The organism is Enterobacter sp. SM3 (genome assembly GCF_009811935.2).
Lineage (GTDB): Bacteria > Pseudomonadota > Gammaproteobacteria > Enterobacterales > Enterobacteriaceae > Enterobacter > Enterobacter asburiae_D.
This window is the reverse complement of the sequence record NZ_CP099971.1, coordinates 2,063,091-2,119,173: the sequence shown is the minus strand read 5'-3', so window position 1 is coordinate 2,119,173 and position 56,083 is coordinate 2,063,091. Positions and strand designations below refer to the sequence as shown.

Here is a 56,083-nt window from a genome sequence, read left to right as displayed (position 1 = left end):
TTGTCATCATGCTGGGCATGCTGGTGATCATACTGACAGGCGTTCGTTTTGCCGCCGACATTATTGTGCCTTTTATTCTGGCCCTGTTTGTTGCGGTGATCCTTAATCCGCTGGTACAGCGCATGACGCGGCTACGCATTCCGCGCGTGCTGGCCATCACGCTGCTTATCAGCATCATTATTGTGGCGATGGTCTTGCTGGTGGCGTATCTGGGTACCTCGCTAAACGAACTGGCGCGAACGCTGCCGAAGTACCGCTCTTCGCTGGCAATCCCGCTGCTGCAGCTGGAACCCTGGCTGCAGCGCGCGGGTATCGAAGTCTCGGTTGAGGAACTCCTGAAATATATCGACCCCAATGCGGCCATGACGATCGTCACCAGCCTGCTGGCGCAGCTTTCCAATGCCATGACCTCCATTTTCCTGCTGTTTTTAACGGTGGTGTTCATGCTGCTGGAGGTGCCGCAGCTGCCGGCAAAGCTGCAGCAGATAATGGTCCGCCCTGTTGAAGGAATGGGGGCGATTCAGCGCGCGCTGGACAGCGTCTCCCGCTATCTGGTGCTGAAAACCGCCATTAGCCTGGTCACGGGCGGCGTCGTCTGGGTGATGCTTCTGGCGCTGGACGTTCGCTTTGCGTTTGTCTGGGGGCTGCTGGCGTTTGCGCTTAACTACATTCCCAACATCGGCTCCGTGCTGGCGGCGATCCCCCCTATCCTTCAGGTGCTGGTTTTCAGCGGGCTTTATGACGCGCTGATCCTGCTGGCCGGATACCTGGTCATCAATCTGGTGTTCGGTAACATTCTTGAGCCGCGCATGATGGGACGGGGGCTGGGACTCTCTACGCTGGTGGTCTTTTTGTCCCTGATTTTTTGGGGCTGGCTGCTCGGGCCGGTTGGGATGCTGCTCTCCGTCCCGCTGACCATCATCGTTAAGATTGGCCTGGAACAAACGGCGGGCGGGCAAAGTATCGCCGTGCTGCTGAGCGATATGAGCCATCAATAGCGGTCAGTCCACCATCGACAGGAGAGGCTTGCGGGTCCTTCCTCCTTCGCGATACGTACCAATCGCCCTCTGCCATTCCGCCAGTGGAAAGATCGCGACGTCGCTGTACCCGCTGTTGGGCAAATTAAGCCAGATGCGGTCAAACTCCGCTCGCCACGCCTCAGCGCTAAGCGCGTCCAGACCGTTTCGGATATGGAACCACGCCACGCGCGGCGCTGGCCGTTGCTGTCTGAAGGTTTGCCCGGAGAGCAGCCCGTAGCAGACAAACATGCCCTGCTCGGGCATCGCGCTGAGGATCGCTTCCGCAAGCGGCCCGCCGGTGGCATCGTAGACGACGTCGGTATGCGCGGCGACGGAGCCAATCCGCTGGGCGTCATGCTGCGCGACGGGAATGATCCCCATCGCCTCCAGCCGTTCAGCGTGAACGGCGGAACGGTGGATCCCGTACACCGCCTCCGCTCCCGCCTGACGCGCCCATTGCCCCAGCAGAATGGCGCAATCCGACCCGGCCGCCGTGAGCAGCACCCGCTTGCCCTGAGGCGGATAGCGGGTAAGCATCATCTGCGCCGCCAGCGGGTTGATATAGGCCCGCGCGGCCAGACGTGCGTCAACAGCGTCCGGAACGGGGATGGCAAACTCTGCCGGACAATCAACATAGCGCTGCCAGGTGCCTTGACCGCGCAGCGGCAGGACGCGTTTACCCAGCAGATGCGCAAACGACGCGGGCGCGTCAGTGACAACGCCGACACCTTCATACCCCGCTACCGCCGGTAACGGGGTTCGGTGGCGGTAGGCGCCGGTGATGGGAATGAGATCGGACGCGTTCACCGGAGAAAACAGCATTTGCACGCGAAGGTGACCCGGCGCAAGCGCCCCCAGCGGCGCGGTTTCAGGTTGCAGAACGGTTTCTGGCTCGCCAAAACGGCGATACCAGAGGGCCAGGTTTTCCATTACGATCTCACGGCTGATAGCGGAACGACTACTCGCGCCAGCCCATTGCCGGTGCGACATGTTTGAGAATAGACTCAATCACGTGCGCATTATAATCCACACCCAGCTGGTTCGGCACGGTCAGTAATAACGTATCGGCTTCGGCAATCGCGTCGTCCTTTTTCAGCTGTTCGATCAGCTTTTCCGGCTCCGCCGCATAGCTGCGTCCGAAGATGGCGCGCGTTTTCTCATCAAGGTAGCCCACGCTATCGCTGTCGTTACGGCTGGCACCGAAATACATCCGGTCGCGGTCGTCCATCAGCGCAAAAATACTGCGGCTGACCGACACCCGCGGCTGACGCGTGTGCCCTGCCTCTTTCCAGGCCTGACGGTACGCGCGGATCTGTTTTGCCTGCTGAATATGGAACGGCTCACCGGTTTCATCGTCCTTCAGGGTTGAGCTTTGCAGGTTCATTCCCAGCTTTGCGGCCCATACGGCCGTCGCATTTGAACCGGCTCCCCACCAGATACGCTCGCGCAGCCCTTCAGAATACGGCTCCAGGCGCAGCAGCCCCGGCGGATTCGGGAACATAGGCTGTGGATTAGGTTTTGCAAACCCTTCACCGCGCAGCACCTCAAGCAGCACCTCGGTATGACGGCGCGCCATATCCGATTCGTCTTCCCCTTCCTGCGGGACATAGCCGAAGTGACGCCAGCCATCAATGACCTGCTCCGGCGAGCCGCGGCTGATGCCAAGCTGCAGACGACCGCCGGAAATCAGATCCGCTGCCCCCGCATCTTCAGCCATGTACATCGGATTTTCATAGCGCATATCAATCACGCCGGTACCGATTTCGATGGTTTTCGTTTTTGCGCCTATTGCCGCCAGCAGCGGGAACGGCGAGCTAAGCTGTCGGGCGAAGTGGTGCACGCGGAAATACGCGCCGTCTGCCCCCAGCTCTTCAGCCGCCACGGCTAAATCGATGGACTGCAGCAGCGTGTCTGCCGCTGAGCGCGTGCCGGACTGCGGAGAAGGCGTCCAGTGACCAAAGGATAAAAACCCGATCTTTTTCATAACCCTGTGTCCTGATAATGCGTTGCGTTCTGTCCACTTTACGCATTACCCGGTAAGAATAAATGCCGTTTATTTAACTGAAAGCATCAAATAAATTGACAGAATAGCGTGGTTCGTCATTCCGCCTCATAATGGGATATAATATCCCCCACTTTTTTCATGGCAGGTAAAACCGGCAATGGCTCTGATCCCCAAAAACTACGCGCGGCTGGAAAGCGGCTATCGCGAGAAAGCATTAAAAATCTATCCCTGGGTCTGCGGACGCTGCTCGCGGGAGTTTGTCTATTCCAATCTGCGTGAACTCACGGTTCACCATATCGATCACGACCATACCAACAACCCGGAAGATGGCAGCAACTGGGAGCTGTTGTGCCTGTTTTGCCACGATCACGAGCATTCGAAATACACCGAAGCGGATCAGTACGGCACCACCGTGGTCGCAGGGGAAGACGCGCAAAAAGACGTGGGCGTCGCCACGTTTAACCCGTTTGCCGATTTAAAAGCGATGATGGATAAGAAGAAATAATCCCCTCGCCCACATCGCGCTCCGCGAATTTAAAATGTCCAGGTGATAGCGGCGGTTGCAGCCCCCTCATTGCGCCGCATCACAATCGGGCTGTCATTCGCATGGTCGCCAAGCCAGGTATAGTCCGCGCTCAGCACCGTCCCCCAGTGGGCATCGAACTGATGGCTCCAGGTCAGACTGGTGTCGACGCCGTAAAATCCACCCGGCGCTGAATAGCGGCGATATCCGGTGCGGCGGCTCTGCTGCTCGCTGACCCCATACCAGGTATTCAGATAACGGCCGTCGCCAAACAGGGCCGCAGACTGAAAGGCGACCGTGTCCTGGTTATTTTGTACGGGGATTAGCGTCACGGAGGCCTGATAGCTGGCCCCCTGGCTATCCGTTAACGGCAGCGTCGCTTTCCCCTCCACACTCAGCCAGGGCGCGGCCTGCCAGCCCACGGCAAGGCCGGTATTCAGGGTGGCATCAATGTCCCCCATCCCTTTCAGATTGTTTGCGCCCTCACGCCAGCCAGAATTTTTCTCAGCCCTTCCGAAGTCGTACCCCAGCGTGTGTTCGAAATACCAACCGCTTTCGTTTTGCAGGTCATATCCCACCCCTTTTTGCGCATCAATAAAGAAAGCGCCTTTACGACCCTGCAGCACCGGAACCACCTGCCACACCTGCTTGTCTGAGCCTGAGTAACGCGGGGCATACTGTCCCCCAAGCCCGACGGTGAAGGAATCGGACGCGGAGCCATCATCCGCCTGCACGCCGGACGTCACGACCATCAGAAGCGGGACGGACATATACAGGACTTTTTTTATCGCTATCATACTGCTCTCCATACAGACGCTGGCGTCTCCTGATTCAGGGGCGGCCATACAATGTTGGCGCAGTATGATTTGGCTGAATCAATGAATCGTCGGGAAAGTGTTAAGAAATGGTCAAGGTGAACGGATGTTGTCCAGAAGAGTGCTGATTATTGAAGATGACGCCGATGCGGCTGGCGTGCTCGAAGCCTATTTACGGCGTGAAAATTACGACGTGACCATTACCGGAGACGGTCTTTCCGGGCTGGATATGGCGCAGCGGTGGAAGCCCGACCTCATCCTGCTGGACGTGATGCTGCCGGGGCTTAACGGCACCGAGGTGCTGGCTGGCCTGCGTCGTAAAAGCGATGTGCCGGTGATCATGGTCACGGCCATGGGGGATACTCCCGACCGCATTGGCGCCCTGCGGTACGGTGCCGATGATTACGTTGTGAAGCCTTATCATCCGGGGGAAGTGGTGGCTCGGGTGCAGGCGGTGCTGCGGCGCAGCCGTAAAAAAGAGGCTGACGAAGCGATCCTTCGCTGGCAAACGCTGGAGGTGGATGTCGCCGCCATTGTGGCGAGCGTGGATAACGGCGACGACGCGCCCGTGATGCTCGATCTTACGCCAACGGAATTCTCGCTGCTGGCAACGCTGCTACGCTCTCCTGCGCACCCGTTTTCCCGTCAGTATTTACTGGAACACTGTTTACCGGAGAGCGAGGCGCTGGAGCGCGTGGTGGACACCCATATTTATAACCTGCGTAAAAAACTTGAGGCGGCGGGTATTTCCGGCGTGCTGATCAACGTTCGCGGCGTGGGTTACAGGTTCAGACAGCCATGATAAAAAACCGGCACTCCTCTCTGTGGCGCTGGATTTGCGCGCGCATCTTAGCGCTGGCCATCGGCAGCGTGATCGTCATTGCCACCTGCATGTGGCTACGCTATGCGGTGCAGAACTACTGGATAATGGGCAGGATGCCGTCGGCGGTCCGGCAGGAGTTTCTGACGCTCAGCCAGAACCCGCAGGCCAATCCGGCCCGCTTCCACACGATTGTGGACACCTGGTGGGGCCTGAGCTATTCCACGCCGTCTATCGCCTCAGCCGACTGGGTCACGGTGGCCCTGCTGGTGCTGGTAATGATCCCGTTTATCGTGGTGATGGGGCTAAAACACGCCCGGCCGCTGGCGCTGCAGTTCAGCCGCCTTCGCGATGCGGCAAAGGATGTCGCCGACGGGCAGTTTGGCCGTCAGGCGGAGCTTATCAAGGATGCGCCGGCGGAAATGGTCAGCTTTGCGGCCGACTTTAACTCCATGACGGGGCAACTCGCCCGCTATGAAAAAGAGCTCCGCGCCTCACACGTCGCGATGGCGCACGAGCTGCGCTCGCCCCTGACGGCCGCCATTGGGCGTCTGCAGGGCATGTTAGACGGCGTGTTTGATGCCAGCCCGGCGCAGCTGGGCATGGTGATGAAACAGCTCCAGCACCTCAACCGCCTCACCGATGAGCTCCACCTTCTCTCGTTGGCCGACGCGGGTAACCTTGTGCTGGAGGACCAGCCGTTCTGTCTGGATGAGCTGATTCAGGAGCGGGCTGCCTGGATTATGCCCCAGGCTGATGCGCATCATTTCCGGATAACGCTTCGTAACCCGCGCACCTGTCCCTTCAGAGGCGATGCGTTCCGTCTGGGCCAGGTTGTTACCATCCTCATGGAAAATGCGCTACGTTACGGACGCGATGGCGGCCATCTTGAGGTGGCGCTGCACTACGCCAGCGGGCATTACACCCTCGAATTTACCGATGACGGGCCGGGGGTATCGCCTCAGTTCCTACCGGAAATGTTTAAACGCTTTAGCCGCGAGGAGCAGTCCCGCGCGCGGCATTCCGGCGGCAGCGGCCTCGGTTTGTCCATCGCCCGGGCGATTTGTCAGGCGCATGGGGGTGAGATTAGCGCGTCGTTACCGGAAACCGGCGGCCTTGCTGTGCGCATTTTATTGCCCTGGCAACCGTCCGATAATGAAAATCTCCACTCTTGATAAAGCCTTGACAGAACATCGAATCTTTCTCGACGTAGCCCGCATTTAATAACGCCATTCCCTTTATGGAGCGGCGTTATGTCAGACGAATTTTTTCTCTCCCTCCGCCACTGCCTGCATCATATGTACGGCGTGGCACGCACCCTTTCCTGGCTGCATTTTCTTCCCCTGGCCCTGCTTGCGCTGGCGATTTTTCCGCTGACCGGCTGCGGTGATAAACACGAGAATAAGCCCGACCCGGTACGAACGGTACGCTACGTCGTGGTTGGCACTGCCCAAACCCTTCCCGCGCTGGAAAGAACCGGTGAGATCCATGCCCACGATGAAACGACCCTGAGCTTTCGCTCCGGGGGCCGGATACTGACGCGTAGCGTCGATATTGGTGACAGTGTCACAGCCGGGCAGCTGCTGGCCACGCTTGACAACACGACCGGGCAAAACCAGCTCGACGGCGCTGAGGCCGACTATGAAGGCGCCAAAGCCTCTGCGCAGGTCGCCGCGCTTAACGTCAGCCGAATGCAAAAGCTCATGCCAACGGGGGCGATAGCCCGCACGCAGCTCGACAGCGCCCGTGCGGACTGGCTTGTCGCCAGCGCGCGCTTAAAAAGCAGCGAGGCCGCGCGACGAAATGCACGCGAAAGCCTCGGCTGGACGCGCCTGATCGCGCCACAAGCGGGCGTCATCACGGCCGTGAACGCCTCTGCGGGACAGGTTGTCAGCGACGGTCAGTCCGTGCTGACGCTGGCGACCGGTGAAGCCCGCGACGTGGCGTTTGATATTGCCACTCCCGATGCGATCCCGCCTCTGGACAAGGCGGTTTTGCAGGTTTCCCTCCTCAGCGACCCGTCGGTACAGGCGTCTGCCGTGCTGCGGGATATTACTCCGCAGGCCGATCCTCAGACCCGCACCTGGCGCGTCAGGGCCACCCTGCAAAACCCGCCCGCGGCCATGGCGCTGGGTGCCAGCGTGACCGTCACGTTGCCATCGTCAGCCCCGCACGGGTACCCCCTTCCCGCGTCGGCGCTGACCCGCATTGGCGACAAACCGGCCGTTTTTGTGATTACCCCGCAGTCTCGGGCGCAGCTGCGCGCGGTGGTACCCGCGAGCTATACGGCCTCCTCCGTCATGATTGCCTCCGGCCTTGAGCCCGGCGATCGGGTGATTACGGCGGGCGTGAGCACATTGCGGTCCGGCGAGCCGGTGATGGCCGGAGAGGTTCAGCCATGAACACAGGACAGGAAGCCAAATTTAATCTCTCCGCCTGGGCGCTGAAGAACCAGCAGATGGTCAGCTTTTTCATGCTTCTGGTGATTGCGATGGGGGTGTTCTGCTATGAGAAGCTGCCGCGTAACGAAGATCCGGCTTTCACCATCAAAACGGCCGTCGTCTCCGCGCAGTGGCCGGGAGCATCCGTGGCGGATACCACCCGCCTGCTGACCGATACGCTTGAAAAAAAGCTGCAGGAAACGCCCTGGCTGGACTATCTCGAAAGTGAAACCCGGGCCGGACGCACCGTTATCCATGTCAACCTCCGTGACGATACTCCCCCGCAAAGCGTGCCGGACATCTGGTATCAGGTTCGCAAAAAAATGCAGGACCTCGCGCCGTCCCTGCCTGAAGGGGTGCAGGGTCCTGCCGTGGACGACGAATTTGATGACACGTTCGGCACAATTTATGCCTTTATTCCCGAAGGTTTCACCCTGCGTGAGGTGCGGGATAGCGTAGAGACCCTGCGTCGCGAGCTCATGTCCCTGCCGGATATGGGCAAAACCACCCTTCTGGGCGAACAGCAGGAGCAGTGGGTTCTCGCCTTTTCTCCGGCACGCCTGGCCGGGATGGGGCTCGATATTCAGGCGGTCGCCGACGCCCTGCGGGCGCAGAACGCGGTTGTTCCGGCAGGCACTCTGCGTACCGGGCAGGAGAATATGGCGATAAAGGTCAGCGGGGCGCTCACGACCGAAGAGAATTTACGGGCCGTCACGCTGCACGTGAACAATCGCTACATTCCGCTGACCGACATTGCCACCGTCACCCGGCAAATCGCCGAGCCACCGGCCCCGGCCTACCGGGTGAACGGCAAACCGGCTATCGGGCTGGCGGTGTCGATGGCGCCAACGGGCAACATGCTGCGTTTCGGTGCTGCGCTGAACGCCAGAATGGCGGCCCTCAGCGCCGGGCTGCCGCACGGTATCGAGATGGTGAAAGTCGCCGATCAGTCAGCGGTGGTCAGTGACGCGGTAAGCGGGTTTATCCGGGTGCTTATCGAAGCCGTTATTATCGTGCTGGCGGTTTCATTTGTCTCATTGGGCTTACGGGCCGGGCTGGTGGTGGCGACGGCCATTCCGCTGGTGCTCGCCATGACGTTTGCCGGCATGATGCTCGCAGGCATCGGCCTTCAGCGCATCTCGCTCGGGGCGCTGATCATTGCCCTGGGGCTGCTGGTGGATGACGCCATGATCGCCGTTGAAACGATGGTCTCCCGGCTGGAAGCGGGGGATTCCCGTCGACATGCGGCCACCCATGCATTCAAAACGACGGCCTTCCCGATGCTCACCGGTACCCTGGTGATGATTGCCGGTTTTATTCCCGTTGGTTTTGCGGCCTCCAGCGCCGGTGAATACTGTTTTTCCCTGTTTGCGGTGGTGCTCATTGCCCTGCTCTGTTCCTGGGCTGTCGCGATCCTGTTTTCGCCGTTGACGGGCACGTGGCTGTTGCCGGAAAAAGTCAGACATCACGCGGCGGGACCCGGAAGGATCGCGCGCGGGTACGGACGGCTTTTACGCCTGGCACTGCGTCACCGGCTCGCTACCGTGCTGCTCGCTCTTTCCGCGCTGGGGCTGTCCGTGTACGGCACGACGTTTATGCAGGGCGAGTTTTTCCCCGCTTCGGACCGGCCTGAGCTGCTGGTCAGCCTGACGCTTCCGGCCAACGCGTCGCAGCCGGAAACGCTAAGAGAGGTGGAAAAACTCGAAAAGGCGCTGGCCGGCAACGGCAACATCAATCGCTATTCGACGTACGTCGGGTCGGGCGCCATCCGTTTTTACCTGCCGATGGACGTGCTGCTGGAAAATGAAAATATCGCCCAGATGGTTGTGGTGGCTAAGGATCTTGAGGCGCGGGATCGTCTGCATGCGCAGCTCAACAGGATCCTGGCGACGCAGTTTAGCGACATCATCACACGCGTGTCGCCCCTTGAGCTGGGGCCGCCCGTCGGCTGGCCAATCAAATACCGGGTGAGCGGGCCGGATTATCTGCAGGTCCGGGCGTTTGCGAACCGTCTCACGGACGCGATTGGGCAGTCCCCGTTCTCACGCGACGTTAACCAGACGGCCGGAGAGCCGGAGAGGGTCATAACCCTTGAGGTGAATCAGACGGCGGCCAGGGCGGCGGGAATATCGTCAGAAAGCCTCGCCCGCACGCTGAACACCGTCTGGTCCGGCAGCGTTGTCACGTCCATCAGGGATAATGACCGCCTTGTCGACGTAGTGCTCCGGGCCACGGACGATGCACGACACAGCACCGCCACCCTCTCCTCGCTCACGATTCAGGGGAATGACGGTAAAAAAATTCCGCTCAGCGCCGTCGCAACGCCGGTCTGGGGCGTGGACGATCCGGTCATCTGGCGTCGCCAGCGCGTGCCCTTTATCACGGTGCAAACGGATCTTGCTCCGGGGCTGAAGGCTGAAGCGGTATCCGCGGCGCTGCGTCCGGCAGTCGATAAACTGCGCGCGAGCCTGCCGGCAGGTTACAGCATTGAAGAAGGCGGCGCGGTTGCCGAATCGGATAAGGGGAACAGCTCCGTCTTTACCGTTCTTCCGGTGACGCTGGTCATCATGCTGTTGCTGCTGATGCTTCAACTGCGGCGATATTCCCGTATGCTGCTGGCACTCCTGATGGCCCCGTTTGGTTTACCGGGGATCGTGCTGGCTATGCTGCCCGGTGGAACGCCGATGGGGTTTGTCGCGCTGCTGGGCGTCATCGCCCTGGCGGGGATGATCGTGCGAAACGCGGTGATATTGATTAGCGAGGTTGACAGCAATCTTGCTCAGGGGATGGCAAACGATGCCGCAATTAGGGCGGCTGCGGAACACCGGGCCAGACCCATCTGTCTGACCGCCTGCGCCGCCATTCTGGGCATGATCCCCATTTCTCACCAGGTCTTCTGGGGCCCGATGGCCTATGCCATTATCGGCGGACTGCTGGTTGCGACGCTGGTGACGCTGACCGTGTTACCCGCGTCGTTTAGCCTGCTGCTACAGTGGGGCGCTCAGCGCAACGCCACAGAAGACGGACAGCGCTGAGGCCCCACCGTTTCCCGGCAGATTACGCCTCGGTCAGCGCAAAACGGTTTTTCAGGACATGGCGGATTTCCTCCTCCGCCAGCTGCCGCGTTTCAGTGCCGTTCGCCGTGATGGTTTTCAGCACATCGCCCAGTAAAATCTGGCGCCCTTCCGGGCTGTGCTGCACCACCACCCGCTTCTGCACAAAGATGGCATCCGGGTGCGTGGAGTTAAGGTAGTTGGCCGGGACGAAATCAATCCATTCCTGAGGCGTGAGATCAAAGCCGTATTGCCGGGCCCATTCACCCTCCGCCTTCGCCTCAAGCAGATATTCGCCCTCCGCGCTGCGGCTCAGTCGGAACGTGTCGAAATCCTGCGTGATTTCCACATCAAGCGTGTCCAGCGCCATCGGCGCGCGAATGCCGTAGCTGCCAAACCCGAGGTCGCAAAGCCACTGTCGGCTATCTACCTCAGCGACGAGCGCCATATGGGTTTTCGGCCGCCGCGCGGGGTAGAACATCGGGCGCGCCGCCACGAAGCGGTAAGGTATTCCTAACGCCGCCAGCGCCATGGCAAAAAGTCCGTTCACCTCGTAGCAGTAGCCGCCGCGCCCCTGCGTTAACACCTTATCGGCAATGTCGTCTGGCGCCAGCGAGACAATTTTACCCGCCTGCACGTCCAGATTCTCAAAGGGAACGGAAAAGAGCTGATGACGCATCAGCGCATGCAGGGTGGCCGTATCGGCAGCCGCCGGTCCGGTGTAGTTTATGCGTTTGAAATAGGTGGAAATGTTGAAATTATCGCTGTGCATAATGCCTCCTTGTCCTGAACATGTCGGACACTATAGATGGCGCGCATCATTGGCTGTATAGTCAGTTTTATCGAAAATTAGCCTGAACAGATACCCATGTCTGCCCCGTCCCAGTCGTCCCCACACTATCGCCGAATTGCTGAGATGCTGCGCCTCACGCTGACCTCTGGCGCGCTGCGCGCCGGTGACAGGATGATCTCCGCGCGTAAACTGGCCGAACGCGAGCACGTTAGCCTTCCGACGGCGCTGGAGGCCCTTCGCTGCCTGGAGGCTGAAGGGCTGATCGTTGCGCGCCCGCGTTCAGGTTATTACATCCGCCAGACCAGCCTGCCACCGCGCGTAGAGCCCGCGCGTTCCTCACCAGGCCCGGTCCCCGTCACCCTGTCCGCCGTGGCCCGGTCGCTGTTCAGCAGTGCAGAAGCCCGGCTGATCCCGCTGGGCGCCGCCCTGCCCGATCCCGCGTGGCTGCCGGGAGATGCGCTGCAGCGAGCGTTGCACTCTGCGGGCCGTCGTCTGGACGCGCATGGACAGAGCTACAGCCTGCCTCCGGGAAGGGGGGATTTGCGAAGTAAGATTGCCGCCCGTTCTGCACAGTGGGGAGCCCGGTTCGGTGCGGACGATCTCATTATTACCGCAGGCGCGACGCAGGCGCTGCGCCTGGCCCTTCGAGCCGTGTGCCAGCCGGGCGATGTCGTGGCGATTGAGCAGCCGGCCTACTTTGGCACGCTTCTGCTGCTGGAGGATTTAGGCCTGAAGGCCTTAGCGATCCCCACCGACCCTGTCGACGGCCTGCTGCTGGAACCGCTGGCAGACGCCATTCGCTGCCATCGCCCCGCTGCCGTTCTGGCCTCGCCCACCGTGCAAAACCCGTTGGGTGCCAGCATGCCCGTCGCCCGCAAGCAGGAGCTGGTTGCCCTGCTTGAAGAGGCGGGAATTCCTTTGATTGAGGACGATGTTTACGGTGACCTGGTCGGCGAGGGGCAACGTCCTCCGGCCTGCAAGGCGTTCGACCAGAGCGGGAATGTGATTTACTGCAGTTCTCTGTCTAAAACGCTTGCGCCGGGCTGGCGAATCGGCTGGATTGCCGCCGGACACTACCACCCGCAGGTCTTACAGGCCCGCATGGCCGGAGACTGGGCCGGTACGCCGCTGCTGGAAGCCGCGGCGAGCGAGATGCTGGCAAGCGGCGACTACGATCGCCACCTGCGGCGGCTAAAGCGCCGGGTCGCAGAGGGTGTTTTAGCCGTCGTCGCACAAGTCGAGGCCAGTTTCCCACCCGGTACGCGCGTTAGCGTACCCGCAGCCGGTTTCCTGCTGTGGGTAGAGCTGCCTCAGCAGGTCAACGCGCTGGAGGTGCACCGTCGCGCGCTGGCGCTGGGCATTGGCGTCAGCCCTGGTCCCCTGTTTTCCCCGGCCGCGGAGTTAACGCACTTTCTGCGGCTGAACTGCGCAAACGAACCTACGCCCCGCCTGCTGAACGCCGTGGAGCAGATTGGCGCGCTGTGTCACGAGCTGGCTGTTTTCACACCAAACTCTCCAGCCACTCGGTAAAGACCCGCACCTTGCGGGAGAGATGACGGTGTGGATAGAGCAGTGACAGCTTGCGGTCCGGCGAGCGATAGTCTGGCAAGACTTCAACCAGAAGACCGCGGTCAATGTAAGGCTGGAGAAAGAGATTCATCCCCTGCATTAATCCCAGCCCGGCAAGGCCTGCCGCGATGTAGGCCTCGGAGTTATCCACGACAAGCTTACCGGGAAGTTTAATCTCCGCGACGCCTTCCGGCGTGGTAAACGTCCACGGATGAATTTGTCTGCTGCGGTTATTAATCCAGTTTATGGCCTGATGTTGCCGTAAATCATCCGGCGTTTCTGGCGTACCGTGTTTTGCCAGCCAGGCCGGGCTGGCGCAGGTCGTGATTTTGATGTTCCCGATTTTACGCGCGATATACTCGCCGTCCTCCAGCTCTCCCACCCGCAGCACGCAGTCCAGGCCATCCCGCAGCATATCCCGACGGCGGTCAGAGCTGCTCAGAATGATGTCGATCTCAGGATGCTGACGATAAAAATCAGGCAGATTGGGGATGACCCGCAGCGTGGCAAAAGAGACCGGCATATCCACACGCAGCTGACCGTGTATTGCCCGGTCCGTACCAAACGACTCCAGTAATTCGTCCGCCTGCGCCAGCAGGGGTTTACTCCGGCGGTAAAATGCTTCCCCATCCGGCGTCAGGCTAATCCGACGCGTTGTGCGCTGCAGTAGCCGCGTGCCGCTGTGCTGCTCCAGAAGCTGTAACGCTTTGGTGACCGCCGGACGATGGATCTGCAGATTCTCCGCTGCCTGGGTAAGACTGCCTGACTCGACAATTTCAATAAAAATTCGAATAGCTTCAAAGAGGTTTATTTGCATAAGGGACGCTTTTGCCGCGAGCAGGATAAAATGATTGTTACTAATTTTATAACAGTGATGAATCTTTTTGGCTATTTTTCCTAACAATCCTGCGCCATACACTCTTCCCCATTCAAACGTAAGGAAGAGTCTGCTATGAAAAATAACCGTATTTGTCAGATCCTGGGTATCGAAAAACCTGTTATTCAGGGGCCGTTATCCTGGCTCACGGATGCCCGTTTAGTCGCTGCGGTCAGCAATGCCGGAGGGCTCGGCGTGCTGGGGCCCAATGCCGGTTTAACCGCCGACACCGCGGTCTCCACGCCGGAAGAGACCGCCGAAAAAATGCGCGAGGAGATTCGTAAAACCAAACGGCTGACCGAGAAACCGTTTGGCGTGAACCTGATCCCCACGGCCGTTAATGACGTCTGGACAGGGCCGATCCTTCAGGTGGTGAAAGACGAAGGCGTCAGGGTCGTGGTGTATACGGGCTATGGGGAAGGCAGCATTATTCCCGCACTGTTCAGCGAGTTAAAGGAGGCGGGTATCGCCATTATCTACCGCGACATCAACCCAACGCCGGAGAACACCCGCCTCGCGGAAGAAATGGGGGCTGACATTATCGTCGCCACCGGTTTTGATGAGGGCGGAACGTTACCCGCAACGGTGCTTGGCACCTTTTCCATCGTGCCGCTGATTGCCGATGCCGTGAAGCACGTCCCGGTGATGGCCGCGGGCGGCATTACCGATAATCGCACCGCCAGAGCGGCGCATGCATTGGGTGCGGAAGGCGTGTTTGCCGGGTCGGTCTTTATCAGCACGGAAGAAAGCCGCGTGCCGCAGGGGGTCAAAGAGAAAATTGTTGCCGCCAACGGCCTCGATTTGCTGCTTTTCCGCACCGTGCCCCACTACTACCGCTCTCTTCCCGGCAAGCTGGCGGAAAAACTGGCGGCGATGGATAAAGCAGGCGCAAGTAACGAAGCGCTGGGCAAGGCGATGGGAGGATTACGGGGCCTGCGTCTTGGCATGCTGGAAGATAACACCGATGAAGGCTATATCGCGCTCGGCACGGGGATTGGAAACATCCGCAGCGTGAAAAGCGTGGCCGAGGTTGTTAATGCGTTAACGGTTGAGTAAGTGCCCCGGCGTCCTGGCCTGCACCAGGACGCCCAGGTTCATCAGGGAATAATCCGTGCGGCTCTCAGCTGCGCGAACAGGCTGAAAAACATCTCATCAGTCGCCTGCATTTGCGTAAAACCCGCCCTGCGCAGCTTGCTCCCGTCACCAAACATGTCGTAATCCCAGCTAAAGACAAAATCGGCAAACCGCCCGTCGCTCAGCTGCAGAATATCCGCTTCCACCAGCCGCGCTTCGGCAAGCTCGCGCCATACCCCGCGATAGTCGTTAAACAGCTGATGAAATGACAACCTCACCGGCGGCGCAGAGTCCAGTTCAAACCAGCGTGCAATGCGCGGCCACAGTTCGCTCCAGCGCCAGACATCGCCATTGTTTACGTTGAAGGCCTGATTCTGTGCCGCAGGTGACGTGGCGGCCCACAGCGTGGCCTCGGCCAGCAGCCCGGCGTCGGTATGGTCAACGATGCTGTGCCAGGCCTGTTCCGAACCGGGAAAACGCAGCGGTAACCCCAGCGCCTTGCACAGGGAGGCGTACAGGGCGATGCTCAGCGCGAGGTTCATGGCATTACCCGGTACCGCACTCCCCACCACGCCCGGCCTGATGGCATTCCAGTGCCAGCCTTTCCCCCGCTGAAACTGGCTGAGCCACGTGAGCTGCGCGGCGTTAAATTCGGCACCCGGTACGCCGGGATCGCTTTCCCGCGCCGGGGTTTTAAACGGCCCCAGATGCGCACCATAGACTTTATACCCCTGCATCAGGCTTACCGTCTGCAAAGGTGCCGTTTTTTCGAGGGTGCTGACCAGATTTCGCAGCATGGTGACGTTCGGCTCAACCATGTCCGTCCAGCTCGCCGCGTTCGCCCAGGCGCTGTAAAAGATATGGGTGACACCGTTCAGGGCGTGCAGCGCCCGCGCGGTGTCCTGCGCATCCAGTAAATCGACGTTCACCACGGGAATGCCGTCCGGGTGGGCTACCGCGTGGCGACTGAGGCCGATCACCTCCCACTGATGGTGCAGAAGCGTGTTGACCAGCTGTCTGCCGACAATGCCGCTGGCGCCCGCGACCAGGGCGACGTTGTGTTGCTGCATCTTATTCATGGTGTTTCTCCGGAAAGGGTGACAGACGCAGTGTGATATATTATTTTTTCTGGAGATATCCCCTGAAACCGATGGCACTTATAAGCAGAATCATTAAATGAATAATAAGCTCACTGCCATTTACACCTTTCTACGCGTCGCTGAAGCGGGCTCGTTTTCGGCGGCCGCCCGTCAGACCGGCATTAAGCAGTCCGCCGTCAGTCAACAGATCGCGGCGCTTGAGGAATCACTGGGTGTGGTACTGCTGCACCGTACGACGCGTACGATGAAGCTGACCGAACAGGGTGAACGCTACCGGCGAGATATGCAGCTCGTGCTGGACGCCATGGGGGAAGCGGAGAGGCGTTTACATCCTGTCGACCCTGGCGTTCAGGGACGCGTCCACGTCCAGCTACCGAGCGGCCTGGGGCAGATCATTTTGCCGCATCTGCTGGCGCTACAGCGCCTGCATCCCGAACTGCAGCTCAAGATTTCCCTGGATGACCGCCTTGCCGATCTGGTGACGGAGGGCGTGGATGTCGCGATACGGCTGGGCAGTGAGCCTCCGCAGGCGCACGCGGCTCGCGTGCTGGCGCGTATTGAAGCCGCGCTGTTTGCCGCTCCCGGTTTTCAGGCGGTACACGCCGTCAGCGAGCTGGCAACGCTGCCACACGTACGGTTCAGCGCTATTCCACTGGATGCCCCCCTGCGCCTGATTGCTGACGAGGAAACGGTCGAGGTCAACGTGAATACCGTTTTCCGTGCCAACACCAGCGACGCGCTGCTGCAGGCGCTGGAGTCAGGCATCGGTATCGGCGGCATGCAGCGACCGCTCGTGGCCAGGGCGCTGCAGGCGGGCACGCTGGTACCGGTGCTGCCCCACTGGCGGTTACCCGATCGCTTCCTCTATGCCGTTTATCCTGACGCACGCTTTATTCCGCAGCGCGTCAGAAAGGTCGTCAGCGTGATTGAGCAGTTACTGCCTGAAATAATAAAGAAAAACTGATTGTTTCCGCCGTAAATGACGTGCATTTTTTACCCGCAAGGAATAGAGTGTTTTTACCGTATCCCCTCTTTCTGGAGCACGTATGCCGGATTACTGTTTTTTCCAAAAAGGCCCGAACCTCATTGCGATCGAGAGCGCAAACACCGATGCGGCCGCTCAGCTCATCGCTCAGGGGTTTGAAAAACAGTTTGAGGAGATCGGCGCTGCGGATGAAAAAGAGGCGCTTACCCGCCTTGCGGATATCCGTAAAAATAATGAGATCGATCGCCATAACTTCCTGGCCGGAGCGGGCGAAATGCCGCTGATCGGCGCGCTGGCGGCTGCGGCAACCTGGTTGGTGCAAAAGAAATAACGCAACCATCCTCTACTTCGCCACCGGCAAATCGGCGTACCGCGTCGTATAGGCCGGTGACAGCATCTCACGCTTCATCGCCCAGGATTTCTCAATACCCTGCCCGGCGAACCATATCTTCCCTTTACCGGAATGATTTACGCTGTCCATCATCTCCATCAGCGCCGCGCTGTTGGCGCGCAGACGATTATCGTCAAACAAATTAAGCTGGGCGACGCCGCTGCTGAAAAAGTCCGCCAGCATGACCCCGGCTTTCATATAGCGATATCCGTCGAGCCATATACGCCCCAGCGCCTCCGTGGCGGCGCGGATGATATCGCGCGAGTCATTGGTGGGCGTCATCAGGGTGACAGAAGCCTGATTGCCGTAATAAATTTCGTTGTCCGCGTGCGGGCTGGTGCGCACAAACACGCTGATAAAGCGACAGTATTGATGCTCGCCGCGCAGTTTCTCTGCAGCGCGTTCCGCGTAGGCGCAAATGGCCTGGTGCATCTCCTCGTACTGCGTAATACGGTGTCCAAACGAACGGCTACAGATAATTTGCTGCTTCGTGGGGGTGAACTCTTCCAGATCAAGACAGGGCTCACCGCGAAGCTCGCGGGCCGTCCGTTCCAGTACCACGTTGAAATGTTTGCGAATGACCCAGGACGACGCTTCCGCCAGCTCCAGCGCTGTGGTAATGCCCATCGCGTTCAGTTTTTTCGTGATGCGCCGACCTACCCCCCACACCTCCTCTACCGGAACCTTTGCCAGCAGCTTACGCTGCCGCTCGTGGCCTGAGAGATCGACCACGCCGCCCGTGCTGGCCCAGCGTTTCGCCGCATAGTTGGCCAGCTTCGCCAGCGTTTTGGTCGGGGCAATACCGACGCCAACGGTTAAGCCCGTATTTTTAAAGACCTGCGTGCGCATCTGGTGACCGAACGCTTCCAGAGACAGGCAGTGACTGACCCCTGAAACGTTCACGAACGCCTCATCAATGGAGTAAATCTCTATTGCCGGGGCGAGATCGGTCAGCGTCTGCATGACCCGACTGCTGAGATCGGCATACAGCGCATAGTTCGAGCTAAAGACGTAAACCCGCGACGGGTATAGCTTTTCTTTGAATTTAAAATACGGCTCCCCCATTTTTATGCCGAACTGCTTTGCCTCCCGCGACAGTGAAATAATGCAGCCGTCGTTATTGGACACCACCACGATGGGTTTCCCCTCCAGATCGGGGCGGAATACCCGCTCGCAGGAGGCGTAGAAGCTATTCACATCAACCAGCGCGAACATGTTTATGCGTTTTGAGGGTGTGGGTGACGACGCCGAAGATCTGCAGCTCCTCTTCGGACTGAAAGGTAATCGGCTGATAGCGGGCATTATGCGCCAGAAGTCTCAGAGCCGGGCGGGTCTGTAGCTCTTTCACCGTAAACTCACCGGCGACCGACGCCACGACGATATCCCCATGTTCGGCATTTAACGAACGATCGACCACCAGCAGATCGCCGTCGCCGATCCCCGCCCCAATCATGGAGTCTCCACTCACCTTGATAAAATAGGTCGCACTGGGGTGCCTTACCGCCAGCCGGTTAAGATCGAGACGATCCTCCACATAATCCTGCGCCGGGCTGGGAAACCCACAGGCAACACGTTCTAAAAATAAAGGTAATTCAATGATTTGTTTTGGTTGATAAGAAAAGAGAGTGTCCATAATGCCTTTCTCGCCAGATACTGTATATAAATACAGTATTACGGATTATGGACAAGGATCAAGGTCATTTCCGGAGGTGAACCCAAACGCGTTGAAGTTTGAGCGGTTTTAATTAAGCAACATCGCCTGCCGTTAACAGGCCTGACATCATAAGTCATGCAAAAGTCATATGGTTTATGACTTATAAAAAATAACATCACTATGCACTAACTACATGTTGACTTTAAAGTCAGATAAAAGCATATTTTACGGCACGAATTAACAAGACTTACTGGAGAATATTTCCCATGCCAGCCCGTGACTATCCAGACAAGCGTGTTGCACGCGGTCTGGCAAAGGAGGCCGATCTCAGGATGCTGAGCGCCCGCATCGATCCCGACCTGATGGAGTACATCAGAACCACCGCCTTTGAGACGCGTAAGAGTAAGCAAGAGATTGTGGCGGAAGCGTTAGCGCTCCACAGGCAGAAAAGTCAGACAGGAGCCTAAGCGCGCAAAGCCGGAAGTCCCCTTAAGGCTTTGCGCATATTACGTTTAATCTAACAGCGAATTCAGCGTTTCCAGTGCTTCAGGCGGTAACTTCAGATCCGCCGCCGCGAGGTTTTGCCGCAGATGCGCCACGGACGAGGTGCCCGGGATCAGCAAAATATTCGGGGAACGCTGCAGCAGCCATGCCAGCGCTACCTGCATTGGCGTTGCGCCCAGTGAATCCGCGACGGCCTTCAGCCCGGAAGATTGCAGTGGCGTAAAGCCGCCCAGCGGGAAGAACGGCACATACGCAATCCCCTGCTGCGCAAGCAGATCCACCAGCGCATCGTCACCCCGGTTCACAATGTTGTACATGTTCTGCACGCACACCACCGGGACCATCTTCTGCGCTTCCGCGACCTGGGTGGCCGTGACGTTGCTCAGGCCAATATGCCGCACCAGACCCTGCTGCTGTAATGCTGCCAGGGTGGAGAGCGGTTCAGCAATTGACCCTTCCGCTGGCCCGTGCGCGCTAAACATGATCCGCAGATTCACCACGTCCAGCACGTCCAGCTGCAGATTACGCAGGTTGTCATGCACCGCCTGAGTCAGTTCCTGCGCGGAAAAGGCCGGCAGCCAGGCGCCTTTGTCGTCGCGACGGGCGCCAATCTTGGTGACAAGCGTCAGATCGTCCCGGTACGGGTGAAGCGCCTCGCGGATCAGCTGGTTAGTAACATGGGGACCATAAAAATCACTGGTATCAATTTGGTTCACCCCCGCCGCCACCGCTTCGCGCAGCACGTCCAGCGCGGCCTGCTTGTCCTTCGGTGGACCAAAGACGCCCGGCCCGGCGAGCTGCATCGCACCGTAGCCCAGTCGTTTAACCGTCCGCGTCCCGAGCGCGTACGTCCCGCTTTTATCAATGCTGCTCATGTTAACCTTCCTCATAAAAATGATCCGGATTTACAACAGGTTCCCTCAAAGAACCTTTAGTTAAGCGCGAGTTAATTAAAGTTTAAATTCTCTACGACGATAGTAATGAAGTACCCCTGCATCTTCTCTAACGGACGACCGCTATGCTGAAAAATCTGCACGTGATTACCGGTATTATCTTTGCCCTCACCATATTCTGTCTGCTGCAAGTTGTCACGGGAGGGTTGTTCTACTCTGCCGTCAGTAACGATCGCCATAACTTCCAGAACTCCGGCGTGCTCAATGCCCAGCAGGAAAGCCTGAGCGACAGCGTGAACACGCTGGTGAAAACGCGCGTCACCGTCACCCGCGTGGCGATCCGCTACCTGAAAAACCAGCGTGACCCGGCTTCCCTTGCGGCGATCAATAAGCTGCTTGGCACCGCAGGCGACTCGCTGGCAAAAGCCGAAGCCTATAACAAAGAGTGGCAGAAGCTGCCGCAGGTTAAGGGCCAGGAGGCGGCATTAACCGACGAGATGCAGAAGTCCTGGAACCAGATGCACGAGGTGATGCGCTTATCGATTGAGTATCTGCGTGCCGACAACTATCAGGCCTATGGCGATCTGGACGCCCAGCAGGCGCAGGACGAGATGGAGGCGGTCTATAACCGCTGGCGCGCCGAAAACAACACCCTGCTGAAGGCCGCAACCGAAGAGAACCAGAGCAGCTTCACGCAGATGCAGTGGACGCTGGCGGCGATTCTGCTCGCCGTTATCGCGGTTCTGGTGGTCATCTGGCAGGGTTTACAACACCTGCTGTTAAAACCACTCCACTCCATTATGAACCATATTCGCGCCATTGCAGGGGGCGACCTGACGCAGGATATCGCCATCTCTGGTCGCAACGAGATGGGGCAGCTGGCCGCCGGCCTGCATGAGATGCAGCAGTCGCTGGTGACCACCGTCAGCGCCGTACGTGGAAGTACCGACTCCATCTACACCGGCGCAGGCGAAATTGCCGCAGGAAGCAACGATCTGTCCGCCCGCACCGAGCAGCAGGCCGCCTCGCTGGAAGAGACCGCCGCCAGCATGGAAGAGCTGACCGCGACGGTTAAACAGAACTCCGATAACGCCCGTCAGGCCACGCTGCTGGCGAAAAACGCCTCTGAAACGGCCGCGCGCGGCGGTCACGTCGTGGATAACGTGGTTCGCACCATGAACGAAATCGCCGACAGTTCGCAGCAAATCGCGCATATTACCGGCGTGATTGACAGCATCGCGTTCCAGACCAACATTCTGGCGCTTAACGCAGCGGTGGAAGCGGCGCGCGCCGGGGAACAGGGGCGCGGTTTTGCGGTTGTTGCAGGCGAAGTCCGTACGCTGGCGAGCCGCAGCGCGCAGGCGGCGAAAGAGATCAAAGGGCTTATTGAGAACTCCGTCAGCCGGGTGAATACCGGTTCTGAGCAGGTCAGCGAGGCTGGCACCACCATGAAGGAAATTGTCGCCGCCGTCACCCGCGTGACCGATATCATGGGTGAGATTTCATCTGCCTCTGACGAGCAGAGCCGCGGTATTGAGCAGGTGAGCCTGGCCGTTTCGCAGATGGATAGCGTGACGCAGCAAAACGCCGCGCTGGTGCAGGAGTCCGCCACGGCGGCTGCGGCACTGGAAGATCAGTCCGAGCAGCTGCGCCAGGCGGTAGCGGCGTTTCGCCTGAACGGCAAAGAAAAAGCGGTCGCCCCACGCCCGGCCAGTCTGAAAACGCCACAGCTGCTGCGCCCGGCCACGACAGCCGCCTCTACCGACAGCAACTGGGAAACCTTCTGAGTCACCAGCGGGCGAGAAATCGCCCGCTAGCGGCTGCGCTTGGCGTGCCGCTCCCAGTTTTCCTGTTTTGCTTCATCGGATTTTCGCAGTGAAACATAGCATGCCCCGCTGCCGCCGTGATGCGGCAGCGCCACGCAGAAAGCCTGCACTTCCTCAAACTCGGTTAACCAGCGCGCCAGATAGCTGCGCACCACATTGGGATGCGAATTCTGCTCGCGCCCTTTCCCGTGAATGATAATCAGATTGCGTAACCCGTCTCGTCCGGCCTGGCGGATAAAAGAATAGAGCATCTGACGGCAGCGTTCCGCTGGCTGACGCAGGAGGTTTAAGCTGGCCTGGCGGGCGTATTTACCCGAGCGCAGCTTATCGATAACGCCCTGCTGTACCCCTTCGCGCTGGAACGCCAGCGGCTCCTCCAGGGGAAGCACGTCAAGAAAATCCAGCGTCAGGAAGTTATCCAGCTGTTCGCTATCCACCTCCTCGCGCGCCCGCGTATTGCGGCTGGGCTGCCAGTGAATATCCGCGCAGCGCTTCAGGGGCTGGACATCTTCCATGGCGTCAAGAAAAAATGATTTGTCGTCAGGGTTCATGGACATCCTCCGGCTACATCTGAGGACTGTACTATACCTGCGCCAGAGACCGGCCTCAATCACCGTTACAGGGCGATGCGTGGCAATATTATTAACCTGATGAATATATATAGTAATTATTAAATAAACTTAAACCAGACTTAACTAAAATTTCAGCAAAGGTAAAATACGTGATTTGTGTTAAAATTTCATTAAATCAATCACTCGCCTGCCTTTCATTTTTCGGGAAAAGTGTTATACCTAAATATACCTGCCCCATGGAAATAATACCCAGGATTGGCGAAAGGACGCACTGCTGTGTGTACTATAGGGTCTGTCTGATGTCGGGCAGATCCTGTTTTTTTAATAAGCATTTCACGCTCCGATTAATTTTCTGGCTTCCCTTCTGAATTGCGTAATTAATGATTCCGCCAGGGGCGTCTGCCGTGAATCACGGCGCTGAATTAAATAATAGGCCGCTTTAGGAAGCGATTCGACAACCGGCAGCATAACCAGACGGTGCGCCAGCAGCGGGTCACAGCCTAGCTCCTGCGGCAATATGCTTAAAAAATCACTTTGCGCGACCAGGCTAATACAGGAAGAAAAGGTTTCGCAAACCACACCAATTCGCGGTATTTGCGAACGATCGCTAAATACCTCTTCTAATTGCTTGTAATAGCTTCCCCGCGGCGTCGGCATTGTCCAGTTATAATGCAGAAGTTCATTAATAGACGTCGCCCCCATGGCCGGATGTCCATCCCGACAAAATACCGCAAACGGTTTTTCGAAGAGCTTTTCAAACGTAAATTCCTGGTCGTAAGGCCCCTGATAATAGGTGTTGATGGTGAAGTCCAGTTCGCCCTGGCGTAATTCATTGATCATCGACACCAGCTGCCCTTCCATAATCCGCACCTTGACCTGCGGATGCTGCGCATGGAAGCGGGTAATGACGGCGGGCATCAGCGTGCGTGAAACGCTGGCCCCCATTCCGATGTTGATCTGCCCGGCCAGCTCCCCCTGACGCTGACGGATGTCATCCTGCGCCGCGCGCAGCTCTTCCAGAATCAGCCTGGCGCGCTGGTAAAAGCCCTCGCCGCATTCGGTCAACGCGACGCCCTTACTCCTGCGCACGAAAAGCTGCGCCGCCATGCCCTCCTCCAGCTCTTTGATGGATTTGGTCAGCGCCGGCTGGGAAAGATTCAGCGTCCTGCTGGCACCGCGAATGCTGCCCTGACGCGCAACCTCAACAAACGCCCGGATTTGATGAAATTTAATCTGGAATGTCATAGCCCGACCGATAACCGTTGTTTATCAGAGTAAAGAAACTGTCATCTACTTTAATGGAAAGGGATGTGCGAGGGTAATTCCTGAACGGTTAAAACTGTGAAAAATCGGTTAGTGATAAGTAAAAACTATCACAGCGTGAAGCAGTTCACATATTTTAATGATGACAGGAACAGATATGGACACACTGGCGCAGTACATCCAGACGTTATCCCCGCAGCTGAGCGCATGGCGTCGTGATTTTCACCATTATGCGGAATCCGGCTGGGTAGAGTTTCGTACCGCCGCGAAGGTCGCGGAAATTCTCGACTCGCTGGGTTACGAACTGGCGATGGGTCGCGACGTGGTGGATGCCGAAAGCCGGATGGGGTTGCCCGATGCCGCTACCCTGGCACAAGAGTTTGCCCGCGCGCGGGCGCAGGGCGCGCCTGAGAAATGGCTGGCGCCGTTTGAAGGCGGGTTTACCGGCATTGTGGCGACCCTCAATACCGGGCGTCCTGGACCGACCCTGGCGTTTCGCGTCGACATGGATGCTCTTGACTTAAGCGAAGCGCTGGATGAAAGCCATCGCCCGTTTCGCGACGGTTTTGCCTCCTGCAATCCGGGAATGATGCACGCCTGCGCGCACGACGGCCACACCACGATTGGTCTGGGGCTGGCGCGGGTGCTTAAGCAGAATGAAGCGCAGCTCAACGGCACCCTCAAGCTGATCTTCCAGCCTGCCGAAGAAGGCACCCGCGGCGCGCGCGCCATGGTTGCCGCCGGGGCGCTGGACGACGTGGACTATTTCACCGCCATCCATATTGGTACCGGCGTCCCTGCCGGAACGGTGATTTGCGGCAGCGATAACTTTATGGCCACCACCAAGTTTGACGTGAACTTTACCGGCGTTGCCGCACACGCGGGCGGTAAACCGGAGGACGGACGTAACGCCCTGCTCGCCGCCGCGCAGGCCGCCCTCGCCCTGCACAGCATCGCCCCGCACAGCGAAGGCGCCTCCCGGGTGAACGTCGGGGTGATGCAGGCGGGCAGCGGACGCAACGTGGTACCTGCGAATGCCCTGATAAAGGTTGAAACCCGCGGTGAAAGCGAAGCGATTAATCAGTACGTCTTTGAACGCGCGCAGGCGGTCATTACCGGTGCAGCGGCGCTCTACGGCGTGCGCGCCGAGATGCGCCTGATGGGTGCCGCGACCTCCAGCGCGCCGACACCGGCGTGGGTTGATTATCTGCGCGAACAGGCAAGCCAGGTTTCCGGGGTTGTCCACGCTATCGATAAGGTGAAGGCGCCAGCAGGCTCCGAAGACGCCACGCTGATGATGGCCCGCGTGCAGCAGAACGGCGGCATGGCGTCCTATATGGTGTTCGGCACGGATTTGAGCGCCGGACATCACAACGAAAAATTCGACTTCGATGAGCAGGTCATGACCATCGCCATTGAAACGCTGGCGCGAACTGCGCTCAATTTCCCGTGGACGCGAGGTGTGTAATGCAGGAGAACTATGCTTTTATTGCCGATGCGATCGACACGCGATGTCGGACGTTAACCGATATTGCCGACGCGATCTGGGATCGTCCTGAAACCCGCTTTGAAGAGTTCTGGTCCGCCGAGCGGCTCGCCAGCGAGCTGGAGTCAGAAGGATTTACGCTGACGCGCGAGGCAGGCGGCATCCCCAACGCCTTTATCGCCAGCTTCGGCAGCGGGAAACCGGTCATCGCCCTGCTGGGTGAATACGACGCGCTGGCCGGGTTAAGCCAGCAGGCGCACTGCGCAACGGCGCAATCCGCCACGCCGGGAGCCAACGGCCACGGCTGCGGGCATAACCTCTTAGGCACCGCGGCGCTTGCGGGCGCGGTGGCGGTGAAAAGCTGGCTGGAACAGCACGGCGGCAGCGGAACGGTGCGTTTTTACGGCTGTCCCGGTGAAGAAGGTGGCTCCGGGAAAACCTTTATGGTGCGCGAAGGTCTGTTTGATGACGTCGATGCCGCCGTCACCTGGCACCCGGAAGCCTTCGCCGGGATGTTTAACGTCAGCACGCTCGCGAATATTCAGGCAGCCTGGCGTTTTCACGGCGTGGCGGCGCATGCAGCCAACTCCCCTCATCTGGGACGCAGCGCGCTGGACGCCGTGACGCTGATGACTACCGGCACCAACTTCCTCAACGAACACATCATTGAGAAAGCGCGCGTCCATTACGCCATTACCGATACTGGCGGGATTTCGCCCAACGTGGTACAGGCGCAGGCTGAGGTGCTGTACTTGATCCGCGCCCCGGAGATGGCCGATGCGCAGCAGATTTACGAACGCATCGAGAAAATCGCCCAGGGCGCGGCGATGATGACCGAAACCACCGTCGAGTGTCGCTTTGATAAAGCCTGCTCCAGCTACCTGCCGAACCGTACGCTCGAGGCGGCGATGTATCGCGCCCTGCAGCACTACGGCACACCGCTCTGGACGGAGGAAGAACGCGCCTTCGCCCGCGAGATCCGCGCCACCCTGACGCCCAACGATCTGCAAAACAGCCTGAAAAATATTGCCGCAACGGGGGGAGACGCGGGTAAAGCCTTTGCCCGTCGTCATCAGGAGACGCTGCTGGTGGATGAAGTCGCGCCCTATGCCGTCACCGACAACGTGCTGGCTGGCTCCACGGACGTGGGCGACGTCAGCTGGAAAATGCCGGTCGCCCAGTGCTTCAGCCCCTGCTTTACCGTCGGCACGCCGCTGCACACCTGGCAACTGGTGGCGCAGGGGCGTACCTCCATCGCCCACAAAGGCATGCTGCTGGCCGGAAAAGTAATGGGCGCGACCGTGCTCAATCTGCTGCAGGACGCAGCGCTGCTGAAAAAATGCCGTGAAGAGTTCGAACAACAATTACAAGAAAAACCGTACGTGTGTCCGATCCCACAGGGCGTGACACCGTCACCTTTAAAATAAAAAAACACAACACAACAACACAACACTCCCGAGGAACGCCCATGAGTATGTCATCCATACCTTCGCATTCCCCATCCGGTAAGCTCTATGGCTGGGTTGAAAGGATCGGCAATAAAGTGCCGCACCCTTTCCTGCTGTTTATCTATCTGATTGTGATTTTAATGGTCGCCACCGCCGTGCTCTCCGCCTTTGACGTGAGCGTGCGCAGCCCGGCTGACGGCAGCCTGGTGGCGGTAAAAAACCTGCTCAGCGTTGACGGACTGCACTGGTTTTTGCCGAACGTTATCAAAAACTTCAGCGGTTTCGCCCCGCTGGGCGCCATTCTGGCGCTGGTGCTGGGTGCCGGGCTGGCGGAACGCGTGGGCTTGCTGCCCGCATTAATGGTGAAGATGGCTTCGCACGTCAGCGCCCGTTACGCCAGCTATATGGTGCTATTTATCGCCTTCTTCAGCCATATCTCCTCCGACGCCGCGCTGGTGATCATGCCGCCGATGGGGGCGCTGATTTTCCTCGCCGTCGGGCGTCATCCCGTGGCGGGCCTGCTGTCGGCGATTGCGGGCGTGGGCTGCGGATTCACCGCCAACCTGCTGATCGTCACCACCGACGTGCTGCTGTCCGGCATCAGCACGGAGGCGGCAAAGACCATTGATGCGGCAATGCACGTCAGCGTGATCGACAACTGGTACTTTATGGCAAGCTCGGTGATTGTCCTGACGATTGTCGGCGGGCTGATTACCGACAAGATCATTGAGCCGCGCCTGGGTAAATGGGAAGGCCGTAGCGATGAAAAGCTGGACACCCTGAGCAAAGAGCAGCGCTTCGGCCTGCGCGTGGCTGGCGTGGTCTCGCTGGCCTTTATCGCGCTGGTGGCGCTAATGGTGGTGCCGGAAAACGGCATACTGCGCGATCCGGTTAAACATACCGTCCTGCCGTCGCCGTTTATTCAGGGCATCGTACCGCTGATTATCCTCTTCTTCTTTGTCGTTTCACTCGCCTACGGTATCGCGACCGGCAAAATCCGCCGTCAGGGCGATCTGCCGCAGCTGATGATCGAGCCGATGAAAGAGATGGCGGGCTTTATCGTGATGGTGTTCCCGCTGGCGCAGTTTGTGGCGATGTTTAACTGGAGCAACATGGGCAAGTTTATGGCCGTGGGGCTGACCGACGCGCTGGAGGCTGCCGGGCTAAGCGGCGTACCGGCGTTTGTCGGTCTGGCGCTGCTGTCATCCCTGCTGTGCATGTTTATCGCCAGCGGCTCCGCCATCTGGTCGATTCTGGCCCCGATCTTCGTGCCGATGTTTATGATGCTGGGGTTCCATCCGGCGTTTGCGCAGATCCTGTTTCGCATCGCGGACTCCTCGGTGATTCCGCTGGCGCCGGTTTCGCCGTTTGTTCCGCTGTTTTTAGGCTTCCTGCAGCGCTATAAACCGGAAGCCAAACTGGGTACCTACTATTCGCTGGTTTTACCTTATCCGCTTATCTTTTTAGGGGTATGGCTGGTGATGCTGGTGGCATGGTATCTTGTCGGCCTGCCGATTGGGCCGGGGATTTACCCGAGGCTGAACTAAAGGAATGAGGATGCTGAGATTACTCGAAGATAAGATTGCGACGCCGCTCGGGCCGCTGTGGGTGATCGCGGACGAGCAGTTCTGCCTGCGCGCCGTCGAATGGGAAGAGCACAGCGACCGCATGGAAGAACTGCTCCATGTTCACTACCGCGCGCAGGGGTATGAACGTATTCACGCCACCAACCCGGGCGGGCTGAGCGACAAGCTTGCGGCCTACTTCGAAGGCGATCTCAGCATCATCGATACTCTGCCGACCGCTACGGCAGGCACCCCTTTCCAGCGCGAAGTGTGGCAGGCCCTGCGGTCGATTCCGTGCGGGCAGGTCATGCATTACGGCCAGCTCGCGGAGCAGCTAGGCCGCGCAGGGGCCGCACGCGCGGTGGGTGCCGCGAACGGCTCTAACCCGGTCAGCATCGTGGTGCCCTGCCATCGCGTCATTGGCCGTAACGGTACCATGACGGGCTATGCCGGTGGCGTGCAGCGCAAAGAGTGGTTGCTGCGTCACGAAGGGTATCTCTTGCTCTAGTTCCCAGGCTTTTTGTGCTTAATTTTCTTCCGGTTAGGCTAAAAATCCATAATCAAGCTGTGGAATTTCAAGAAGATGGCGACACGTTGCCGTCTCTTGTCCTTATTGAGGGTTTGTCAGGCTTACGTACTTACCAAAAAGATGTTAAAATTGACCAATATCAATTAAGGCTTGAGCAAACCTATGATCCCGGAAAAGCGAATTATACGACGCATTCAGTCTGGCGGTTGTGCTATCCATTGCCAGGATTGCAGCATCAGCCAGCTCTGTATCCCGTTTACCCTGAATGAGCATGAACTCGATCAGCTTGATAATATCATCGAGCGCAAAAAGCCTATTCAGAAAGGGCAGACGCTGTTTAAAGCGGGAGACGAACTGAAATCGCTCTATGCTATCCGTTCTGGCACCATCAAGAGCTATACCATCACCGAACAGGGTGATGAGCAGATCACCGGCTTCCATCTGGCGGGCGACCTGGTGGGCTTTGATGCCATCGGCACGGGCCATCATCCGAGCTTTGCTCAGGCACTTGAAACCTCGATGGTTTGCGAAATCCCGTTTGAAACCCTGGACGATCTGTCCGGCAAGATGCCTAACCTGCGTCAGCAGATGATGCGTCTGATGAGCGGTGAGATCAAAGGCGATCAGGACATGATCCTGCTGCTTTCCAAAAAGAATGCGGAAGAGCGCCTGGCCGCGTTTATCTACAACCTCTCCCGCCGCTTCGCCGAGCGTGGCTTCTCGCCACGTGAATTCCGTCTGACGATGACGCGTGGCGATATCGGTAACTACCTGGGTCTGACCGTGGAAACCATCAGCCGTCTGCTGGGCCGTTTCCAGAAAAGCGGAATGCTGGCCGTTAAGGGTAAATACATCACTATCGAAAACGGTGAAGCGCTGGCCGTTCTTGCCGGGCACGCCCGCAACGTGGCGTAACTTTCCGCCTGTTGATGACCAGACTGATAAATTCTTGTGATTTATTGGTCTGGTATAATCACTTCCGTTCCAAGATATTTTCACCGCAGCACGTCCCCACACAGCGCCCGAAAGGTTCTCGTTGAGGTTATGAATTGAGAGAAAGTTTGTTTTTCGTTTCAGTCGTGATTGCCTCAGTGACCTTTATCTTCATCTGGATCATGCTTGTCGGCCCGATGAAGGGGGAGGAAAAAACCTACGTTCAGGATTCCACGACCTTTGCGATAGCGGTGATGGTGCTGCTGTTTATTGCGTTTATCGCAGTGACGACCACGGTACTTTTCCTCTGATAATTTTTCATGAATTATTGATCTGGTAAAACCTCCCCTCTGTTTCATTCAGGATATATAGGTTACTCTTTTAATTACAGACTGTGGTGACAGTAGTAAGGAGACCTGTATGGCCAAGTATCAAAACATGCTGGTAGCTATCGATCCGAATCAGGACGATCAGCCAGCATTACGACGCGCTGTGTATTTACATCAACGGATTGGTGGCAAAATCAAAGCGTTTTTGCCGATCTATGACTTCTCGTATGAGATGACCACCCTTCTGTCGCCTGACGAGCGCACCGCTATGCGTCAGGGCGTCATCAGCCAGCGTACCGCGTGGATCCGTGAACAGGCGAAGTATTACCTGGAAGCGGGTGTACCCATTGATATTAAAGTGGTCTGGCATAACCGACCTTTCGAAGCCATCATCCAGGAGATTGTCGCCGGTGGGCACGACCTGCTGCTGAAGATGGCGCACCAGCACGACAAGCTGGAATCCGTGATTTTCACCCCGACCGACTGGCACCTGCTGCGTAAATGCCCTTGCCCGGTCTGGATGGTGAAAGACCAGCCGTGGCCTGAAGGCGGGAAAGCCGTTGTGGCGGTAAACCTCGCGAGCGAAGAGGATTACCACAATTCGCTGAACGAGAAGCTGGTGAAGGAGACCATCCAGCTTGCCGATCAGGTGAATCATACCGAAGTGCATCTGGTTGGCGCCTATCCGGTCACCCCGATTAACATTGCCATTGAGCTGCCTGAATTTGACCCGAGCGTGTACAACGACGCGATCCGCGGTCAGCACCTGCTGGCCATGAAAGCGCTGCGCCAGAAATTCAGCATCGATGAGAAAATGACCCACGTGGAAAAAGGGCTGCCTGAAGAGGTGATCCCGGACCTGGCGGAACACCTGCAGGCGGGGATTGTGGTGCTGGGCACCATTGGCCGGACCGGTATTTCTGCGGCGTTCCTCGGCAATACCGCCGAACAGGTGATCGACCATCTGCGCTGCGACCTGCTGGTCATTAAGCCGGATGAGTACCAGACGCCGGTTGAGCTGGACGATCCTGAAGACGATTAACCAGCAGGATGAAAAAAAACCGTCGGGGAACCGGCGGTTTTTTTTTGCCGGGTGGCGGCTTCGCCTTACCCGGCCTACGGATTTGGTAGGCCCGGTAAGCTTGTGCGCCACCGGGCTTTACCCTGTCAGAGTGATTTCAGAATCGCATCCACGCTGGCTTTGGCATCACCAAACAGCATATGGGTGTTCTCTTTGAAGAACAGCGGGTTCTGAACCCCGGCATAGCCGGTATTCATGGAGCGTTTAAACACAATCACGTTCTGCGCCTTCCACACTTCCAGAACAGGCATACCGGCGATTGGGCTACCCGGATCGTCCTGTGCAGCAGGGTTAACGGTATCGTTAGCACCAATGACCAGCACGGTGTCGGTATCGGCGAAATCATCGTTGATCTCATCCATTTCCAGCACGATGTCGTAAGGCACTTTCGCTTCCGCCAGCAGCACGTTCATGTGGCCCGGCAGACGCCCTGCCACCGGGTGAATACCAAAGCGAACCTTAATGCCCCGCGCGCGCAGCTTCTCGGTGATTTCCGCCACCGGATACTGCGCCTGTGCCACCGCCATGCCGTAGCCCGGGGTGATGATCACGGAATGCGAGTTTTTCAGCATGTCTGCGGTATCTTCCGCAGAAATTTCACGGTGCTCACCCACTTCTTCATCCGCACTGGAAGAAGACCCGTCGGTCCCGAAACCACCGGCGATAACGCTGATGAACGAGCGGTTCATCGCCTTACACATGATGTAAGACAGGATCGCACCGGAAGAACCCACCAGCGCACCGGTGACGATCAGCAGGTCATTGCTCAGCATAAAGCCTGCCGCCGCTGCGGCCCAACCGGAGTAGGAGTTCAGCATCGAGACAACCACCGGCATATCCGCACCGCCGATGGACGCCACCAGGTGCCAGCCGAAGGCCAGCGCGATGATGGTCATGACCAGCAACGCCAGCACCTGCAGACCGACGCTTTCGGTACGCACGAAGACCACCAGCAGTACAAACGACACCACCAGCGCCGCCAGGTTCAGCTTATGACGGTTTGGCAGCATCAGCGGTTTAGAAGAGATCTTCCCGCGCAGCTTGCCGAACGCCACAATAGAGCCGGTGAAGGTCACCGCACCGATGAAGATACCGAGGAACACTTCCGTCAGGTGGATGTTCACCAGAATCGGCTCCAGGCCCGGTTCGTGATACAGGTAGCTGTTGAAGCCCACCAGCACCGCCGCCAGACCCACGAAGCTGTGCAGAATGGCAACCAGCTCCGGCATCTCGGTCATTTCAACGCGTTTTGCCAGGCGAATACCAATCGCGCCGCCGATGATCATCGCCACCAGGATCCACGCCACGTTGCCGGTATCCGGCCCGAAGATGGTGGCAATCAGCGCAATCGCCATCCCGGCGATACCAAAGTTATTCCCCTGCTGAGACGTTTCGTGTTTGGAAAGCCCCGCCAGACTGAAAATAAACAGGATTGCAGCAACAATGTATGCGGCTGTCACTAATCCTCCAGACATATGCTACCCCTTAGCCTTTACGAAACATTTTCAGCATGCGCTGAGTCACGGTGAAACCACCGAAAATATTGATACTGGCGATCAGCACCGCGATGAAGCTCAGGAAGCTGATCCAGCCGCCGTGACCAATCTGCAGTAACGCCCCCACCACGATGATCCCGGAGATGGCGTTGGTTACCGACATCAGCGGCGTATGCAGCGCATGGGAGACGTTCCACACCACGTAGTAGCCTACGACGCAGGAGAGCGCGAAGACGGTAAAGTGGCCGAGGAACTCTTTTGGCGCGACGTCAGCCAGCCAGCCGAACAGAATAATCACCAGCGCCATGATCGCGTATTTACGCCACGGAGAAGCCGGTTTGGCGGGTTCTTTTGGCGCGGGTGCCGCTTTCGGTGCCGCCTGAGGCTGAGCAGAAACCTGAATAGGCGGCGCAGGCCAGGTAATTTCACCTTCACGGACCACGGTGACGCCGCGCACCACCACATCGTCGAAATCAACGGTGACGTTGCCGTCTTTCTCTTTGCAGAGCAGCTTGAGCAGGTTGACCAGGTTAGTGCCGTAGAGCTGAGAAGACTGCGTTGGCAGACGGCCCGGCAGATCGGTATAACCGATCACCTTCACGCCGTTCGCGGTCGTGGTCACCTGATTCGGTACGGTATATTCACAGTTACCGCCGTTTTGGGCGGCCAGGTCGACAATCACGCTGCCCGACTTCATGGAGTCAACCATCTCACGGGTAATCAGCTTCGGCGCCGGTTTACCCGGGATAAGCGCGGTGGTGACAATAATGTCGACATCTTTCGCCTGAGCGGCGAAGAGTTCCATTTCGGCTTTGATAAACGCTTCGGACATCACCTTCGCGTAACCGTCGCCGCTGCCAGCCTCTTCCTTGAAGTCCAGCTCAAGGAATTCGGCCCCCATACTCTGGACCTGTTCCTTTACTTCAGGACGGGTGTCAAAGGCGCGTACGATCGCGCCCAGGCTGTTTGCCGCACCGATTGCGGCAAGGCCCGCCACACCCGCGCCAATCACCATCACTTTCGCCGGAGGGACTTTACCCGCGGCGGTGATTTGACCGGTAAAGAAGCGACCAAATTCGTGGGCAGCTTCAACAATGGCGCGGTAGCCGGCAATGTTTGCCATGGAGCTTAAGGCATCCAGCGACTGCGCGCGCGAAATGCGCGGCACGGAGTCCATCGCCATCACGGTCACGCCACGGGCTGCCAGCTTCTCCATCAGCTCCGGATTTTGCGCAGGCCAGATGAAGCTCACCAGGGTCGTCCCGGGATTCAGCAGCGCAATCTCACTCTCTTCCGGTGCGTTGACCTTCAGAATCACCGGCGACTGCCAGACGTCAGCACCGTCGACCACTTCCGCGCCAGCCTGGATAAAGGCCTCGTCATCGAAACTCGCCAGTTTGCCTGCGCCGCTTTCAACCGCGACCGTAAAACCCAGTTTAAGCAGTTGCTCCACCGTTTTCGGTGTTGCCGCTACGCGGGTTTCATTGGCTAACCGTTCTTTTGGTACCCCAATACGCATAGTTTTCCCTTCCATCGGTTTTTGATGATGGTTTATCGATAAATGCCCGCGGTTTGTATCAACTTTCGCCATCGCGCGAGCGACGAGATATGATTAACCCCGGAAAATAAAACAGTAACAAACTGTCTATAACCTACTGAAAATAGCGCCCGCGATCTACCGCCAGAAAACACTATTTCTTACTTTATCTGTGAAAAATAAGCGATCGGCGTCACTGACAGTGATATTTACCTTAAATTCATTGCCAGAACCGATAAATCGCGCAAGCGGAGCGGTAAAAACATGATATAGCGCCATAAGAGAACAACTTATTAACATTAAATTAACTTGTAAAAGTCATATGCTTTATCAGTTTTACTTGTCAAACGCGTGTTTTTTCAACATATCACTAAATGTTATCGAATTCGGTGATTCAGTCAGCACAGGCAGTGAAAAATGGCGCAGACAGCGACGGGTTTTAAATGCAATAATCGGGACCGTCTCAAATTAACAACAATACCAGTACATGGTTTGCGCAAGGCGAAGGATCATTTTTATGAAGCTTAAGAACACACTCCTGGCGTCCGCACTTCTTTCCGCGACCGCCCTGTCTGCGAATGCCGCAACAGAGTTAACGCCGGAGCAAGCGGCAGCGTTAAAACCTTTTGACCATACGGTCATTGTGGGTCGTTATAATTCGATTGGCGACGCCGTCGCCGCGGCATCAAAAGCTGCTGATAAAAACGGGGCTGCCTCGTTTTATGTCGTCGACCAGTCCGATTACGGCAACAGCGGTAACCAGCGCGTGACCATTGCGCTGTTCAAAGACAATGCGCCAAAAGCTGACGCACCGAAAAACCGCGTGATCAACGGTGTTGTTGAACTGCCGAAAGATCAGGCGATTGAGCTGGAACCTTACGACACCGTCACCGTTCAGGGCTTCTATCGCAGCCAGCCTGAAGTGAACGATGCCATCACCAAAGCCGCGAAAGAGAAAGGGGCCTACTCTTTCTTCATCGTGCGTCAGGTCGATGCTAACCAGGGTGGCAACCAGCGTATTACCGCGTTCATCTATAAAAAAGATGCGAAAAAACGTGTTCTGCAGAGCCCGGATGCCATCCCGGCGAATTCAGAAGCAGGTCGCGCGGCGATAGCTAAAGGCGGCGAAGAAGCGAAGAAAGTTGAAATTCCAGGCGTAGCAACGACGGCTGCTCCAAGCGCTGAAGTGGGCCGTTTCTTCGAAACGCAGTCCACGAAAGGTGGCCGTTACTCCGTTACGCTGCCGGACGGTACCAAAATTGAAGAGCTGAACAACGCCACTGCAGCGCAGATGGTGCCGTTCGACAGCATCAAGTTTACCGGCAACTACGGCAACATGACGGAAGTCTCTTACCAGGTCGCGAAGCGTGCGGCCAAGAAAGGGGCGAAGTACTACCACATTACCCGCCAGTGGCAGGAACGTGGTAACAACGTGACCATCAGCGCCGATCTGTACAAGTAACAAAATCGTTTACGAAAGGCGGCGCAATGCCGCCTTTTTTGTTACTTTTTTTGAATTTCTGCCCCACGTCATTGCATGCTTTCGTTACACTCCGTAAAATCCCGCGCCTTAGTGTGATCCACCATTTTTATGCGCCTGAGCGAAATAATTATTCTGGATTTTGACCTTTCATAACAGGAAGCCAATGGAAAAGAAACTTGGCCTGAGTGCTCTGACTGCACTCGTTTTAAGCTCAATGCTGGGTGCAGGCGTATTCAGTTTGCCGCAAAATATGGCCGCCGTCGCCAGCCCTTCCGCGCTCATCATTGGCTGGGGCATTACGGGTGTCGGAATACTGCTGCTGGCCTTCGCCATGCTGCTGCTCACCCGCATTCGCCCGGATCTGGACGGCGGCATTTTCACCTATGCGCGTGAAGGTTTCGGCGAGCTGATTGGCTTCTGTTCCGCGTGGGGATACTGGCTGTGTGCGGTTATCGCCAACGTCTCCTATCTGGTTATTGTCTTCTCGGCGCTCAGTTTCTTTACCGATACGCCTGAGCTGCGCTTCTTTGGCGACGGGAACACCTGGCAGTCTATTGTGGGCGCCTCGGTGTTACTGTGGTTCGTCCACTGGCTGGTGTTGCGTGGCGTACAAACGGCCGCCAGCATCAACCTGGTGGCGACGCTGGCGAAACTGGTTCCGCTCGGCCTGTTTATCGTTCTGGCTTTTATTGCGTTCCGTCTGGACGTATTTAAGCTCGATTTCAGCGGCGTTGCGCTGGGCGTTCCCGTCTGGGAGCAGGTGAAAAACACGATGCTGATTACCCTGTGGGTATTCATCGGCGTTGAAGGCGCGGTCGTGGTTTCTGCCCGGGCCCGGAATAAACGCGATGTGGGCCGCGCGACGCTGCTGGCCGTACTGGCTGCGCTCGGGGTCTATCTGCTGGTGACGCTGCTGTCGCTGGGCGTGGTGGCGCGTCCTGAGCTGGCTGAAATGCGTAACCCGTCAATGGCAGGCCTGATGGTGAAAATGCTCGGCCCCTGGGGCGATGTGGTGATTGCCGCAGGGCTGATCGTCTCCGTCTGCGGCGCTTACCTGAGCTGGACCATCATGGCGGCTGAAGTGCCGTTCCTGGCCGCGACGCACAAGGCGTTTCCTCGCCTGTTTGCCCGTCAAAACAAAAACAGCGCACCGTCGGCATCACTCTGGCTGACCAACATCAGCGTTCAGATCTGTCTGGTGCTGATCTGGCTCACAGGTTCAGACTATAACACCCTGCTGACCATCGCCTCGGAGATGATTCTGGTACCCTATTTCTTAGTGGGTGCGTATCTGTTAAAAATTGCCACACGCCCGGCGCATTATGTCGTGGGTGTCGGAGCCTGTATTTACGGCCTGTGGTTGTTGTATGCTTCCGGACCTCTGCATCTGCTGCTGTCGGTAGTGCTGTACGCACCGGGTCTGCTGGTGTTTATCTACGCCCGCCGCACGCATCAGCTGGAGAATGCGCTGAAACGCCGTGAGATGGCATTAATTGGACTGCTACTGGTTGCTGCCCTACCGGCAACCTGGATGTTAATGGGATAGCATCGCCTTTCCCATTGTTGAACTGTAAAGGAGAATACGATGGGAAATGCACCGCTTCGCCCAATACTGATTACCGGCGGAGGCCGCCGTATCGGCCTCGCCCTCGCCCATCACTTTCTCAACCTTCGCCATCCGGTCATTGTCAGCTACCGTACGGAATACCCGTCGATTGAAGGATTACGTAAAGCCGGTGCTGTCTGCATTCAGGCTGATTTTTCAACCGATGAAGGCATTCTGGCTTTTGCGGAAGAGGTGAAATCCACCACGACGGGGCTGCGCGCCGTGATCCATAACGCCAGCGCATGGCGTGCCGAAAAACCCGGTACGTCACTCAGCGAAACGCTCTCCGCCATGCTGCAAATCCACGTCAATGCCCCTTATCTGCTCAACCACGCCCTGCAGGATCTGCTGCGCGGTCATGGGCACGCGGCCAGCGACATTATTCACTTTACCGATTATGTGGTGGAGCGCGGAAGCGACAAGCACATCGCCTACGCGGCCAGCAAAGCCGCGCTGGATAACATGACGCGCTCGTTTGCCCGCAAGCTCGCGCCCGAGGTGAAGGTGAACGCCATCGCCCCAGCGATGATTTTGTTTAACGAAAACGATGATGCGGAGTATCGCCAGCAGGCGCTGAATAAGTCGCTCATGAAAATCGCCCCGGGCGAGAAAGAGGTCATCGACCTTGTGGATTACCTGCTCACCAGCTGCTACGTCACCGGCAGAACCTTTGCCGTGGACGGCGGCCGACCGCTGCGCTAGTGAAAGCGGCTCCAGAAGAAAATTAACACCCAGGCGCTGAGTCCCCAGCAGACCACCGCCCCGCTCAGCGCCAGGGGAAGACGCAGAAAACCGGTGAAATACCACAGCGAAAGCAGGTACAGAAAATACGGAATGATAGACCACATGCCAAACACGATGGTCGTGCGTAACGCTTCCGTGCCCCGTTCAGAAGCCACAATATAGTGAGCAATCAGCGCAAAGGTCGGAAACAGCGGGATTAGCCCGGCAATATAGTAGTTTTTCGTTTTTGCCAGAACGCCAATCAGTAACACCACCAGCGCGCCCAGCGCGGCTTTGATCACCAGCCCCATATTTTTCCCTGGAATAATCAACACACAATATGAGCCAGAATAACGGAACCGGCGTTAATTTTGAAAGATTAATGGAAGGTTAAGGTTTCGCGGTGTATGTTGGCTTTTTTCACGAAAACAGACGCTGTATGAATAAGATTGTTTATGTTGAAGACGAACCCGAAGTCGGGCAACTGATCGCCGCCTATCTGGGTAAACATGATATGGACGTCATTGTTGAACCTCGCGGCGATCGTGCCGAAGAGGTGGTCGTCCGTGAAAACCCGGATCTGGTGCTGCTGGATATCATGTTGCCAGGCAAAGACGGCATGACGCTCTGCCGTGACCTGCGCGCCCGCTGGGAGGGACCTATCGTCCTGCTCACCTCACTGGACAGCGATATGAACCACATTTTGTCGCTGGAGATGGGCGCCAATGACTACATTCTGAAAACCACACCGCCTGCCGTCCTGCTTGCACGCCTGCGCCTGCATTTACGCCAGCACGCCAGCATCGAACGCGAAGCGCCCGCGCCGTCTCTGACGCCGCACAAAGCGATGCGCTTCGGTACTCTGTCTATTGACCCCATTAACCGCCAGGTGCTGCTCTCTGGCGAGCTTATCGCCCTCTCCACCGCAGATTTTGACCTGCTGTGGGAGCTGGCAACGCACGCCGGGCAAATCATGGACCGCGACGCGCTGCTGAAAAATCTGCGCGGCGTGAGCTATGACGGAATGGACCGCAGCGTTGACGTGGCGATTTCGCGTCTGCGCAAAAAGCTGCAGGATAACGCTACCGAGCCCTACCGCATTAAAACCGTGCGTAATAAGGGTTACCTGTTTGCCCCGCATGCCTGGGAAACCTGATTCCGTTATCTGGCTAGCATAACGTGCGCGAAATGAAGGCATTACACAGCGATGTCCTTCTTTCGCGCGTTTATTTTTACGTTTGCGCAACAATTAACTTGCTAAGCACGCGAACTATCCCAAATTAAAACTTCATCCATCCTTTCTACAGCCAGCACTGCCCCGGCGACATGCAGACTCTTTTATCACCGTGAAGCTCTCACGATACCTCTCCCATAAAATCTTGAAATGAGGATTTAAGCCCATGAAATATGTATAGCTACAGTCAGGTAGAAGCCATCAAAACCAATCTTGAATGGATTGTTAATCAGGCAGCGCTTAGCTATCCCTCCCCCTCACGCGCCGATCAAAAAGCGATCTTTGATCTCCTTGAACTCATCCAGTCTTACGAAATTCTCCTGGATTTAATTCACGAATTTGGGGCCGATGTGATTGATATGCACATTGCGGAAGGACTGGCCGTAACGGAAACACTCATCGCCAAGGTAAAAAACAGCGCGAAAGCCATGTAACACGCTTCACAGACATGAAAATATCGACGGGTTTTCATGTATATTCTGCACAAAGCGTTTCTTCGGTGAGATCCAATGAAAAAGCTGTTTGTGCAGTTTTATCTTTTGCTGTTTGTCTGCTTCCTGGTCATGACCATGCTGGTCGGGCTGGTCTATAAATTCACCGCCGAACGTGCGGGCAGGCAGTCGCTGGACGATCTGATGAAAAGCTCGCTCTATCTGATGCGCAGCGAGCTGAGAGAGATCCCGCCGCACGACTGGGCGAAAACCCTCAAAGAGCTGGATCTGAACCTGTCATTCGATTTACGCATCGAGCCGTTAAAAGATTTTGAGCTGGATCCGCCCGCCATGCAGCGTCTGCGCGACGGGGACATCGTCGCGCTGGACGAGAAATACACCTTTATCCAGCGTATTCCGCGCAGCCATTACGTGCTGGCCGTCGGGCCGGTGCCCTATCTCTATTATCTGCACCAGATGCGTCTGCTGGACATGGCGCTGATGGCCTTTATCGCCATTTCGCTCGCGTTTCCGGTCTTTATCTGGATGCGCCCCCACTGGCAGGACATGCTGAAGCTGGAATCCGCCGCGCAGCGCTTTGGCGAGGGGCATTTTACCGAACGCATCCACTTTGACAGCGGTTCCAGTTTTGAACGTCTGGGCGTGGCCTTTAACCAGATGGCCGATAACATCAATGCCCTGATTGCCAGTAAGAAGCAGCTGATCGACGGGATTGCCCACGAGCTGCGCACGCCGCTGGTTCGCCTGCGCTATCGTCTGGAGATGAGCGAGAATCTGACGGAAGCGGAGTCTCAGGCACTTAACCGCGACATTGGCCAGCTTGAAGGGCTGATTGAGGAGCTGCTGACCTACGCGCGCCTCGATCGCCCGCAAAATGAGCTGAACCTCAGCACGCCGGACTTGCCCGCCTGGCTGCAAACCCACATCGATGACGTTCAGAGCGTGAACCCGCAGCGCACGCTGTTAACGCGCGTCACGCCGGGTGATTACGGCGCGCTCGATGTGCGCCTGATGGAGCGCGTGCTGGACAACCTGATGAACAATGCCATGCGCTACAGCGAAAGTACGCTACAGATTGGGCTGGATTTGCAGGGCAATCAGGCCAGCCTGACGGTAGAGGATGACGGTCCGGGGATCGCCCCGGAAGCGCGAGAAACCGTGTTTGAACCGTTTGTCCGCCTCGACCCCAGCCGCGATCGCGCCACAGGCGGATGCGGCCTGGGGTTGGCAATTGTCTACTCTATCGCGCAGGCGATGGGCGGCACGGTGCATTGCGAAGAGAGCGAGCTCGGCGGCGCGCGCTTCTGCTTTAGCTGGCCGGTGTACCATAACATCGCCCTTCCCGTCCCTGCCTGACCTCAACCGCACGCTGGCCTGACCCGGCGTGCTGTGCTATATGATAAGTATGTTGTAACTAATGAGAGTGTTTATGGCGACCTACGATCTCCTCGAACGGCTGAACAGCACGTTTCGGGAAATAGAACACGAGCTCCTGACCCTGACCGAACGTTTGCAGGCCTGCCGCCTGCTGGCCGCGCGCGTCTTTACCCTGCCCGATGTGGCTAAAGGGGCCGAGCACGACCCGCTGGACGCCATCGAGGTTGAACAGCACATCGGTAGCGCCGCCCTTGAGCTGGCGCTGAAACACTATCGCCGCCTGTTTATCCAGCAGCAGTCAGAAAACCGCAGCAGTAAGGCGGCCGTGCGTCTGCCCGGCGTGATCTGCCTGCAAACCGATGCGACAACGCGCGACGCGCTGGAAAGCCAGATTACCCATATCAACACCCTGAAAGCGGCTTTTGAAAAGATCATCACCGAAGAGTCCGGTCTCGCCCCTGCCGCCCGGTTTGAATGGGTGCACCGCCAGCTTCCGGGGCTGATTACCCTGAACGCCTATCGCACGCTGACGGTGCTGCGTCACCCCGCCACGCTGCGCTTCGGCTGGGCGAATAAGCACATCATTAAAAACTTCACCCGGGATGAGATCCTGGCGCAGCTGGAAAAAAGCCTGAAGACGCCGCGCACCGTCGCACCGTGGTCACGTGAACAGTGGATTGAGCGCCTGGAACAGGAGTATCACAGCATCGCCTCGCTGCCGGTGGACACGCGCCTCAAGATAAAGCGCCCGGTGAAGGTGCAGCCTATCGCCCGCATCTGGTATTCCGGTCAGCAAAAACAGGTTCAGTATGCCTGTCCGACGCCGCTGATTGCGCTTTATGATGCCGATCAGAGGGCCATCGTGCCGGATATTGGTGAGCTTTTGAATTACGATGCGGACAATGTCCAGCACCGTTACAGACCTCAGGCGCAGCCGCTGCAGCTGATTATTCCGCGGCTGCACCTGTACGTGGCGGGATAACTATTTCAGGCTGCCGACCATCGCCTCCGGGCGAACCCAGGCGTCGAACTCCGCCTCCGTCAGATAGCCCAGCGCCAGAGCGGAGGCTTTCAGCGTCAGCCCCTCTTTATGCGCTTTTTTAGCGATCTCGGCGGCCTTGTCGTAGCCGATATGGGTATTCAGCGCCGTCACCAGCATCAGGGATTCATTGAGCAACTGGCTGATACGTTCGCGATTCGGCTCAATCCCTACCGCACAGTGCTCGTTAAAGCTCTCCATCCCGTCCGCCAGCAGACGAATCGATTGCAGAACGTTGTGGATCACCATCGGGCGATAGACGTTTAGCTCGAAGTTGCCGGACGCACCGCCCAGGTTGACGGCCACGTCGTTGCCCAACACCTGACAGCAGAGCATGGTCATGGCTTCGCACTGGGTCGGGTTGACCTTACCCGGCATGATAGAGCTGCCCGGCTCGTTTTCCGGAATGCTGATTTCACCGATGCCGCAGCGCGGGCCCGAGGCCAGCCAGCGCACGTCGTTGGCGATTTTCATCAGCGAGGCCGCCAGCCCTTTCAGCGCGCCGTGGGTGTGGACCAGCGCATCGCAGGTCGCCAGCGCTTCAAACTTATTGGGCGCCGTAACGAACGGCTGTCCGGTGATGTTTGCCAGCTCCTCCGCCACGCGCACCGCGTATTCTGGATGGGTGTTTAACCCGGTACCGACCGCCGTCCCGCCGAGCGCCAGCTCCGCCAGATGCGGCAGGCTGTAATCAATGTGCTTCAGGTTATGTTCCAGCATCGCCACCCAGCCGGAAATCTCCTGGCCGAGCGTCAGCGGCGTGGCGTCCTGCAGGTGCGTACGGCCAATTTTAACGATGTCGCGGAAGGCCTGCGCTTTCTCGTTGAGCGTGGATTTGAGCACGTTGAGCTGCGGGATAAGCTGCTCGCGGATAGCAATCACCGCCGCCACGTGCATCGCCGTCGGGAAGACGTCGTTAGAGCTCTGGCTTTTGTTGACGTCATCGTTCGGATGGACCTTACGCTCCATGCCGCGTACGCCGCCCAGCAGTTCGCTCGCCCGGTTCGCCAGCACTTCGTTCATGTTCATGTTGCTCTGGGTGCCGGAACCGGTCTGCCAGATGGCGAGGGGGAATTCATCGGGATGCTTACCCGCCAGCACTTCGTCGGCGGCGTTGATGATGGCGGTCGCTTTGTCTGCCGTCAGCAGGCCTAAATCCTGGTTCACCTTAGCGGCGGCGCGTTTGGTGAGCGCCAGCGCCTGAATCAGCGAGACGGGCATTTTTTCAGTCGAAATACGGAAATGCTCCAGCGAACGCTGGGTTTGCGCGCCCCAGAGCTTGTCGGCCGGGACGTCGATGGCGCCCATCGAATCTTTCTCATGGCGTACCGTGGTCATTACTTTCTCCTTGATAACAAAAGAGGGATTGCTCACATGCTTAAGGGATAAGTATTGATGACTTCTGGGAAACGATATGGCGCTTTGTGCGCTCTTATTGGTGTCGGGTGGCGCTGACGCTTACCCGACCTACCGAACACGTAGGCCGGGTAAGGCGCAGCCGCCACCCGGCTTTTTAGCTTACTTCACGCAGGCCGAACACTGAGAGGACTGGATCTGCTTGAAGAAGTCGTTACCTTTGTCATCCACGAGGATAAACGCCGGGAAGTCTTCCACTTCAATTTTCCAGATGGCTTCCATACCCAGTTCCGGGTATTCCACGCACTCCAGGCTCTTGATGCTGCCCTGCGCGAGCACCGCCGCCGGGCCGCCGATGCTGCCGAGGTAGAAGCCGCCGTGCTTGTGGCAGGCGTCCGTCACCTGCTGGCTGCGGTTACCTTTCGCCAGCATGATCATGCTGCCGCCGTTGGCCTGCAGCTGGTCAACGTACGAGTCCATGCGGCCCGCCGTGGTCGGGCCTAACGAGCCGGAGGCATAGCCTTCAGGCGTTTTCGCCGGGCCGGCGTAGTAGATCGGGTGATCTTTAATGTACTGCGGCAGCCCTTCACCGTTGTCCAGACGCTCTTTCAGCTTCGCGTGCGCGATGTCGCGGCCCACGATAATCGTGCCGTTCAGGGAGAGACGGGTCGAAACCGGATACTGCGAAAGCTGCGCCAGGATCTCTTTCATCGGACGGTTCAGGTCGACGTGAACCGCTTCACCCTCACCCGCTTTACGCAGCTCTTCCGGAATGTATTTACCCGGGTTGTTTTCCAGTTTTTCGATCCACACGCCTTCGCGGTTGATCTTCGCCTTGATGTTGCGATCCGCAGAGCAAGACACGCCCATCCCGACCGGACAGGATGCACCGTGACGCGGCAGACGGATCACGCGCACGTCGTGGGCAAAGTATTTGCCGCCAAACTGCGCCCCGAGGCCCAGGTTACGCGCCTCTTCCAGCAGTTCCTGCTCAAGCTGCACGTCGCGGAACGCCTGGCCGTGCTCGTTACCTTCGGTAGGCAGACCGTCATAGTATTTGGTTGAGGCCAGCTTGACGGTTTTCAGCGTGCTTTCAGCCGACGTACCGCCAATCACAAACGCGATATGGTACGGCGGGCACGCCGCGGTGCCGAGGGTGCGCATCTTCTCAACCAGGTAGTTCTTCAGCTTGCCCGGGGTGAGCAGCGCTTTGGTTTCCTGGTAGAGATAGGTTTTGTTGGCTGAACCGCCGCCCTTGGCGATGCAGAGGAATTTGTACTCGTCACCGTCGACGCTGTAGAGATCGATCTGTGCAGGCAGGTTGGTGCCGGTGTTGACCTCTTTGTACATATCCAGCGCCGCGTTTTGCGAGTAGCGCAGGTTGTCTTCGGTGTAGGTGTTGTAGACGCCGTGCGCCAGGGCCGCTTCGTCACCGCCGCCGGTCCAGACGCGCTGGCCTTTTTTACCGACGATGATCGCCGTGCCGGTGTCCTGACAGGTTGGCAGAACACCTTTCGCCGCGATGTCTGAGTTACGCAGGAACTGCAGGGCAACGTATTTATCGTTTTCGCTGGCCTGCGGGTCGCTCAGGATATCGGCAACCTGCTGCTGGTGCGCTGGGCGGAGCATAAACGAGGCGTCGTGGAAAGCGTGCTGCGCCAGCAGCGTCAGCGCCTGCGGATCAACCTTGAGGATCTCTTGTCCTTCAAACTCAGAGACGGAGACGTGATCGCGGGTTAACAGGTAATACTCGGTCCGATCCTTACTGAGGGGGAAAGGATCCTGATAATGGAAGGGTTTATTCGACATTGGTCTCTCACTTACTGCTTCGGTCTGTTTATTCAGGGCAGATGTTCCGCTGCCCGGCTTAAAAGCGAGTCAGCTTATCCTACACAATTTTTTAACAAAAACTGAGACTAGTACGACTTTTTACATCCACAGGTTACTTCCATGAGGTTTATTGCTTTAATACCCGGAGTTAATTCCACAATTGAATCAGGGCTTGATAATGCAAAAACTCATTAACTCAGTGCAAAACTACGCCTGGGGAAGTAAAACTGCGTTAACGGATCTCTACGGTATCGCGAACCCGAACAACCTGCCGATGGCAGAACTGTGGATGGGGGCACACCCGAAGAGCAGCTCAAAAATTGAAGACGCCAGCGGCCAGGTACGCAGCCTGCGTGACGTAATTGATGCCGATAAAGCCGCGCTGCTGGGTGATAAGGTCGCTCAGCGCTTTGGCGAATTGCCGTTCCTGTTCAAGGTGCTGTGCGCCGACCAGCCGCTCTCCATCCAGGTTCACCCGAACAAGAAAGCCTCTGAAATCGGCTTTGCGAAAGAGAACGCGGCGGGTATCCCGCTAGACGCCGCCGAGCGTAACTACAAAGATCCTAACCACAAGCCGGAGCTGGTCTTTGCGCTGACTCCGTTCCTGGCGATGAACGCGTTCCGCGAGTTTTCAGAGATCGTTTCTCTGCTGCAACCGGTCGCGGGTGCCAACAAGGCTATCGCCCACTTCCTCGAAAACCCGAACGCAGACGCGCTGAGCCAGCTGTTTGCCAGCCTGCTGAATATGCAGGGTGAAGAGAAATCTCACGCGCTGGCGGTGCTGAAAGCAGCCCTGGACAGCCAGCAGGGTGAACCGTGGGAGACCATCCGTCTGATTTCCGAATTCTACCCGGACGACAGCGGCCTGTTCTCCCCTCTGCTGCTGAACGTGGTGAAGCTAAACCCGGGCGAAGCGATGTTCCTGTTCGCGGAAACCCCTCACGCCTATCTGCAGGGCGTGGCGCTGGAGGTGATGGCCAACTCCGACAACGTGCTGCGCGCGGGCCTGACGCCGAAATACATCGACATCCCTGAGCTGGTTGCCAACGTGAAGTTCGTAGCGAAACCTGCCGCGGAGCTGCTGACTCAGCCGGTGAAAAACGGCGCAGAGCTGGACTTCCCGATTCCGGTTGAAGATTTTGCCTTCTCCCTGCACGACCTGAGCCAGGCCGAAATCGCCATCGCGCAGGAGAGCGCGGCAATCCTGTTCTGCGTGGAGGGCGAAGCGACGCTGCGCAAAGGCGAACAGCGTCTGGTGCTTAAGCCCGGTGAGTCAGCATTCGTTGCAGCCAATGAGTCTCCGGTTAGCGTAAGCGGCGCCGGTCGCCTGGCGCGCGTTTTCAATAAGCTTTAAGCACTTACTGAATTTTTTAACAACTCTTGCTAAGCTAGTTGCAGGCTTAATATCTCCAGGCGGTTTTTACCGCCTGGTTTCATTTTAGGGATAGTCGCAATGAAAAAATCGGTCGTAGCGGTTGGAGTGATTGTAGCGTTAGGCGTGGTCTGGACGGGTGCCTCCTGGTTTACCGGGAAACAGCTGGAAGGCCGTCTGGCTGAGATGGTGGCGCAGGCTAACGGAGAGATTAAGCGCAGCGCGCCGGAGGCGGGCCTTGAGCTGAGCTACCAGAATTATCATCGCGGTGTGTTTACCAGCCGTATGCAGCTGGTAGTGAAGCCGGTTGCCGGTGCTGAAAACGGCTGGCTGAAACCGGGCCAGAGCGTGGTGCTGGACGAGGTGGTGAGCCACGGTCCGCTGCCGCTGGCGCAGCTGAAGTCTTTTAACCTGATCCCGTCGATGGCGTCTGTTCATACCGTGCTGGTGAATAACGACGTCACCAAACCGCTGTTTGACCTGGCGAAGAATGAATCGCCTTTCGACATTAATACCCGAATTAGCTATGCCGGTGACACAAGTTCCGATATTGCTCTGAAAGCGCTTAACTACGAGAAAGAGAATGAGAAAGTCGCCTTCAGCGGCGGCCACTTCAAACTCGATGCTGACCGCGACGGAAACGTGTTCTCCCTGACGGGTGAAGCGGAAAGTGGCCTGGTCAATGCCGTGAATGAATATAACCAAAAAGTTCAGCTCACCTTCAGCAACCTGAAAGCCGACGGCAACAGCCGAATGACTGATTTCCAGGAGCGTATCGGCGATCAAAAACTGTCTCTCGACAAGGTAGCCATTGCGGTTGAAGGAAAAGAGATGGCCGTGCTGGAAGGCATGGACGTCAACGGCAAATCCGACGTTTCCAAAGACGGTAAGAGCATCAACACCCAGCTGGATTACACGCTGAAGAGCCTGAAAGTGCAGAATCAGGATCTGGGCACCGGCAAACTGTCGCTGAAGATCGGCAATATCGACGGCCAGGCGTGGCACGAGTTTAGCCAGAAATACAGCAAAGAGAGCCAGGCGCTGCTGACCGATGCCGCGCTGCAGCAGAACCCTGAGGTGTATCAGCAGCAGGCGATGGCGGTACTGTTCAACAACCTGCCTATCCTGTTGAAAGGCGAGCCGGTGATAACCGTTGCGCCGCTGAGCTGGAAAAACAGCAAAGGCGAAACCAGCTTCAACCTGTCTCTGTTCCTGAAAGATCCGGCAACCGCAACGGGTGAACCGCAGACGCTGGCGCAGGAAGTGGATCGCAGCGTGAAGTCGCTCGACAGCAAGCTGACCATCCCGATGGATATGGCGACCAAGTTTATGACCCAGATTGCGAAGCTGGAAGGCTACGGCGATGAAGACGCCGGCAAGCTGGCTAACCAGCAGGTGAAAGGGCTGGCGGCAATGGGCCAGATGTTCCGCATCACCAAAGTGGAAAACAACACCATTTCCACCAGCCTGCAGTACGCCAACGGCCAGGTAACGCTTAACGGCGACAAGATGCCGCTGGAAGACTTCGTCGGCATGTTTGGTATGCCAACGCTGGGGATGCCGGAACCGGCTGAACCGGCAGCGCCAGCTGAACCGGCGGCACCGCAGCAGTAAACGCAAAACCCCTCGAATGAGGGGTTTTTATTGCCCGCTAGCTTTTCCATCCAGCCAGGAAATCCAGCAGAAGCGCGTTCACTTTCTCTGGCTGCTCCTCCTGCGGCAGATGGCCGCACTCATCAATACCCTGCGCCCGCAGGTTTTCCGCCATTTCGGCCCAGACGCTTTCCATATCGAAAAGTTTGCCGACCGCATGAAAATCATTACCCCACAGCGACATTACCGGGCAGGTGATTTTCACCTCAGCGTCAGCCATATCCTGCGCCACATCCTCTGCGTTGGCGCGATAGTCAGCCATCGCGCCGCGCGCCGCGCACGGCGCCCGGCGCCTGATACGCCCGAACATAGGTGTCAAACGCCTCGCCGCTAATGGTCGACGGATTGTAGGTCCAGTCAGAGAAAAAGTGGCGCAGCCAGATATGCTCCCGACCCGCAATCAGCGCTTCCGGCAGGTCTGGCACAAGATGAAACAGGAAGAACCAGTACGCACGCGCAATCGACGCATTCAGATCGCGCGCCACAATACGGGTTGGTACGTTATCCATCACTACCAGTCGATCCACCAGCTCAGGGTAATCTTTTGCAAACCGCGTCGCGACGCGCGCGCCGCGATCGTGCCCCACCAGCACCACTTTCTGTAAACCCAGCACACGCATCAGTTCCCGGATGTCCCGCGCCATGTTGCGCTTATCATAGCCAGAAGCAGGTTTATCCGTTTCGCCATACCCGCGTAAATCAGGTGCGATCACGCGGTAGTGCCGGGACAGTACGGGTATCTGGTAGCGCCAGGCATAGTTTGTTTCAGGAAAACCATGCAGGAGAATAACCGGTGCGCCTTCACCCTCTTCGACCACAAACTGACGGATACCGTTTGCCGTTACGGTGTAACTTTTCATGCTCGTCACCTCACTTTATTTCAGCAGAGGCACGTTGGCCGCACGCTGATAAGGACCGTAATTGACAGGATTCCAGCTATAGCCCTGCTGCCAGGCGGTGATATGACCGATACCGGGGAAAGGCAGATGCGCTGCGGCCATCCACTCACCGTCTTTCGCCAGCGCGTTAAACTCCTGCGCCCTGGATGAGATGGCTTTTTTCGGATCGACATCAAAGCGAATAGACACTTCAGGGTGCGGGAACTGGACGGCAGGAGCATGAATCAAATCCCCAATGAAGTTGATAGCCGTCCCCTTCGACGCGAAGCGATAAACGGTACTGCCAGGCGTATGCCCAACGGCATATGCCGTCTGGACTTCCGGGATAGGCGAAGCTGGCGGGACGAAGGTTTTAAGGTGCCCGGCGGCTTTATAGGCGGACAGCGCATTCCTGGCGATAGCGAAATACGCCTTCGCATTAGCCGGCGCGCTCGCTTCTTTTGCAGGGTCAAGCCAGTAGTCGGCCTCCCCCTGCGGTACATATACGGTGGCATTCGGGAACAGCGCCTTACCCTCTGCATCACTCAGGCCGCACACGTGGTCAAGATGCAGGTGGGTCAGGAAAATGGTATCAACCTGCTCGGGACGGTACCCTGATGCGTTCATATTGCTGACCAGCTGGCCGGCCGTTTCCGCCATGCAGTGACCACCCCCGCTGTCAATCATGACCAGGTGTTTACCGGTATTAACCAAAAACGCGTTGAAGGAAGTAGGCATGCGTTCGGAATCGATTTTGCGTTGCGCCAACAGGTTGCGAACCTTGTCGGGTGAAAGCCCTTGCAATAGCGTTGGCGAAAGATCGTTATAGCCGTCGAACAGCGCCGTCACCTCGTATTCCCCTACCGCCAGACGATAATAGCCCGGGACCTGCTGTTTCACCTGCGCAGGGGCATCTGCCCACGATGTGCCAGCAAAGAGCAGGCCACTGAATGCAAGAACCGTTTTCAACTTTTTCATCTTCACTCCAAATTCATGTTTATCAGGATGTGAAGAGACTATGGCAGCGTAACGATAAATAATGTAGATAGGTAATTTGATAAGGCAGCATAACGATAAACGATATAATGAGACTCGAAGATATTGAAGTGTTTGTTGAAGCCGTCAAGGCGGGTAGCCTGGCGGGCGCCGCGCGTCGGCTCTCTGTGAGCGCCATGGCGGCGTCACGGTCTCTTAATAATCTTGAGGCTGAACTGGGGGTCAGGCTGGTGCACCGCACCACGCGTTCCCTCTCACCTACCAGCGATGGTGACATTTTTTTGCCGCATGCACAGGCGCTACTGGAAGATAAAAGCAACGCGCTTGCTGACCTGTTTCCCGAAGGGACCCACCTTTCCGGACGCCTGCGCATTACCGCCTCAGCGGGGTTTGGCCGGAAGATTGTGGCTCCCATGCTGACCCGGTTCATGCAACAGCATCCTTCCCTGCAGGTCGATTTACTCGCCACCGACGAACAGGTTGATATTGTCGGAAAAGGCATAGACGTGGCGTTACGCATTGCGCCGCTGCGCGATAACCGGCTGGTTGCCCATCGTCTGTGTCACAACCCTCGCGATCTCTGCGCCAGCGCTACGTATCTTGCCGCCAATGGCTATCCCAAATCGTTTAACGATCTGGCGGCACACAGCTGTCTGACCACGTCAGACAGCGTTCACTGGTCATTCGAACAGGGCGAACAGCGCTACAAACAAAAGGTGTCGGGCCGATTCTCCGCGAACTCTATTGAGGCAATTTTCGAAGCCTGCCTGGGAGGGTTGGGGATCGCCAATTTATCCCGCTGGTACGTAGAGCCGGCGTTCAGAGAGGGTAAACTCGTGCGGATCGTTCTTGAGGATGCCCAGCCGGAATCGCTGGCCGTTTGGGCGGTTTACCCGACCTCCCGGCTGGTCCCGGCAAAAGTACGAAAGTTTGTGGAAGCGCTGGAAGCCGAATTGCTGCTCAATCCGCTAACGCAACCCACTTGATATCATTTCACCGTCACCAGCCGCGCCGCCACAATCTGGTGCCCGGCCTGCACATCCGTATTGTCGATGCGCTGCATGATCCTGTCTGCCAGCGTGTAGCCCATCTCCCGAGCAGGGGTGGTGGCCCACACGATCGGCAGGTCGTCGAGGGCGTTTTCACCGACGTCAGCGAACGCCCCGAGCGCCACCTGGTGGCCGAAGAAGGTTTCCACCCCGCCCTCGCCGCCTTGACGCCCAGCGCGGATCAGGCCAAACCAGGCGCCCATGGCAATCACATCGTTGTAGCAAATCACGGCGCTGATCGTCGGACTGCTTCGCAGCAGCGCGCCTATCGCTTCCGCCGCTTTCTTCTGGCTGGATTCACACTCCACGACCCATTCGCTGTGGAACGGCAGACCGTATTTAATTAGCGTTGCGCAGTAGCCGCCTACCCGCTCGGCGCGGGTCAGGGACGAGCTTTTCCCGCCCAGCCAGGCAATGCGCTGATGCCCGCGACGAATAAGATGCTCGGTCAGCATTTGCGCGGCCTGCATGTTATCCGGGCGCAGCGTATCGGCCTCGTCCAGGTAGCTGGCGCGCGAAGCAAACACCAGCGGCACGCCTTTCGCGGCGGCGCGCTCGCACAGTTCGCTGCCCACGCCCGACGCTCCGGCAACGATCACCCCGTCTACCCCCTGGTTAAGCAGCATATCGAGCCGGGAGAGAAGCTGATCGGCCTCGCGACCGCCGTGCAGCAGAAAGACCATTCGTCCCTGCGCTTCAAGCGCTTCGGTTAACCCGGCGGTCAGCTCCGCATAGAAAGGTGATGTCAGGTCGCGAACAATCAGGCCAATCACCCCGCTTTGCCCGCCGCGCAGCGCCGACGCCTGACGGTTACGCACAAAGCCCAGCTGTTCAACCGCCTCGTTCACCCGCTGACCGGTGGCAGGAGAGATTCGCCCTTTCCCGCTTAGCACCAGAGAAACGGTGCTGACGGAAACGCCCGCCGCCAGCGCGACATCGTTGATGGTGATTTTTTTCGCTACAGCCATGTGTCGGCGTGACTCCCTGAAATGAGATCGGTAAAACGTTTTATCAATACGTTATCTTTATACTACCAGTCAAAGCCTGAGAATGTGATTTAGCGCGCACTAAACTTTGATAAAACGTTTTATCTTCTCGCAGCATTGAAGCAGACAAACTGATTTTAACAATAAAGGAGTCGTTTTATGACGGCGAAAGCAGCACAAAAAATATCGCTGTGGGAATTTTTCCAGCAACTGGGTAAAACCTTTATGCTGCCCGTGGCACTCCTCTCGTTCTGCGGGATCATGCTCGGGATCGGCAGTTCGCTAAGCAGTAAAGACGTCATCACGCTGATCCCGTTCCTCGGTACCCCCGTGCTGCAGGCGATCTTTATCTGGATGAGTAAAGTCGGCTCCTTTGCGTTTAGCTTCCTGCCCGTCATGTTCTGCATCGCCATCCCGCTGGGCCTGGCGCGCGAAAATAAAGGCGTCGCGGCGTTTGCCGGTTTTGTGGGTTACGCGGTGATGAACCTGGCGGTTAACTTCTGGCTGACTGCGAAAGGCATTTTGCCGACCACCGACGCTGCCGTGCTGAAAGCCAACAACATTCAGAGCGTGATCGGTATCCAGTCCATCGATACCGGGATCCTCGGGGCAGTGATCGCGGGTGTGATTATCTGGATGCTGCACGAGCGCTTCCACAATATCCGCCTGCCGGATGCCCTGGCCTTCTTCGGCGGTACCCGCTTCGTACCGATTATCACCCTGGTGGTGATGGGCCTGTTTGGTCTGATCATTCCACTGATCTGGCCGGTCTTCGCGATGGGCATCAACGGCATTGGCCGCATCATCAACGGCGCGGGAGATTTTGGTCCGATGATCTTCGGCACCGGCGAGCGTCTGCTCCTGCCGTTTGGTCTGCAGCATATCCTGGTGGCCCTGATTCGCTTCACCGAAGCGGGCGGTACGATGGAGGTGTGCGGTCACGACGTGAGCGGCGCGCTGACCATCTTCCAGGCGCAGCTGAGCTGCCCGACCACCCACGGCTTCTCCGAAAGCGCCACCCGCTTCCTGTCTCAGGGTAAAATGCCTGCCTTCCTCGGCGGCCTGCCGGGTGCCGCGCTGGCGATGTACCACTGCGCGCGCCCGGAAAACCGTCATAAAATTAAAGGCCTGCTGATTTCCGGCGTCATCGCCTGCGTCGTGGGCGGTACCACCGAGCCAATCGAATTCCTGTTCCTGTTCGTCGCGCCGGTGCTGTACCTCATCCACGCGGTGCTGACCGGCCTGGGCTTTACCGTGATGGCGGTGCTGGGCGTGACCATCGGCAACACCGACGGCAACGTGATCGACTTCGTGGTGTTCGGGATCCTGCACGGCCTGTCCACCAAGTGGTACCTGGTGCCGGTCGTGGCGGCTATCTGGTTCGCGGTGTACTACGGTATCTTCCGCTTCGCCATCACCCGCTTTAACCTGAAAACGCCTGGCCGCGATACCGATACGGCAAGCAGCGTTGAACAGGCGGTAGCCGGGACCGTGGGCAAGTCTGGCTATAACACCCCGGCCATTCTGGCGGCGCTGGGCGGTGCGGATAACATCACCTCTCTGGATAACTGCATTACCCGCCTGCGTCTGTCGGTGGCGGATATGTCAAAAGTGAATACCAACGCCCTGAAAGCCAACCGGGCCATTGGCGTGGTACAGTTAAATCAGCACAATTTGCAGGTGGTTATCGGCCCGCAGGTGCAGTCGGTGAAGGATGAGCTGGCTACCCTGATGCGAACAGTAGAAGCCTGATGCCTCAGCCCCCTCTCATGAGGGGGTTTTACTTTAAGGATTAACGTCATGTTTGATTTCTCTACCGTCGTGGATCGACACGGCACCTGGTGTACCCAGTGGGACTACGTCGCCGACCGCTTTGGCGCGGTCGACCTGCTGCCCTTCACCATCTCGGATATGGATTTCGCTACCGCTCCCTGCATTACCGACGCGCTGCATCAGCGCATCAATCACGGCGTGTTGGGCTACAGCCGCTGGAAGAACGATGAGTTTCTCGCCGCCGTCGCGCACTGGTTCCAGCAGCGCTTTAACAGCCAGATTGAGACCGAATCGGTCGTTTATGGCCCTTCCGTTATTTATATGGTTTCTGAGTTGATTCGTCTCTGGTCAAACCCCGGCGACGGCGTGGTGGTACATACCCCGGCATACGATGCGTTTTACAAAGCCATCGAAGGCAATGGGCGTCACGTGGTGCCCGTAGAGATGGAAAAGCATGCCGCTGGCTGGCTGGGAAACATGGCTGCGCTGGAAGCGGCCCTGGCGAAACCTGAAAACAAAATTTTGCTGCTGTGCAGCCCGCAAAACCCGACCGGCAAGGTCTGGACGCGGGAAGAACTGACGCAGATGGCGGAACTGTGCGAGCGCTATGACGTGGCGGTTATCAGTGATGAAATCCATATGGATATGGTGTGGGGCGAGCATCGTCACACGCCGTGGAACGCGGTGGCGCGCGGCAAATGGGCGCTTCTCACCTCCGGCTCGAAAAGCTTTAATATTCCGGCGCTGACGGGCGCTTACGGCCTTATTGGCGATGAGGAGAGCCGTAACGGTTATCTCAGCGCGCTAAAAGGCCGGGACGGCCTCTCTTCCCCTTCCGTGCTGGCGCTGACGGCGCATATCGCCGCCTATCAGCAGGGAGCGCCGTGGCTGGATGCCCTGCGGGGTTATCTGGAAGGGAATTTGTTGTATATCGCACAGGAACTAAACAGCGCTTTTCCGAAACTGAACTGGCAGCCGCCAGAAGCGACCTATCTGGCCTGGATTGACCTGCGTCCGCTGAATATTGACGATCGGGCGCTGCAAAAAGTACTGATCGAGCAGCAAAAGGTTGCCATCATGCCGGGATATACCTACGGCAAGGAGGGAAATGGCTTTGTTCGCCTGAATGCGGGCTGCCCGCGCAGCAAGCTGGAACAAGGCGTTCAGCGCCTCATTGCCGGGATTAACGCACTCCTGTAATCAATTTGCGCAACGGAATATTCCCTTGCGCAAATAGCTTTTTACCCCGTTTTGTTTTTATAATATGGCGCACTTTAACCAGAAAAGAGTGCGACCATGATTGATACACGCCTGCCTTTAACTGATATTCATCGTCACCTTGACGGTAACATTCGTGCCCAAACCATCCTCGATCTTGGCCGCCAGTTCAATTTAACGCTTCCAGCGCAGACGCTTGAGTCGCTGATCCCGCATGTACAGGTGACCTCCAATGAACCGGACCTGGTCAGCTTCCTGAGCAAACTCGACTGGGGCGTGAAGATGCTGGCCTCGCTGGATGCCTGCCGCCGCGTGGCGTTTGAGAACATTGAAGATGCGGCCCGTAACGGTCTGCATTACGTCGAGCTGCGCTTCTCGCCGGGCTACATGGCGATGACCCACAGCCTGCCCGTTGCAGGCGTGGTGGAAGCCGTCATTGAAGGCGTCCGCGAAGGGTGTAAAACTTTCGACGTTCAG

Annotated in this window: 52 protein-coding genes (2 of these 52 only partly in view); 32 read left to right on the top strand and 20 right to left on the bottom strand. The window is 57.6% G+C overall.

What is annotated here, in order from left to right:
• Positions 1-998, top strand: the 3' portion of a protein-coding gene (locus GVO84_RS10020; RefSeq protein WP_032638218.1) for an AI-2E family transporter. It extends 37 nt beyond the left edge of the window; only the last 998 of its 1,035 coding nucleotides appear in the window; the start codon falls outside the window, past its left edge; the stop codon is at positions 996-998.
• A 3-nt stretch (positions 999-1,001) separates the two neighbouring features.
• On the opposite strand, the gene GVO84_RS10015 is transcribed toward GVO84_RS10020, so the two are convergent.
• Both GVO84_RS10015 and GVO84_RS10010 read right to left on the bottom strand, forming a co-directional pair.
• A complete protein-coding gene (locus GVO84_RS10015; protein ID WP_159514015.1) occupies positions 1,002-1,949 on the bottom strand; it encodes a zinc-dependent alcohol dehydrogenase family protein in 948 nt (315 codons plus the stop codon).
• A gap of 28 nt (positions 1,950-1,977) precedes the next feature.
• Complete coding sequence (locus GVO84_RS10010) at positions 1,978-3,003, bottom strand: LLM class flavin-dependent oxidoreductase (RefSeq protein ID WP_159514014.1); 1,026 nt, start codon at positions 3,001-3,003, stop codon at positions 1,978-1,980.
• A 178-nt stretch (positions 3,004-3,181) separates the two neighbouring features.
• On the opposite strand from GVO84_RS10010, the gene yajD reads away from it, so the two are divergent.
• A complete protein-coding gene (yajD, locus tag GVO84_RS10005) occupies positions 3,182-3,529 on the top strand; it encodes an HNH nuclease YajD (RefSeq protein ID WP_003857471.1) in 348 nt (115 codons plus the stop codon).
• A 29-nt stretch (positions 3,530-3,558) separates the two neighbouring features.
• Here the strand turns inward: yajD and GVO84_RS10000 are convergent, their stop codons facing one another.
• Positions 3,559-4,344 (bottom strand): MipA/OmpV family protein, encoded by a 786-nt coding sequence (locus GVO84_RS10000; RefSeq protein WP_159514013.1) that lies wholly within the window; start codon positions 4,342-4,344, stop codon positions 3,559-3,561.
• Between the two features lie 124 nt (positions 4,345-4,468).
• Here GVO84_RS10000 and GVO84_RS09995 point away from each other — a divergent pair, with 124 nt between their 5' ends.
• From GVO84_RS09995 to GVO84_RS09980, 4 genes are all read left to right on the top strand, one after another.
• On the top strand, positions 4,469-5,164 hold the full coding sequence (locus tag GVO84_RS09995) for a response regulator (protein WP_159514012.1): 696 nt from the start codon (positions 4,469-4,471) through the stop codon (positions 5,162-5,164).
• Positions 5,161-6,357 carry a sensor histidine kinase gene (locus GVO84_RS09990; RefSeq protein WP_159514011.1) on the top strand — a complete coding sequence of 399 codons (1,197 nt, stop codon included), beginning with the start codon at positions 5,161-5,163 and terminating at the stop codon, positions 6,355-6,357. Before GVO84_RS09995 ends, GVO84_RS09990 begins: the two co-directional genes overlap by 4 nt.
• 78 nt (positions 6,358-6,435) lie before the next feature.
• Positions 6,436-7,584 carry an efflux RND transporter periplasmic adaptor subunit gene (locus GVO84_RS09985; RefSeq protein ID WP_159514010.1) on the top strand — a complete coding sequence of 383 codons (1,149 nt, stop codon included), beginning with the start codon at positions 6,436-6,438 and terminating at the stop codon, positions 7,582-7,584.
• Complete coding sequence (locus GVO84_RS09980; RefSeq protein ID WP_159514009.1) at positions 7,581-10,658, top strand: efflux RND transporter permease subunit; 3,078 nt, start codon at positions 7,581-7,583, stop codon at positions 10,656-10,658. The genes GVO84_RS09985 and GVO84_RS09980 overlap by 4 nt, the downstream gene beginning before the upstream one ends.
• Before the next feature lie 22 nt (positions 10,659-10,680).
• On the opposite strand, the gene GVO84_RS09975 is transcribed toward GVO84_RS09980, so the two are convergent.
• Positions 10,681-11,448 carry an arylamine N-acetyltransferase family protein gene (locus GVO84_RS09975; RefSeq protein WP_159514008.1) on the bottom strand — a complete coding sequence of 256 codons (768 nt, stop codon included), beginning with the start codon at positions 11,446-11,448 and terminating at the stop codon, positions 10,681-10,683.
• 96 nt (positions 11,449-11,544) lie between these two features.
• On the opposite strand from GVO84_RS09975, the gene GVO84_RS09970 reads away from it, so the two are divergent.
• Positions 11,545-12,999 carry a PLP-dependent aminotransferase family protein gene (locus GVO84_RS09970; RefSeq protein WP_159514007.1) on the top strand — a complete coding sequence of 485 codons (1,455 nt, stop codon included), beginning with the start codon at positions 11,545-11,547 and terminating at the stop codon, positions 12,997-12,999.
• Here GVO84_RS09970 and GVO84_RS09965 read toward each other — a convergent pair.
• On the bottom strand, positions 12,971-13,855 hold the full coding sequence (locus GVO84_RS09965) for a LysR family transcriptional regulator (RefSeq protein WP_159514006.1): 885 nt from the start codon (positions 13,853-13,855) through the stop codon (positions 12,971-12,973). The two genes, GVO84_RS09970 and GVO84_RS09965, sit on opposite strands and share 29 nt — an antisense overlap.
• A 135-nt stretch (positions 13,856-13,990) precedes the next feature.
• Between GVO84_RS09965 and GVO84_RS09960 the strand changes: the two genes are divergently transcribed.
• Positions 13,991-14,971, top strand: coding sequence for an NAD(P)H-dependent flavin oxidoreductase (locus GVO84_RS09960; protein ID WP_159514005.1), 981 nt, complete (start codon positions 13,991-13,993; stop codon positions 14,969-14,971).
• 41 nt (positions 14,972-15,012) lie between these two features.
• Here the strand turns inward: GVO84_RS09960 and GVO84_RS09955 are convergent, their stop codons facing one another.
• Complete coding sequence (locus GVO84_RS09955) at positions 15,013-16,068, bottom strand: SDR family oxidoreductase (protein WP_159514004.1); 1,056 nt, start codon at positions 16,066-16,068, stop codon at positions 15,013-15,015.
• A 97-nt stretch (positions 16,069-16,165) separates the two neighbouring features.
• Between GVO84_RS09955 and GVO84_RS09950 the strand changes: the two genes are divergently transcribed.
• The gene (locus tag GVO84_RS09950) at positions 16,166-17,053 is read left to right on the top strand and encodes a LysR family transcriptional regulator (protein WP_159514003.1); all 888 of its coding nucleotides are present in this window, start codon (positions 16,166-16,168) and stop codon (positions 17,051-17,053) included.
• Positions 17,054-17,135: 82 nt separating this feature from the next.
• The gene (locus GVO84_RS09945) at positions 17,136-17,405 is read left to right on the top strand and encodes a hypothetical protein (RefSeq protein WP_048980445.1); all 270 of its coding nucleotides are present in this window, start codon (positions 17,136-17,138) and stop codon (positions 17,403-17,405) included.
• 12 nt (positions 17,406-17,417) lie between these two features.
• Here the strand turns inward: GVO84_RS09945 and umuC are convergent, their stop codons facing one another.
• Entirely contained in the window at positions 17,418-18,680 is a 1,263-nt protein-coding gene (gene umuC, locus GVO84_RS09940; protein WP_121423528.1) for a translesion error-prone DNA polymerase V subunit UmuC, read from the bottom strand.
• Positions 18,664-19,098: a translesion error-prone DNA polymerase V autoproteolytic subunit gene (gene umuD, locus GVO84_RS09935; protein ID WP_121423527.1), complete on the bottom strand. Its 435-nt coding sequence runs from the start codon at positions 19,096-19,098 to the stop codon at positions 18,664-18,666. The genes umuC and umuD overlap by 17 nt, the downstream gene beginning before the upstream one ends.
• A gap of 287 nt (positions 19,099-19,385) precedes the next feature.
• Here umuD and GVO84_RS09930 point away from each other — a divergent pair, with 287 nt between their 5' ends.
• Positions 19,386-19,586 (top strand): hypothetical protein, encoded by a 201-nt coding sequence (locus GVO84_RS09930; RefSeq protein ID WP_023311485.1) that lies wholly within the window; start codon positions 19,386-19,388, stop codon positions 19,584-19,586.
• A 45-nt stretch (positions 19,587-19,631) separates the two neighbouring features.
• Here the strand turns inward: GVO84_RS09930 and GVO84_RS09925 are convergent, their stop codons facing one another.
• Positions 19,632-20,498, bottom strand: a complete 867-nt coding sequence (locus GVO84_RS09925) for an aldo/keto reductase family oxidoreductase (RefSeq protein ID WP_159514002.1) — start codon at positions 20,496-20,498, stop codon at positions 19,632-19,634.
• Positions 20,499-20,641: 143 nt separating this feature from the next.
• Here GVO84_RS09925 and tcp point away from each other — a divergent pair, with 143 nt between their 5' ends.
• Entirely contained in the window at positions 20,642-22,303 is a 1,662-nt protein-coding gene (tcp, locus tag GVO84_RS09920) for a methyl-accepting chemotaxis citrate transducer (protein ID WP_159514001.1), read from the top strand.
• 26 nt (positions 22,304-22,329) lie between these two features.
• On the opposite strand, the gene smrA is transcribed toward tcp, so the two are convergent.
• On the bottom strand, positions 22,330-22,893 hold the full coding sequence (gene smrA, locus GVO84_RS09915) for a DNA endonuclease SmrA (protein WP_032657658.1): 564 nt from the start codon (positions 22,891-22,893) through the stop codon (positions 22,330-22,332).
• A gap of 354 nt (positions 22,894-23,247) precedes the next feature.
• Positions 23,248-24,159 carry a LysR family transcriptional regulator gene (locus tag GVO84_RS09910; protein WP_159514000.1) on the bottom strand — a complete coding sequence of 304 codons (912 nt, stop codon included), beginning with the start codon at positions 24,157-24,159 and terminating at the stop codon, positions 23,248-23,250.
• Positions 24,160-24,334: 175 nt separating this feature from the next.
• On the opposite strand from GVO84_RS09910, the gene GVO84_RS09905 reads away from it, so the two are divergent.
• The 7 genes from GVO84_RS09905 to uspE all read left to right on the top strand — a co-directional run bounded on the left by GVO84_RS09905 (position 24,335) and on the right by uspE (position 31,509).
• Positions 24,335-25,645, top strand: a complete 1,311-nt coding sequence (locus GVO84_RS09905) for a M20 family metallo-hydrolase (protein ID WP_159513999.1) — start codon at positions 24,335-24,337, stop codon at positions 25,643-25,645.
• Complete coding sequence (locus GVO84_RS09900) at positions 25,645-27,090, top strand: M20 family metallopeptidase (RefSeq protein ID WP_121423522.1); 1,446 nt, start codon at positions 25,645-25,647, stop codon at positions 27,088-27,090. The genes GVO84_RS09905 and GVO84_RS09900 overlap by 1 nt, the downstream gene beginning before the upstream one ends.
• 41 nt (positions 27,091-27,131) lie before the next feature.
• Positions 27,132-28,658, top strand: coding sequence for a p-aminobenzoyl-glutamate transporter (gene abgT, locus GVO84_RS09895; RefSeq protein WP_032657666.1), 1,527 nt, complete (start codon positions 27,132-27,134; stop codon positions 28,656-28,658).
• A 10-nt stretch (positions 28,659-28,668) separates the two neighbouring features.
• Positions 28,669-29,184: a methylated-DNA--[protein]-cysteine S-methyltransferase gene (ogt, locus tag GVO84_RS09890; protein ID WP_121423521.1), complete on the top strand. Its 516-nt coding sequence runs from the start codon at positions 28,669-28,671 to the stop codon at positions 29,182-29,184.
• Between the two features lie 183 nt (positions 29,185-29,367).
• On the top strand, positions 29,368-30,120 hold the full coding sequence (fnr, locus tag GVO84_RS09885) for a fumarate/nitrate reduction transcriptional regulator Fnr (protein ID WP_006174991.1): 753 nt from the start codon (positions 29,368-29,370) through the stop codon (positions 30,118-30,120).
• A gap of 146 nt (positions 30,121-30,266) precedes the next feature.
• Positions 30,267-30,449, top strand: a complete 183-nt coding sequence (locus GVO84_RS09880) for a hypothetical protein (RefSeq protein ID WP_014883604.1) — start codon at positions 30,267-30,269, stop codon at positions 30,447-30,449.
• A 109-nt stretch (positions 30,450-30,558) separates the two neighbouring features.
• Complete coding sequence (gene uspE / locus GVO84_RS09875; protein WP_023335478.1) at positions 30,559-31,509, top strand: universal stress protein UspE; 951 nt, start codon at positions 30,559-30,561, stop codon at positions 31,507-31,509.
• A 125-nt stretch (positions 31,510-31,634) separates the two neighbouring features.
• Here the strand turns inward: uspE and pntB are convergent, their stop codons facing one another.
• Both pntB and pntA read right to left on the bottom strand, forming a co-directional pair.
• Positions 31,635-33,023 carry a Re/Si-specific NAD(P)(+) transhydrogenase subunit beta gene (gene pntB, locus GVO84_RS09870; protein WP_024909329.1) on the bottom strand — a complete coding sequence of 463 codons (1,389 nt, stop codon included), beginning with the start codon at positions 33,021-33,023 and terminating at the stop codon, positions 31,635-31,637.
• Positions 33,024-33,033: 10 nt separating this feature from the next.
• Positions 33,034-34,563, bottom strand: coding sequence for a Re/Si-specific NAD(P)(+) transhydrogenase subunit alpha (pntA, locus tag GVO84_RS09865; RefSeq protein WP_121423520.1), 1,530 nt, complete (start codon positions 34,561-34,563; stop codon positions 33,034-33,036).
• Positions 34,564-35,098: 535 nt separating this feature from the next.
• On the opposite strand from pntA, the gene ydgH reads away from it, so the two are divergent.
• The 3 genes from ydgH (at position 35,099) to folM (ending at position 38,372) form a co-directional block, all read left to right on the top strand.
• Positions 35,099-36,043, top strand: coding sequence for a DUF1471 family protein YdgH (ydgH, locus tag GVO84_RS09860; protein WP_024909331.1), 945 nt, complete (start codon positions 35,099-35,101; stop codon positions 36,041-36,043).
• Between the two features lie 184 nt (positions 36,044-36,227).
• Positions 36,228-37,610 carry an amino acid permease gene (locus tag GVO84_RS09855; RefSeq protein WP_159513998.1) on the top strand — a complete coding sequence of 461 codons (1,383 nt, stop codon included), beginning with the start codon at positions 36,228-36,230 and terminating at the stop codon, positions 37,608-37,610.
• Between the two features lie 39 nt (positions 37,611-37,649).
• Positions 37,650-38,372 (top strand): dihydromonapterin reductase, encoded by a 723-nt coding sequence (folM, locus tag GVO84_RS09850; protein ID WP_159513997.1) that lies wholly within the window; start codon positions 37,650-37,652, stop codon positions 38,370-38,372.
• On the opposite strand, the gene GVO84_RS09845 is transcribed toward folM, so the two are convergent.
• On the bottom strand, positions 38,369-38,704 hold the full coding sequence (locus GVO84_RS09845; protein WP_063142993.1) for a GlpM family protein: 336 nt from the start codon (positions 38,702-38,704) through the stop codon (positions 38,369-38,371). The two genes, folM and GVO84_RS09845, sit on opposite strands and share 4 nt — an antisense overlap.
• Before the next feature lie 128 nt (positions 38,705-38,832).
• On the opposite strand from GVO84_RS09845, the gene rstA reads away from it, so the two are divergent.
• The 4 genes from rstA to tus all read left to right on the top strand — a co-directional run bounded on the left by rstA (position 38,833) and on the right by tus (position 42,438).
• Entirely contained in the window at positions 38,833-39,549 is a 717-nt protein-coding gene (gene rstA / locus GVO84_RS09840) for a two-component system response regulator RstA (protein WP_021241154.1), read from the top strand.
• Positions 39,550-39,800: 251 nt separating this feature from the next.
• A complete protein-coding gene (locus GVO84_RS09835) occupies positions 39,801-40,061 on the top strand; it encodes a hypothetical protein (protein ID WP_159513996.1) in 261 nt (86 codons plus the stop codon).
• A 75-nt stretch (positions 40,062-40,136) separates the two neighbouring features.
• Complete coding sequence (gene rstB, locus GVO84_RS09830) at positions 40,137-41,435, top strand: two-component system sensor histidine kinase RstB (protein WP_159513995.1); 1,299 nt, start codon at positions 40,137-40,139, stop codon at positions 41,433-41,435.
• Positions 41,436-41,508: 73 nt separating this feature from the next.
• Positions 41,509-42,438 (top strand): DNA replication terminus site-binding protein, encoded by a 930-nt coding sequence (tus, locus tag GVO84_RS09825; protein ID WP_159513994.1) that lies wholly within the window; start codon positions 41,509-41,511, stop codon positions 42,436-42,438.
• Here tus and fumC read toward each other — a convergent pair whose 3' ends face one another.
• On the bottom strand, positions 42,439-43,833 hold the full coding sequence (gene fumC, locus GVO84_RS09820) for a class II fumarate hydratase (protein WP_126794291.1): 1,395 nt from the start codon (positions 43,831-43,833) through the stop codon (positions 42,439-42,441).
• Positions 43,834-44,013: 180 nt separating this feature from the next.
• Complete coding sequence (gene fumA / locus GVO84_RS09815; protein WP_159513993.1) at positions 44,014-45,660, bottom strand: class I fumarate hydratase FumA; 1,647 nt, start codon at positions 45,658-45,660, stop codon at positions 44,014-44,016.
• 199 nt (positions 45,661-45,859) lie between these two features.
• On the opposite strand from fumA, the gene manA reads away from it, so the two are divergent.
• Together manA and GVO84_RS09805 are read left to right on the top strand one after the other, a co-directional pair.
• On the top strand, positions 45,860-47,035 hold the full coding sequence (gene manA, locus GVO84_RS09810) for a mannose-6-phosphate isomerase (RefSeq protein WP_159513992.1): 1,176 nt from the start codon (positions 45,860-45,862) through the stop codon (positions 47,033-47,035).
• A gap of 99 nt (positions 47,036-47,134) precedes the next feature.
• The gene (locus tag GVO84_RS09805) at positions 47,135-48,667 is read left to right on the top strand and encodes a YdgA family protein (protein WP_159513991.1); all 1,533 of its coding nucleotides are present in this window, start codon (positions 47,135-47,137) and stop codon (positions 48,665-48,667) included.
• Positions 48,668-48,704: 37 nt separating this feature from the next.
• Here GVO84_RS09805 and GVO84_RS09800 read toward each other — a convergent pair whose 3' ends face one another.
• The 3 genes from GVO84_RS09800 to GVO84_RS09790 are packed head-to-tail and all read right to left on the bottom strand — an operon-like array spanning position 48,705 to position 50,562.
• Complete coding sequence (locus tag GVO84_RS09800) at positions 48,705-48,968, bottom strand: alpha/beta fold hydrolase (protein WP_201283062.1); 264 nt, start codon at positions 48,966-48,968, stop codon at positions 48,705-48,707.
• The gene (locus tag GVO84_RS09795; protein WP_201283061.1) at positions 48,961-49,566 is read right to left on the bottom strand and encodes an alpha/beta fold hydrolase; all 606 of its coding nucleotides are present in this window, start codon (positions 49,564-49,566) and stop codon (positions 48,961-48,963) included. The genes GVO84_RS09800 and GVO84_RS09795 overlap by 8 nt, the downstream gene beginning before the upstream one ends.
• Before the next feature lie 15 nt (positions 49,567-49,581).
• Complete coding sequence (locus GVO84_RS09790; protein WP_121424377.1) at positions 49,582-50,562, bottom strand: MBL fold metallo-hydrolase; 981 nt, start codon at positions 50,560-50,562, stop codon at positions 49,582-49,584.
• Between the two features lie 107 nt (positions 50,563-50,669).
• On the opposite strand from GVO84_RS09790, the gene GVO84_RS09785 reads away from it, so the two are divergent.
• Positions 50,670-51,566 (top strand): LysR family transcriptional regulator, encoded by an 897-nt coding sequence (locus GVO84_RS09785; RefSeq protein WP_159513990.1) that lies wholly within the window; start codon positions 50,670-50,672, stop codon positions 51,564-51,566.
• 2 nt (positions 51,567-51,568) lie between these two features.
• Here GVO84_RS09785 and GVO84_RS09780 read toward each other — a convergent pair whose 3' ends face one another.
• Complete coding sequence (locus GVO84_RS09780; RefSeq protein ID WP_121423508.1) at positions 51,569-52,597, bottom strand: Mal regulon transcriptional regulator MalI; 1,029 nt, start codon at positions 52,595-52,597, stop codon at positions 51,569-51,571.
• 177 nt (positions 52,598-52,774) lie between these two features.
• Between GVO84_RS09780 and malX the strand changes: the two genes are divergently transcribed.
• The 3 genes from malX to add form a co-directional block, all read left to right on the top strand.
• A complete protein-coding gene (malX, locus tag GVO84_RS09775; RefSeq protein ID WP_121423507.1) occupies positions 52,775-54,367 on the top strand; it encodes a maltose/glucose-specific PTS transporter subunit IIBC in 1,593 nt (530 codons plus the stop codon).
• Positions 54,368-54,415: 48 nt separating this feature from the next.
• On the top strand, positions 54,416-55,588 hold the full coding sequence (locus GVO84_RS09770) for a MalY/PatB family protein (RefSeq protein WP_159513989.1): 1,173 nt from the start codon (positions 54,416-54,418) through the stop codon (positions 55,586-55,588).
• 96 nt (positions 55,589-55,684) lie between these two features.
• A protein-coding gene (add, locus tag GVO84_RS09765; RefSeq protein ID WP_159513988.1) for an adenosine deaminase crosses the window boundary here: on the top strand, positions 55,685-56,083 show its 5' end (the start). Its footprint extends 603 nt past the window's final position; 399 of the gene's 1,002 nt are visible here — the first part of the coding sequence; the start codon lies at positions 55,685-55,687; its stop codon lies off the right edge, out of view.

What these genes read in the sequence shown, in the direction of transcription:
- GVO84_RS09770 (WP_159513989.1), top strand. Translation starts at nt 54,416, where the DNA reads ATGTTTGATTTCTCTACCGTCGTGGATCGACACGGCACCTGGTGTACC.
- GVO84_RS09900 (WP_121423522.1), top strand. Translation starts at nt 25,645, where the DNA reads ATGCAGGAGAACTATGCTTTTATTGCCGATGCGATCGACACGCGATGT.
- GVO84_RS09990 (WP_159514011.1), top strand. Translation starts at nt 5,161, where the DNA reads ATGATAAAAAACCGGCACTCCTCTCTGTGGCGCTGGATTTGCGCGCGC.
- GVO84_RS09905 (WP_159513999.1), top strand. Translation starts at nt 24,335, where the DNA reads ATGGACACACTGGCGCAGTACATCCAGACGTTATCCCCGCAGCTGAGC.
- GVO84_RS09910 (WP_159514000.1), bottom strand. Translation starts at nt 24,159, where the DNA reads ATGACATTCCAGATTAAATTTCATCAAATCCGGGCGTTTGTTGAGGTT.
- manA (WP_159513992.1), top strand. Translation starts at nt 45,860, where the DNA reads ATGCAAAAACTCATTAACTCAGTGCAAAACTACGCCTGGGGAAGTAAA.
- uspE (WP_023335478.1), top strand. Translation starts at nt 30,559, where the DNA reads ATGGCCAAGTATCAAAACATGCTGGTAGCTATCGATCCGAATCAGGAC.
- umuC (WP_121423528.1), bottom strand. Translation starts at nt 18,680, where the DNA reads ATGTTCGCGCTGGTTGATGTGAATAGCTTCTACGCCTCCTGCGAGCGG.
- malX (WP_121423507.1), top strand. Translation starts at nt 52,775, where the DNA reads ATGACGGCGAAAGCAGCACAAAAAATATCGCTGTGGGAATTTTTCCAG.
- umuD (WP_121423527.1), bottom strand. Translation starts at nt 19,098, where the DNA reads ATGGACACTCTCTTTTCTTATCAACCAAAACAAATCATTGAATTACCT.
- pntB (WP_024909329.1), bottom strand. Translation starts at nt 33,023, where the DNA reads ATGTCTGGAGGATTAGTGACAGCCGCATACATTGTTGCTGCAATCCTG.
- GVO84_RS09970 (WP_159514007.1), top strand. Translation starts at nt 11,545, where the DNA reads ATGTCTGCCCCGTCCCAGTCGTCCCCACACTATCGCCGAATTGCTGAG.
- folM (WP_159513997.1), top strand. Translation starts at nt 37,650, where the DNA reads ATGGGAAATGCACCGCTTCGCCCAATACTGATTACCGGCGGAGGCCGC.
- fnr (WP_006174991.1), top strand. Translation starts at nt 29,368, where the DNA reads ATGATCCCGGAAAAGCGAATTATACGACGCATTCAGTCTGGCGGTTGT.
- GVO84_RS09995 (WP_159514012.1), top strand. Translation starts at nt 4,469, where the DNA reads ATGTTGTCCAGAAGAGTGCTGATTATTGAAGATGACGCCGATGCGGCT.
- fumA (WP_159513993.1), bottom strand. Translation starts at nt 45,660, where the DNA reads ATGTCGAATAAACCCTTCCATTATCAGGATCCTTTCCCCCTCAGTAAG.
- abgT (WP_032657666.1), top strand. Translation starts at nt 27,132, where the DNA reads ATGAGTATGTCATCCATACCTTCGCATTCCCCATCCGGTAAGCTCTAT.
- GVO84_RS09965 (WP_159514006.1), bottom strand. Translation starts at nt 13,855, where the DNA reads ATGCAAATAAACCTCTTTGAAGCTATTCGAATTTTTATTGAAATTGTC.
- tus (WP_159513994.1), top strand. Translation starts at nt 41,509, where the DNA reads ATGGCGACCTACGATCTCCTCGAACGGCTGAACAGCACGTTTCGGGAA.
- GVO84_RS10015 (WP_159514015.1), bottom strand. Translation starts at nt 1,949, where the DNA reads ATGGAAAACCTGGCCCTCTGGTATCGCCGTTTTGGCGAGCCAGAAACC.
- GVO84_RS09790 (WP_121424377.1), bottom strand. Translation starts at nt 50,562, where the DNA reads ATGAAAAAGTTGAAAACGGTTCTTGCATTCAGTGGCCTGCTCTTTGCT.
- smrA (WP_032657658.1), bottom strand. Translation starts at nt 22,893, where the DNA reads ATGAACCCTGACGACAAATCATTTTTTCTTGACGCCATGGAAGATGTC.
- GVO84_RS09780 (WP_121423508.1), bottom strand. Translation starts at nt 52,597, where the DNA reads ATGGCTGTAGCGAAAAAAATCACCATCAACGATGTCGCGCTGGCGGCG.
- GVO84_RS09945 (WP_048980445.1), top strand. Translation starts at nt 17,136, where the DNA reads ATGCCGGATTACTGTTTTTTCCAAAAAGGCCCGAACCTCATTGCGATC.
- yajD (WP_003857471.1), top strand. Translation starts at nt 3,182, where the DNA reads ATGGCTCTGATCCCCAAAAACTACGCGCGGCTGGAAAGCGGCTATCGC.
- GVO84_RS09845 (WP_063142993.1), bottom strand. Translation starts at nt 38,704, where the DNA reads ATGGGGCTGGTGATCAAAGCCGCGCTGGGCGCGCTGGTGGTGTTACTG.
- ydgH (WP_024909331.1), top strand. Translation starts at nt 35,099, where the DNA reads ATGAAGCTTAAGAACACACTCCTGGCGTCCGCACTTCTTTCCGCGACC.
- GVO84_RS09980 (WP_159514009.1), top strand. Translation starts at nt 7,581, where the DNA reads ATGAACACAGGACAGGAAGCCAAATTTAATCTCTCCGCCTGGGCGCTG.
- GVO84_RS09930 (WP_023311485.1), top strand. Translation starts at nt 19,386, where the DNA reads ATGCCAGCCCGTGACTATCCAGACAAGCGTGTTGCACGCGGTCTGGCA.
- GVO84_RS09955 (WP_159514004.1), bottom strand. Translation starts at nt 16,068, where the DNA reads ATGAATAAGATGCAGCAACACAACGTCGCCCTGGTCGCGGGCGCCAGC.
- GVO84_RS09855 (WP_159513998.1), top strand. Translation starts at nt 36,228, where the DNA reads ATGGAAAAGAAACTTGGCCTGAGTGCTCTGACTGCACTCGTTTTAAGC.
- rstA (WP_021241154.1), top strand. Translation starts at nt 38,833, where the DNA reads ATGAATAAGATTGTTTATGTTGAAGACGAACCCGAAGTCGGGCAACTG.
- GVO84_RS09785 (WP_159513990.1), top strand. Translation starts at nt 50,670, where the DNA reads ATGAGACTCGAAGATATTGAAGTGTTTGTTGAAGCCGTCAAGGCGGGT.
- GVO84_RS10000 (WP_159514013.1), bottom strand. Translation starts at nt 4,344, where the DNA reads ATGATAGCGATAAAAAAAGTCCTGTATATGTCCGTCCCGCTTCTGATG.
- GVO84_RS09805 (WP_159513991.1), top strand. Translation starts at nt 47,135, where the DNA reads ATGAAAAAATCGGTCGTAGCGGTTGGAGTGATTGTAGCGTTAGGCGTG.
- GVO84_RS09960 (WP_159514005.1), top strand. Translation starts at nt 13,991, where the DNA reads ATGAAAAATAACCGTATTTGTCAGATCCTGGGTATCGAAAAACCTGTT.
- GVO84_RS09835 (WP_159513996.1), top strand. Translation starts at nt 39,801, where the DNA reads ATGTATAGCTACAGTCAGGTAGAAGCCATCAAAACCAATCTTGAATGG.
- GVO84_RS09800 (WP_201283062.1), bottom strand. Translation starts at nt 48,968, where the DNA reads ATGGCTGACTATCGCGCCAACGCAGAGGATGTGGCGCAGGATATGGCT.
- pntA (WP_121423520.1), bottom strand. Translation starts at nt 34,563, where the DNA reads ATGCGTATTGGGGTACCAAAAGAACGGTTAGCCAATGAAACCCGCGTA.
- GVO84_RS09975 (WP_159514008.1), bottom strand. Translation starts at nt 11,448, where the DNA reads ATGCACAGCGATAATTTCAACATTTCCACCTATTTCAAACGCATAAAC.
- tcp (WP_159514001.1), top strand. Translation starts at nt 20,642, where the DNA reads ATGCTGAAAAATCTGCACGTGATTACCGGTATTATCTTTGCCCTCACC.
- GVO84_RS09985 (WP_159514010.1), top strand. Translation starts at nt 6,436, where the DNA reads ATGTCAGACGAATTTTTTCTCTCCCTCCGCCACTGCCTGCATCATATG.
- rstB (WP_159513995.1), top strand. Translation starts at nt 40,137, where the DNA reads ATGAAAAAGCTGTTTGTGCAGTTTTATCTTTTGCTGTTTGTCTGCTTC.
- GVO84_RS09950 (WP_159514003.1), top strand. Translation starts at nt 16,166, where the DNA reads ATGAATAATAAGCTCACTGCCATTTACACCTTTCTACGCGTCGCTGAA.
- GVO84_RS09795 (WP_201283061.1), bottom strand. Translation starts at nt 49,566, where the DNA reads ATGAAAAGTTACACCGTAACGGCAAACGGTATCCGTCAGTTTGTGGTC.
- fumC (WP_126794291.1), bottom strand. Translation starts at nt 43,833, where the DNA reads ATGACCACGGTACGCCATGAGAAAGATTCGATGGGCGCCATCGACGTC.
- GVO84_RS10010 (WP_159514014.1), bottom strand. Translation starts at nt 3,003, where the DNA reads ATGAAAAAGATCGGGTTTTTATCCTTTGGTCACTGGACGCCTTCTCCG.
- ogt (WP_121423521.1), top strand. Translation starts at nt 28,669, where the DNA reads ATGCTGAGATTACTCGAAGATAAGATTGCGACGCCGCTCGGGCCGCTG.
- GVO84_RS09925 (WP_159514002.1), bottom strand. Translation starts at nt 20,498, where the DNA reads ATGAGCAGCATTGATAAAAGCGGGACGTACGCGCTCGGGACGCGGACG.